At 37.8% G+C, this 57671-nt stretch carries 56 protein-coding genes and 4 pseudogenes (2 of these 60 only partly in view); 15 read left to right on the forward strand and 45 right to left on the reverse strand.

Annotation, left to right across the window (positions count from 1 at the left end; genetic code table 11):
* From CVS97_RS02335 to CVS97_RS02350, 4 genes and pseudogenes are all read left to right on the forward strand, one after another.
* A protein-coding gene (locus CVS97_RS02335; protein WP_107784946.1) for a peptidoglycan DD-metalloendopeptidase family protein crosses the window boundary here: on the forward strand, positions 1-515 show its 3' end. The gene continues 655 nt to the left of window position 1, outside the view; 515 of the gene's 1170 nt are visible here — the last part of the coding sequence; the start codon falls outside the window, past its left edge; the stop codon is at positions 513-515.
* Between the two features lie 9 nt (positions 516-524).
* Positions 525-1892: a magnesium transporter gene (gene mgtE, locus CVS97_RS02340; protein ID WP_021090506.1), complete on the forward strand. Its 1368-nt coding sequence runs from the start codon at positions 525-527 to the stop codon at positions 1890-1892.
* Positions 1877-2461, forward strand: coding sequence for an NUDIX domain-containing protein (locus CVS97_RS02345; RefSeq protein ID WP_107784947.1), 585 nt, complete (start codon positions 1877-1879; stop codon positions 2459-2461). The genes mgtE and CVS97_RS02345 overlap by 16 nt, the downstream gene beginning before the upstream one ends.
* Before the next feature lie 178 nt (positions 2462-2639).
* Positions 2640-4745: pseudogene (locus tag CVS97_RS02350) on the forward strand (RNA degradosome polyphosphate kinase); the annotation flags it as partial.
* Between the two features lie 145 nt (positions 4746-4890).
* Here the strand turns inward: CVS97_RS02350 and CVS97_RS02355 are convergent.
* The 11 genes from CVS97_RS02355 to CVS97_RS02405 all read right to left on the reverse strand — a co-directional run bounded on the left by CVS97_RS02355 (position 4891) and on the right by CVS97_RS02405 (position 14323).
* The gene (locus tag CVS97_RS02355) at positions 4891-6699 is read right to left on the reverse strand and encodes a menaquinone biosynthesis decarboxylase (RefSeq protein WP_107784949.1); all 1809 of its coding nucleotides are present in this window, start codon (positions 6697-6699) and stop codon (positions 4891-4893) included.
* A 332-nt stretch (positions 6700-7031) separates the two neighbouring features.
* Entirely contained in the window at positions 7032-7397 is a 366-nt protein-coding gene (locus CVS97_RS02360; protein ID WP_107784950.1) for an Imm10 family immunity protein, read from the reverse strand.
* A 3-nt stretch (positions 7398-7400) separates the two neighbouring features.
* Complete coding sequence (gene hemC, locus CVS97_RS02365) at positions 7401-8330, reverse strand: hydroxymethylbilane synthase (protein ID WP_107784951.1); 930 nt, start codon at positions 8328-8330, stop codon at positions 7401-7403.
* A gap of 8 nt (positions 8331-8338) precedes the next feature.
* Positions 8339-8770, reverse strand: a complete 432-nt coding sequence (locus CVS97_RS02370) for an FxsA family protein (RefSeq protein WP_107784952.1) — start codon at positions 8768-8770, stop codon at positions 8339-8341.
* Positions 8767-10467: a proline--tRNA ligase gene (locus CVS97_RS02375; protein WP_107784953.1), complete on the reverse strand. Its 1701-nt coding sequence runs from the start codon at positions 10465-10467 to the stop codon at positions 8767-8769. The genes CVS97_RS02370 and CVS97_RS02375 overlap by 4 nt, the downstream gene beginning before the upstream one ends.
* Entirely contained in the window at positions 10457-11740 is a 1284-nt protein-coding gene (gene hemA / locus CVS97_RS02380) for a glutamyl-tRNA reductase (protein WP_107770468.1), read from the reverse strand. The genes CVS97_RS02375 and hemA overlap by 11 nt, the downstream gene beginning before the upstream one ends.
* Entirely contained in the window at positions 11740-12633 is an 894-nt protein-coding gene (locus CVS97_RS02385; protein WP_107784954.1) for a polyprenyl synthetase family protein, read from the reverse strand. Before CVS97_RS02385 ends, hemA begins: the two co-directional genes overlap by 1 nt.
* 10 nt (positions 12634-12643) lie before the next feature.
* Entirely contained in the window at positions 12644-13075 is a 432-nt protein-coding gene (locus CVS97_RS02390; RefSeq protein ID WP_107784955.1) for a hypothetical protein, read from the reverse strand.
* Positions 13068-13322 (reverse strand): DUF2018 family protein, encoded by a 255-nt coding sequence (locus CVS97_RS02395; RefSeq protein WP_087578691.1) that lies wholly within the window; start codon positions 13320-13322, stop codon positions 13068-13070. The genes CVS97_RS02390 and CVS97_RS02395 overlap by 8 nt, the downstream gene beginning before the upstream one ends.
* A gap of 48 nt (positions 13323-13370) precedes the next feature.
* Entirely contained in the window at positions 13371-13994 is a 624-nt protein-coding gene (locus CVS97_RS02400) for an HAD family hydrolase (RefSeq protein ID WP_087579958.1), read from the reverse strand.
* On the reverse strand, positions 13991-14323 hold the full coding sequence (locus tag CVS97_RS02405; RefSeq protein ID WP_002940272.1) for a hypothetical protein: 333 nt from the start codon (positions 14321-14323) through the stop codon (positions 13991-13993). Before CVS97_RS02405 ends, CVS97_RS02400 begins: the two co-directional genes overlap by 4 nt.
* 106 nt (positions 14324-14429) lie before the next feature.
* Here CVS97_RS02405 and CVS97_RS02410 point away from each other — a divergent pair, with 106 nt between their 5' ends.
* The gene (locus CVS97_RS02410; RefSeq protein ID WP_107784956.1) at positions 14430-15701 is read left to right on the forward strand and encodes an O-acetylhomoserine aminocarboxypropyltransferase/cysteine synthase family protein; all 1272 of its coding nucleotides are present in this window, start codon (positions 14430-14432) and stop codon (positions 15699-15701) included.
* A 38-nt stretch (positions 15702-15739) separates the two neighbouring features.
* Here the strand turns inward: CVS97_RS02410 and CVS97_RS02415 are convergent, their stop codons facing one another.
* The 6 genes and pseudogenes from CVS97_RS02415 to CVS97_RS02440 all read right to left on the reverse strand — a co-directional run bounded on the left by CVS97_RS02415 (position 15740) and on the right by CVS97_RS02440 (position 21776).
* Positions 15740-15919 carry a transformation system protein gene (locus CVS97_RS02415; RefSeq protein WP_107784957.1) on the reverse strand — a complete coding sequence of 60 codons (180 nt, stop codon included), beginning with the start codon at positions 15917-15919 and terminating at the stop codon, positions 15740-15742.
* Positions 15920-16422: 503 nt separating this feature from the next.
* Positions 16423-17867: pseudogene (locus CVS97_RS02420) on the reverse strand (potassium/proton antiporter).
* A 20-nt stretch (positions 17868-17887) separates the two neighbouring features.
* On the reverse strand, positions 17888-18325 hold the full coding sequence (locus tag CVS97_RS02425; protein WP_021090991.1) for a hypothetical protein: 438 nt from the start codon (positions 18323-18325) through the stop codon (positions 17888-17890).
* Between the two features lie 31 nt (positions 18326-18356).
* Positions 18357-19598 (reverse strand): ArsS family sensor histidine kinase, encoded by a 1242-nt coding sequence (locus CVS97_RS02430; protein ID WP_107784958.1) that lies wholly within the window; start codon positions 19596-19598, stop codon positions 18357-18359.
* Positions 19598-20275 carry a response regulator transcription factor gene (locus CVS97_RS02435; protein WP_087578684.1) on the reverse strand — a complete coding sequence of 226 codons (678 nt, stop codon included), beginning with the start codon at positions 20273-20275 and terminating at the stop codon, positions 19598-19600. The genes CVS97_RS02430 and CVS97_RS02435 overlap by 1 nt, the downstream gene beginning before the upstream one ends.
* A gap of 97 nt (positions 20276-20372) precedes the next feature.
* Positions 20373-21776 carry a Do family serine endopeptidase gene (locus CVS97_RS02440; RefSeq protein WP_085657485.1) on the reverse strand — a complete coding sequence of 468 codons (1404 nt, stop codon included), beginning with the start codon at positions 21774-21776 and terminating at the stop codon, positions 20373-20375.
* 155 nt (positions 21777-21931) lie between these two features.
* On the opposite strand from CVS97_RS02440, the gene CVS97_RS02445 reads away from it, so the two are divergent.
* From CVS97_RS02445 to CVS97_RS02455, 3 genes are read left to right on the forward strand one after another with little or no spacing between them, the layout of a single operon-like run.
* Entirely contained in the window at positions 21932-22828 is an 897-nt protein-coding gene (locus CVS97_RS02445) for a DnaJ family protein (protein WP_054196486.1), read from the forward strand.
* Positions 22829-22831: 3 nt separating this feature from the next.
* Positions 22832-23206: a heat shock protein transcriptional repressor HspR gene (locus CVS97_RS02450; protein ID WP_072594938.1), complete on the forward strand. Its 375-nt coding sequence runs from the start codon at positions 22832-22834 to the stop codon at positions 23204-23206.
* Positions 23207-23209: 3 nt separating this feature from the next.
* Positions 23210-24835, forward strand: a complete 1626-nt coding sequence (locus CVS97_RS02455) for a cation:proton antiporter (protein WP_103582662.1) — start codon at positions 23210-23212, stop codon at positions 24833-24835.
* Positions 24836-24937: 102 nt separating this feature from the next.
* Here CVS97_RS02455 and CVS97_RS02460 read toward each other — a convergent pair whose 3' ends face one another.
* The 3 genes and pseudogenes from CVS97_RS02460 to secA form a co-directional block, all read right to left on the reverse strand.
* Positions 24938-26137, reverse strand: coding sequence for an ABC transporter permease (locus tag CVS97_RS02460; RefSeq protein ID WP_107784959.1), 1200 nt, complete (start codon positions 26135-26137; stop codon positions 24938-24940).
* Between the two features lie 52 nt (positions 26138-26189).
* Positions 26190-26291: pseudogene (locus tag CVS97_RS09605) on the reverse strand (SEC-C metal-binding domain-containing protein); the annotation flags it as partial.
* Positions 26292-26399: 108 nt separating this feature from the next.
* A pseudogene (secA, locus tag CVS97_RS02465) lies at positions 26400-28796 on the reverse strand (preprotein translocase subunit SecA); the annotation flags it as partial.
* A 97-nt stretch (positions 28797-28893) separates the two neighbouring features.
* Between secA and lolA the strand changes: the two are divergent.
* Complete coding sequence (lolA, locus tag CVS97_RS02470) at positions 28894-29406, forward strand: LolA-like outer membrane lipoprotein chaperone (RefSeq protein ID WP_103560261.1); 513 nt, start codon at positions 28894-28896, stop codon at positions 29404-29406.
* 26 nt (positions 29407-29432) lie between these two features.
* On the opposite strand, the gene CVS97_RS02475 is transcribed toward lolA, so the two are convergent.
* The 6 genes from CVS97_RS02475 to CVS97_RS02500 all read right to left on the reverse strand — a co-directional run bounded on the left by CVS97_RS02475 (position 29433) and on the right by CVS97_RS02500 (position 34840).
* Complete coding sequence (locus tag CVS97_RS02475; protein ID WP_103619083.1) at positions 29433-29972, reverse strand: hypothetical protein; 540 nt, start codon at positions 29970-29972, stop codon at positions 29433-29435.
* A complete protein-coding gene (locus CVS97_RS02480) occupies positions 29969-31288 on the reverse strand; it encodes an ATP-dependent DNA helicase (RefSeq protein WP_107784961.1) in 1320 nt (439 codons plus the stop codon). The genes CVS97_RS02475 and CVS97_RS02480 overlap by 4 nt, the downstream gene beginning before the upstream one ends.
* A complete protein-coding gene (locus CVS97_RS02485) occupies positions 31289-33298 on the reverse strand; it encodes an SH3 domain-containing protein (RefSeq protein ID WP_107784962.1) in 2010 nt (669 codons plus the stop codon).
* Entirely contained in the window at positions 33295-33447 is a 153-nt protein-coding gene (locus CVS97_RS02490) for a hypothetical protein (RefSeq protein WP_234401413.1), read from the reverse strand. The genes CVS97_RS02485 and CVS97_RS02490 overlap by 4 nt, the downstream gene beginning before the upstream one ends.
* An 83-nt stretch (positions 33448-33530) precedes the next feature.
* Positions 33531-33977, reverse strand: coding sequence for a DUF523 domain-containing protein (locus tag CVS97_RS02495; RefSeq protein WP_107784963.1), 447 nt, complete (start codon positions 33975-33977; stop codon positions 33531-33533).
* Positions 33974-34840 carry a D-amino acid aminotransferase gene (locus CVS97_RS02500; RefSeq protein WP_107784964.1) on the reverse strand — a complete coding sequence of 289 codons (867 nt, stop codon included), beginning with the start codon at positions 34838-34840 and terminating at the stop codon, positions 33974-33976. Before CVS97_RS02500 ends, CVS97_RS02495 begins: the two co-directional genes overlap by 4 nt.
* A gap of 104 nt (positions 34841-34944) precedes the next feature.
* On the opposite strand from CVS97_RS02500, the gene CVS97_RS02505 reads away from it, so the two are divergent.
* On the forward strand, positions 34945-35448 hold the full coding sequence (locus tag CVS97_RS02505; RefSeq protein WP_021090515.1) for a hypothetical protein: 504 nt from the start codon (positions 34945-34947) through the stop codon (positions 35446-35448).
* A gap of 133 nt (positions 35449-35581) precedes the next feature.
* On the opposite strand, the gene CVS97_RS02510 is transcribed toward CVS97_RS02505, so the two are convergent.
* Both CVS97_RS02510 and rsmH read right to left on the reverse strand, forming a co-directional pair.
* Positions 35582-35875: a hypothetical protein gene (locus CVS97_RS02510; protein ID WP_021090986.1), complete on the reverse strand. Its 294-nt coding sequence runs from the start codon at positions 35873-35875 to the stop codon at positions 35582-35584.
* Between the two features lie 2 nt (positions 35876-35877).
* A complete protein-coding gene (gene rsmH / locus CVS97_RS02515) occupies positions 35878-36801 on the reverse strand; it encodes a 16S rRNA (cytosine(1402)-N(4))-methyltransferase RsmH (protein ID WP_107784965.1) in 924 nt (307 codons plus the stop codon).
* A gap of 127 nt (positions 36802-36928) precedes the next feature.
* Between rsmH and CVS97_RS02520 the strand changes: the two genes are divergently transcribed.
* The 4 genes from CVS97_RS02520 (at position 36929) to ftsZ (ending at position 41700) form a co-directional block, all read left to right on the forward strand.
* Positions 36929-37516 (forward strand): class II aldolase and adducin N-terminal domain-containing protein, encoded by a 588-nt coding sequence (locus CVS97_RS02520; RefSeq protein ID WP_021090776.1) that lies wholly within the window; start codon positions 36929-36931, stop codon positions 37514-37516.
* Positions 37517-37654: 138 nt separating this feature from the next.
* Complete coding sequence (locus tag CVS97_RS02525) at positions 37655-39112, forward strand: peptidylprolyl isomerase (protein WP_107784966.1); 1458 nt, start codon at positions 37655-37657, stop codon at positions 39110-39112.
* A 6-nt stretch (positions 39113-39118) separates the two neighbouring features.
* Positions 39119-40546 (forward strand): cell division protein FtsA, encoded by a 1428-nt coding sequence (ftsA, locus tag CVS97_RS02530; protein ID WP_103593172.1) that lies wholly within the window; start codon positions 39119-39121, stop codon positions 40544-40546.
* Between the two features lie 14 nt (positions 40547-40560).
* Positions 40561-41700, forward strand: a complete 1140-nt coding sequence (ftsZ, locus tag CVS97_RS02535) for a cell division protein FtsZ (RefSeq protein ID WP_084041479.1) — start codon at positions 40561-40563, stop codon at positions 41698-41700.
* Positions 41701-41789: 89 nt separating this feature from the next.
* On the opposite strand, the gene CVS97_RS02540 is transcribed toward ftsZ, so the two are convergent.
* From CVS97_RS02540 to rpmH, 17 genes are all read right to left on the reverse strand, one after another.
* On the reverse strand, positions 41790-42083 hold the full coding sequence (locus CVS97_RS02540; protein WP_021091019.1) for a metal-sulfur cluster assembly factor: 294 nt from the start codon (positions 42081-42083) through the stop codon (positions 41790-41792).
* 3 nt (positions 42084-42086) lie between these two features.
* A complete protein-coding gene (locus CVS97_RS02545) occupies positions 42087-43277 on the reverse strand; it encodes a peptidase M50 (RefSeq protein WP_107784967.1) in 1191 nt (396 codons plus the stop codon).
* A 1-nt stretch (position 43278) separates the two neighbouring features.
* A complete protein-coding gene (locus tag CVS97_RS02550; protein ID WP_107784968.1) occupies positions 43279-43617 on the reverse strand; it encodes a hypothetical protein in 339 nt (112 codons plus the stop codon).
* Positions 43618-43690: 73 nt separating this feature from the next.
* A complete protein-coding gene (gene msrB / locus CVS97_RS02555; protein ID WP_103579685.1) occupies positions 43691-44731 on the reverse strand; it encodes a peptide-methionine (R)-S-oxide reductase MsrB in 1041 nt (346 codons plus the stop codon).
* Positions 44732-44811: 80 nt separating this feature from the next.
* Positions 44812-46344, reverse strand: coding sequence for a bifunctional phosphoribosylaminoimidazolecarboxamide formyltransferase/IMP cyclohydrolase (purH, locus tag CVS97_RS02560; protein ID WP_107784969.1), 1533 nt, complete (start codon positions 46342-46344; stop codon positions 44812-44814).
* A gap of 20 nt (positions 46345-46364) precedes the next feature.
* Positions 46365-46937, reverse strand: coding sequence for a hypothetical protein (locus CVS97_RS02565; RefSeq protein WP_107784970.1), 573 nt, complete (start codon positions 46935-46937; stop codon positions 46365-46367).
* A complete protein-coding gene (locus CVS97_RS02570) occupies positions 46938-47672 on the reverse strand; it encodes a TerB family tellurite resistance protein (RefSeq protein WP_107784971.1) in 735 nt (244 codons plus the stop codon).
* A gap of 1 nt (position 47673) precedes the next feature.
* On the reverse strand, positions 47674-48735 hold the full coding sequence (locus tag CVS97_RS02575; protein ID WP_107784972.1) for an SDH family Clp fold serine proteinase: 1062 nt from the start codon (positions 48733-48735) through the stop codon (positions 47674-47676).
* A gap of 3 nt (positions 48736-48738) precedes the next feature.
* Positions 48739-50928, reverse strand: coding sequence for a phosphoribosylformylglycinamidine synthase subunit PurL (purL, locus tag CVS97_RS02580; protein ID WP_107784973.1), 2190 nt, complete (start codon positions 50926-50928; stop codon positions 48739-48741).
* Between the two features lie 343 nt (positions 50929-51271).
* Entirely contained in the window at positions 51272-52009 is a 738-nt protein-coding gene (locus CVS97_RS02585; RefSeq protein ID WP_107784974.1) for a hypothetical protein, read from the reverse strand.
* Positions 52010-52041: 32 nt separating this feature from the next.
* Positions 52042-52776, reverse strand: coding sequence for a hypothetical protein (locus CVS97_RS02590; protein WP_107784975.1), 735 nt, complete (start codon positions 52774-52776; stop codon positions 52042-52044).
* Between the two features lie 26 nt (positions 52777-52802).
* Positions 52803-54128, reverse strand: a complete 1326-nt coding sequence (gene mnmE / locus CVS97_RS02595) for a tRNA uridine-5-carboxymethylaminomethyl(34) synthesis GTPase MnmE (RefSeq protein ID WP_107784976.1) — start codon at positions 54126-54128, stop codon at positions 52803-52805.
* Positions 54125-55180: a Jag N-terminal domain-containing protein gene (locus CVS97_RS02600; RefSeq protein ID WP_107784977.1), complete on the reverse strand. Its 1056-nt coding sequence runs from the start codon at positions 55178-55180 to the stop codon at positions 54125-54127. Before CVS97_RS02600 ends, mnmE begins: the two co-directional genes overlap by 4 nt.
* A complete protein-coding gene (gene yidC, locus CVS97_RS02605; protein ID WP_107784978.1) occupies positions 55180-56733 on the reverse strand; it encodes a membrane protein insertase YidC in 1554 nt (517 codons plus the stop codon). The genes CVS97_RS02600 and yidC overlap by 1 nt, the downstream gene beginning before the upstream one ends.
* Before the next feature lies 1 nt (position 56734).
* Complete coding sequence (gene yidD, locus CVS97_RS02610; protein ID WP_107784979.1) at positions 56735-57076, reverse strand: membrane protein insertion efficiency factor YidD; 342 nt, start codon at positions 57074-57076, stop codon at positions 56735-56737.
* Positions 57073-57408 carry a ribonuclease P protein component gene (gene rnpA / locus CVS97_RS02615; protein ID WP_080658720.1) on the reverse strand — a complete coding sequence of 112 codons (336 nt, stop codon included), beginning with the start codon at positions 57406-57408 and terminating at the stop codon, positions 57073-57075. Before rnpA ends, yidD begins: the two co-directional genes overlap by 4 nt.
* Positions 57396-57530, reverse strand: a complete 135-nt coding sequence (rpmH, locus tag CVS97_RS02620) for a 50S ribosomal protein L34 (RefSeq protein ID WP_002940373.1) — start codon at positions 57528-57530, stop codon at positions 57396-57398. Before rpmH ends, rnpA begins: the two co-directional genes overlap by 13 nt.
* A gap of 122 nt (positions 57531-57652) precedes the next feature.
* On the opposite strand from rpmH, the gene CVS97_RS02625 reads away from it, so the two are divergent.
* Positions 57653-57671: the 5' portion of a uracil-DNA glycosylase gene (locus tag CVS97_RS02625; RefSeq protein WP_072594908.1), read on the forward strand. It continues 635 nt past the right edge of the window; the window shows 19 of its 654 coding nt (coding positions 1-19); it begins with the start codon at positions 57653-57655; the stop codon falls past the right edge of the window.

Consider the following 57671-nt stretch of genomic DNA (forward strand, 5'->3'; position numbering starts at 1 on the left):
CAAACGCTAGAATCACATCGGCTTTTACTCTAAAAAGATGGCACCCTATTTTACAAAGATATAGAGCACACCTTGGCGTTGACTACGGTGCTCCAAAAGGCACACCAATCAAAGCTGCAGGTGATGGCACGGTTAAATTTGTCGGACAAAAAAGCGGATATGGCAGAACCGTCATCATCTCTCACGCTGGTGGCTATGAGACACTTTATGCTCACTTAAATGGCTTTGCTAAAGGCATAAAAGGCGGACTAAAAGTTAAGCAAGGTACGCTCATAGCCTACGTTGGTACAAGCGGTATGAGCACAGGACCACATCTACATTTTGGTCTTTATAGGGACAATAAGCCTATCAATCCAGAAAGTGCAATAAAGGTCGTTAGAAGCCTAGAAGACAAGAAAGAATCAGCTAAATTTAAAGCAGTTGTTAGCAAAAATGACGAGCTAATAAAAAATGCTTTAAGCAACGAAAAAGAGTATCATAAAGTGGAATTTTTCCCTAATGTAATAGAATTTTAAAGGTAAAACTTGAGCCAAGAACTAGAAGAAGCAAAAGAGCTGATAGATCAGCATTTAGATGAAAATTTAGAAGACAATGAACTCTCGCCTTACGAGCTAGCCCAGCACCTAAAAACACTTAAAAAGCACGACGAAGAGCTTTTTGCTCACTATCTTGAGAAGCTAGATCCTGAAATTTTAGGCGATGTCGCTATCGAACTACCTGATCACATGCTAAAAGATGTGATCGAACAGCTTCCAGCTGAAAAGATCGTAGAAGCACTTGAAGAGCTAGAGAGTGATGATGCGACTGATTTGCTTCAATACATCGAGGATATCGATGAGGATAAAGCTAGAGAGCTTTTTAATGAGCTTGATAGAGAAAACCAAAATGAAATTTTAAGGCTTAGAAGCTACGAAGAAGATAGAGCTGGTGCGCACATGCAAACAGAGCTTTTTTCGGCTCATCTTGAAGAAAAGCTTGGCAATGCAGTAGCAAGGCTTAGACGAGAAAAGCAAGAAGGCAAGCTAGAAAATATCTCACAGCTTTTTATCATTGATAAGAACGGCGTTTTACAATACGCTATCCCACTTGAAGATCTTATACTTTTTGATTTTACAAAGACGCTAAAGCAAAATATCGAGTCAGCACAGATCGATCACTACAAGCCACACGTTGCAAATGATATGGACCTTATGCAAAATGTCGCTGATATGTTTCAAGAGTACGATCTAAACGTTATTGCAGTTACTAGTAGTACTGGGATTTTACTTGGTCGTATCACATCTGATGACATCCACGACTACATTCAAGAGAGTGCAACTGAGCAAATTTATAACCTAGCCGGCGTTGATGACGAGTCAGAAGAGGATGATACGCTATTTAAAGCGGGTCGTGGTCGTGCGGTTTGGCTTGGTGTAAATTTACTAACAGCTCTTTTTAGCTCGTCTATAATCGGACTTTTTGACGAGACAATCGCAGCCTACGTCGCTCTTGCTGTTTTAATGCCAATAGTTGCGTCAATGGGTGGGAATACCGGCACACAAGCACTTGCTGTTACGGTTCGCCGTCTAGCACTTGGCGAGATAGAGTTTAAAGATGCCAAAAATGTTCTAAAACGTGAGGTTAGTATTTCACTCATAAATGGACTAATCTTTGGTGTGGTAATGGGCATAATCGCCTCTGTTTGGTTTGACAAAGGTATGCTTGGCGTTGTTATCGGGCTTAGCATGGTCACAAATTTATTCTTTGCTGGCTTTTTTGGCACGATCATACCTTTGACGCTAAGGCGCTTTAACATAGATCCTGCAGTCGGTTCAGCCGTCATTCTTACTACTTTTACTGATGCGATAGGATTTTTTAGCTTTTTAGGACTTGCAAAATGGATACTACTATAACTAATTTAGAAATTCTGCCTCTTGGTGAATCAAAATACCTAAAGCCATTTAAGATGAAATTTATGCAAAATGGCGTCCAAAGAGATTGGGACTGCGTAAAAGTGATGAATAGCGTTAGTATTTTTTTATATCACGAGCAAAAAGATGCCTTTTTGTTTGTAAAGCAGTTTCGCCCGGCTGTTTGGTACTCGCAAGAGAAAGAAGGCATCAAAACAAATGAGCAAGGCTTTACTTACGAGCTTTGCGCAGGGCTTATGGATAAAGGACTAAGCGAAGAGCAAACAGCCAGAGAAGAGGCGATCGAAGAAGTGGGCTATGAGCTAAAAGATATAGAGCGTATCACGATGACATACGGTGCTTTTGGCTTTGGAGGTAACATGCAAACTATGTTTTACGCAAAGATTGATGAGAGTATGAAGGTAAATTCTGGCGGTGGCGTCGATGGCGAAGATATCGAGCTTGTTTTCATAAAGCGAGAAGATATGATGAAATTTGCCTTTGACGAGAGCAAAGTCAAGGGCTTTGGGCTCATATTTGCTTATTTGTGGTGGGAGAAATTTAAAAGCTAAAACGATATCTTTTTAATAAGCGCAAAAACAACGACTGCCACTAAAAAGATACCAACTAATATCACATAATCAGACATAACAAGCCTTTAAATTTAAATTTTGGCTTATTGTAACCAAAAATTTAAATAAAGTAAGAACTTTATAACCGCACATATCATAAAATAACTCAAAAACGCACAAGGAGAAGATGATGAGCGAAAATGAAACTCTTTTTATAAACCGAGAATTAAGCTGGCTACGCTTTAATTCAAGGGTGCTCACTCAGTGTGAAAAGGAAATTCCTTTACTTGAAAAGCTAAAATTTATAGCTATTTATATGACAAATCTAGACGAGTTTTATATGATCAGAGTCGCTGGCTTAAAGCAGCTTTTCGCAGCTGGAGCTACTACAAGCAGTGGCGATGGCATGAGCCCACTTGAACAGCTAAGAGAGATTAGAAAATATCTACAAAATGAGCAAAATTTAGTAGAAGATCACTATAAAAAAACAGTAAATGCTCTTAGCAAGGAGGGGCTTTTTATAAAAAGTTATGACGAGCTTGATGATAGCTTGAAGCAAAAGTGCGACGAATACTTTTTCTCAAATATCTTGCCAGTCATCGTTCCTATCGCTGTCGATGCGACTCATCCATTTCCGCACCTAAACAACCTTAGCTTCTCTCTTGCAGTTAAGCTTGCTGATATCGAGCATCCAGAAATTTTAAAATACGGCATGATAAGAATTTCAAGAGTCTTACCACGTTTTACACAGCCAAGTAGCAATGTTTTTGTGCCGATTGAAACGATCGTACATCGCCACGCAGAAGAAATTTTCCCAGGATATAAGCTACTTAGCTCGGCTGCTTTTAGAGTGACAAGAAACGCTGATATCGTCATCGAAGAAGAAGAAGCGGATGATTTTATGATGATACTTGAGCAAGGGCTAAAGCTTCGCAGAAAAGGAGCTTTTGTTCGTATGCAAATCGATAAAAACGTAGACGCTGATATCTTGGACTTTTTAAATTTTCATATGAAAATTTTTCATAAAGATGTCTATTTTTCAAGCATTCCGCTCACTCTTAGCTCGCTTTGGGAGATAGCTGGAAGTAAAAATTTTACCCACCTAGCAAATGCACCTTATGTTCCAAAAACGCTACCACCATTTGGCAATGGTATATCTGTATTTGACGCCATAGATAAAGAAGATGTACTCTTAGTGCATCCATTTGAGAGCTTTGATCCAGTTGTAAGCTTTATAAAAGAAGCCAGCAAAGATCCAAAAGTTATATCCATTAGAATGACACTTTATAGAGTCGATAAAAGTTCACCAATAATTCAAAGTCTAATAGACGCCGCAAGTGATGGCAAGCAAGTAACTGTGATGGTTGAGCTAAAAGCTAGGTTTGATGAGGAAAATAACCTACACTGGGCAAAGGCGCTTGAAGACGCTGGAGCGCACGTGATATACGGCATCACAGGCTTTAAGGTGCATGCAAAAGTTAGCCAGGTCATCCGCCAAATCGGCGATAAGCTTAAATTTTATATGCACTTTGGCACAGGTAACTACAACGGCAGTTCGGCTAAAATTTACACCGACGTGAGCCTATTTACGAGCAAAGAAGAATTTAGCCAGGATACGACCTCGTTTTTTCACATCCTCTCAGGATATAATAAAAATCGCCGTCTAAACGCTCTTAGCATGTCGCCTTTTCAGATAAAAGAGCGTATCATCGAAAAGATAAGAGTAGAAGCTAGCAAAGGCAGCGAGGGTAGGATCATCGCCAAAATGAACGCACTAATCGATGAAGATGTGATAAATGAGCTTAGCCGCGCATCAAACGCAGGTGTAAAGATCGATCTTATAGTTCGTGGTGTGTGCGGACTAAGACCTGGCATAAAAGGCAAAAGCGAAAACATCAAAGTTCGCTCGATCATTGGCAAATACTTAGAGCACGCTAGAATTTTATATTTTAAACATGCTCAGCCAAAAATTTATATCTCAAGTGCTGACTGGATGCCAAGAAATCTAGAGCGTCGCTTGGAGCTTATGACGCCTATTTTTGAGCCAAGACTTCAAGAGAGGTTGCTTGAAATTTTAGAGCTTCAGCTAAGCGATAACGATCTAGCATTTGAGCTACAAAATAGCGGTGAATACGTAAAAGTAGCAAGAAGCGAAAACGAAAAAGTAATATCTTGCCACGAAGTTTTGGAAAATTATATATCTAAAATTTATAAATCTGTAAAAAAAGATACAGATAAAGCAAAAGCCGATATGCTCGCAAGTAAGCTCTTAAAAGAGAGCTAAAAATAAATTAAGCTTTTAGACCTAGTCTAAAAGCTATTTTTAAATTAGCAAACAAACACTAGCGTTTGATTAAGCAAGTCTTATTAAAAATTTCAAATCCGCAGCAAAAAAGCAAAATTTATAAATTTACTTGAGTACCTCAAAGCTAGCCAAATATTTCAAATTTTTTAAATAGCTCTGGCTCATCTTTTACGATACCGCGCTTAATTAGATCAGCAACTACTTCGCGGTCACAATCCGTTTGTAACGGCCAGCCTCTAGTATATCCCTCACGCTCATCTTTACTAGTGGCATCTATGCAGAAATTTTCACCATCTATGAAAATATCACGCAACGCATCGATATTGTTTGTCACACGCCAAAGTAGCATATATGGGTTTTCAAGGTAATTTTGCATATCTACAACGATAAGGAGCTTGAAAAAATCTCTAAATATCAAAAGCTTGTCAAAAAGCTCTTTTACCACACAATCTTTTTCAAATTTCACCATACAAATAGGCGTTTTGGTATCCGTTTTAAACTGCTTAAGCTCTTTTACATTTGGCGTAACGCTTTGAAATTTAGCCAAAAGCTCGCTGTCGCTTAAAACCACAGGGCTAAATTTACAAAAGTCTTGCGTCGCATCTACGCCGAGTTTGCCACCAAAACACGAATTTGGACTAGCATGATCAAGCTGATCGCACACGCCTTGGCTTATTAGCACACTCTGGCTACCAAAACGATTTAGAACAAAGCTAGTAAATTCATCATAATCTTTAAGTTCAGGCGCATCGGCTCCAACAAAAATGGCATGTTTTACAAAGCTCATCTGCCCAACGCCCCAAAATGCGTGCATAGCCTGCTTTGCATGAGCTGGATAGAGCGTATTTATCTTGGCTAAGATTAGGTTGTGAAAAACGCCATTTTCAGGCATATTGTAGTCCAGTAGTTCAGGCACGGTCGTTCGCAAAAGCGGTAAAAAAACTCGCTCAGTCGCCCAGCCCATATATTTATCCTCAAGTGGCGGCTTTCCAACCACAGTCGCGTGAAATACCGGTTCACGCTTGCTAGTTATCGCCGTTACATCCATCACTGGAAAAGGCTCGATAGGCGTATAAAAGCCAGTATGATCGCCAAATGGTCCCTCAAGCTCACTCTTAGTCGTATCCACAAAGCCCTCTATCACGTAGTCTGCATCGTGCGGGACGTAAATTTCATTTGTTAAAGATTTTACAAGTTTGGCCGGCTCTTTGCGGATGAAGCCATAAAGCAAAAGTTCAAAAACTCCCTTTGGAAGCGGTGCTTGCCCACACCAAATATAAAGCGGATCACCGCCAATAGCTACTGAAACCGGCATCTTTTTGCCTGCACGCTTGTACTCGTGAAAGAAATTTGCACCGTCTTTGTGGATCTGCCAGTGCATGCCAAGGCGGTTTTTGTCATAAATTTGCAGTCTATACATACCTAAATTTTGCAAATTTCCATCCAAGCTTTGCGTATAAACCTGTCCCATTGTAATAAAAGCGCCACCATCATGTGGCCATGTTTTTAGTGCTGGAAGTGATAGCAAATCAGCATCTTCACCTATAAATTTTACCTGCTGGCACTCGCCCTCGCCTTTTAATCTCTTAGTGAAAATTTTTCTCATATTAAAAAGATAGTTTAAAAAATCAAGCTTTTCTTTGAGATTACGAGGTTTTCTGGGCTTTAAAAGCTTTTCTATCTCTTCTGCTATCTCATCAGGCTTTAGCCCAAAGATAAGCTCAAGTGCGTGTTTTGAGCCATAGATATTTGTAAGCACTGGGGCAAATTTACGCCCAGTTTTTTTGCATACTGGGTTTTTAAAAAGTAGCGCTTGCGAGTTTTCGCGCTTGACCTCGATGTAGCTAGCGTGCGCGATCTCAAGATCAATATCTGTTGGCTCGTCGATAACACGAAGTAGATTATTTTCTTTTAAAAGCTTGATGTAGTCCATATTTCGCCTTTTTGATTTTTGGGCGATTTTAGCCAAAAATAGCTGAAAAAGGCGAAGCAAAGCGGATGGCTATTATTTACCGCACACACAGATAATTATCAGAGTATTCAATCGTTATCTCGGAGCCACCTTTGCGATATTTCCTCACCATTTAAATAGACGCAAGTACTAAATTTATACTCCATTGTCGAATGTGCGCAAACTAGCGCTCAACGCACAGCCACACATGGCCGGCATACTTATGTCTTTTCAAGGTAATTCATTGCAAATTTTTTATTAGGTTAAACACTAGATGGCATCGCAGTTTTAAAAACGGCAGTAAATTTTATTAATTACTTCGATATGCTACATTTTAGCAGTTTGCCAAATATCTCTTTGCTATATTTCATAAAGCGCTCATTAAGCTTTACATCCTCGGTATCTACGCAAATGAGGCTATCTTGCACCTCAAAAATGATAGTTTTATCAGTGACCTTCACTTGTTTGCAAGCGTTGTAGCAAACATCGCCGTTGCACTCTGCGTATATGCCGTTTATATCGGCGTTTTCGTCGTCATCACTTTTTAGTTTGATCGGTCTTTGAAAGATTATGTAGTTTTTGTAGTCGTATTTGTCGTCTGCAAGACCGATCATATAGTAGTTGTCTTTGCTATTTTTAGTAGCGGTTAGGGCTTTTGCTTTAAATTTTAGCTCAAACACACTCTAAGCCATCTCTTCAGCGCGTTTTAAAAGCTCTTTTGCCCCTTTTTCTATAAATTTATGAGCTAGCTCCTTGCCAACGCTTTGAAATTTGTCTTTGCTGACCTTTAAGCTATCTTTTATAAACTCGCTTCCATCAGGCAGACCAACGATCGCATCGATAGAAATTTCATCACCTTTTAGCCTTGCACTTATGCCTATTGGCACTTGGCAGCCACCCTCTAAAACGCTTACAAAGTCACGCTCTATGGTCGTTTCTATGACTGCATTTTCGTCGTTTAAAAAAGAGATCTCATCTAAAATTTTCTTCTCATCTCTAGCCTCTACCCCAAGAGCACCCTGCCCCATTGCAGGTATCATCTCGTCAAAACCAAATGTGTAGATGTGCGCCACTTCAGCCTTGATATTTAAGCGATTTATGCCAGCCATCGCCAAAATGATCGCGTCAAATTCGCCCTCTTTTAGCTTTCTAAGTCTAGTTTGCACATTACCTCGAAGCGAGATGATCTCAAGATCAGGCCTCATGATAAGTAGCTGCATCTTGCGGCGTAGGCTAGTTGTACCAACCCTTGCACCGTGCGGTAGGTCGCTAAATTTAGCAAATTTCTCACTTATCATCGCATCTCTAGTATCCTCGCGTGAGCAAATGGCTGCAAGTTTAAGCCCTTCTGGAAATACGACAGGCACGTCTTTTAGACTATGTACTGCGATGTCAGTCTCGCCTTTTAGCATGCTATCTTCAAGCTCTTTTGTAAAAAGCCCCTTACCTCCGATCTTCGCAAGCGGAGTGTCAAGGATTACATCACCCTTTGTCTTCATGCCCTCAAGCACGACCTTCATGCCCTTGTGCTGCGCCTCGATCCTAGCCTTGATATGCTCACTTTGCCAAAGCGCTAAGATACTCTTTCTAGTTGCTATTTTTATCTCTTTCATCATCACTCCTAATTTACTCTTTTTGGCTCTTCTATGACCTCAACATCGATGATCTCGCCCTCATTTTCTCTTGGGGCGTGCTGGCTAAAATTTTGAAATTTAAACTCCTGATAGCTCTCATTTTTCGCCACATTTTTCTTAAATATCAAAGAAAAAACGACTACGGCTATACCAAAAATATCTGTTAAAATTCCTGGCAGACACAAAAGCATTCCGCCAAAGCTAAGTCCTAACTGGCTAAATAAATTTCCGCCAAGAAAGCTTTTAAGCGCCACTTGAGGCGAATTTAAACTAGAAAATCCACTATTTAAAAGAAGTGCGATACCTACAAATCCAGAAACAAGTACCTCAAGAAAATAGTTCAAAAAACCAAATTTATCCACAAAAACGTATATAAGCACCGCTTCTATGATAAAAAATAAAAATGCGAAAAATCTCATAAACTTTCTTTTATTTTTCTAAAGGCGTCATCTATGCCGATCGTCTCTTTGCTTAGCCCATCTCTTGTGATAAACTCGACCTTGCCATTTGCAAATTCTTTACCCACAAGCAACGCATAAGGAAAGCCGATAAGCTCAAAATCATTCATCTTAACGCCAAATCTCTCGTTTCTATCATCGATGATGACGCTAACGCCAGCTTTTTTAAGGCTCTCATAAAGCTCAAATGCAAATTTCACGCCCTCTTCATCTTTTAAATTTGAGATGATGATCTCGACGTCAAACGGCGCACACTCTTTTTTCCAGATGCAGCCCTTTTCGTCGTGGCTAGCCTCTATCATCACAGCGATCAGCCTGCTTATGCCGATGCCGTAGCAGCCCATCAAAAATGGCTTTGCCTTGCCATTTTCATCAAGATATGTCGCATTCATCGCAGCTGAATATTTATCGCCTAGCTGAAAGATATGACCAACTTCTATGCCCTTGCTAAGTTTTAAATTTCCGCCACACTCTGGGCATTTATCACCCTCTTTTACCTTTACAAGGTCTTTAAATCTCTCTTCGTTAAACCCGCTAACACTAACTCCAACAAAGTGGTAATCCTTTTCGTTGGCACCACATATCATATTATTTGCGCCTTTTAGCTCGTTGTCTATGTAAAATTTTACATCCTTTAGCCCAACTGGTCCGCAAAATCCAGCCACAAGCCCATCTTTTATAATCTCTTCTTCGCTAGCATCGACAAGTTCGAGCGCCTTGCAAGCATTTTGCGCCTTTGTCTCTTGAAGCTCGTCATCGCCCCTTACAAAAAAGACCACAACTTCTTCTTTGTCTTCATAAATAGCTTTTTTAATAACAGCTTTTATGCAGTAAAACTCGCTAACTTTAAAAAACTCAGCCACACCTTTTATAGTCTTTGTATCTGGCGTTTTAAATTTAGCCGCGTCAGCCTCTGGTGCCTCAGCATCGGTTGTTCTAGCTTTTCTCCTAGCAGCCTCTATATTTGCAGCGTATTTGCAAGCCTCACAGCAAAGGATGTCATCTTCGCCATTACTTGCAAGCACCATAAATTCTTTACTGCCGCTACCGCCGATAGCTCCACTATCAGCCTCAACGGCTCTAAAATTTAGCCCCAAACGAGTGAAAATTTTACTATAAGTTGCCTCCATAAGGTCAAACTCACGCTTTAGATCCTCTTTGCTTGAGTGAAAGCTATAAGCATCTTTCATCGTAAATTCTCGTCCTCTTAGCAAGCCAAAGCGTGGCCTTGCTTCGTCACGAAATTTAGTATTTATCTGGTATAAATTTAGTGGTAGCTGCTTGTAGCTAGTCACCTTGCCACGTACCAAAGCAACGGCTGCCTCTTCGTTTGTAGGGCTTATAACAAAGTCATTTTCTTTTCTATCTTTAAAGCGTAAAAGCTCCTTGCCAAAGACATTGTAACGTCCACTTTGCTTCCAAAGTTCGCCTGAAGTAACCACACTAAAGCTCACCTCTAGCGCACCAGCCTCATCCATCTCCTCTCGTGCGATACGAGAAATTTTCTCATGCATGATCTTTCCAAGCGGTAGATAGTTATAAAGACCAGAGCCTATCTGCTCGACAAATCCACCTCTTATTAAAAATTTATGACTTGGCAAAGAGGCGTCTTTTGGCGCTTCTTTGGTCGTTGGTGCATAAAATTTACTAAATCTCATCTATATCTCCCACTTGAAAATTTTGCTCTTCTTTTATATCAAATAAAAATCTAACTCCATTTGAAAGCTCACTAGATCTCTCCTCATCCGCAAGACTTTTTAGCTTCATCGTTGGCTGATGTAAGAAGGCTTTAAAAACTTGATGAATGAGCTTTTGTGCCTCCTCATAGTCACTATGCTTTAAATATCCTTTTTTTATCGCTTTTTCTAGCTCATTTTTAGCGCAAATTTCAGCCTGTTTGCGGATCGATTTTATAAGTGGCACACTCATATCTTCTTTTAAAATTTTTAAAAATTCGCTTGTGCCTTGGCCTACGATCGAATAAGCCTTTTGTGCTTGCTCCTCTCTTAGGGCTAAATTTTTCCTTACTATCTCCTCTAAACTATCAACCGTATAGACGCTAATAAATTCTGTATTTATAAGGTCAATATCCCTTGGCACGGCAATATCAAAAAAGTATCTGTGAAATTCTCTTGGTTCGATTATGGCGTTCGTGATGATAGCGTGCGGGGCCGCGGTGCTTGAAAATATCAGATCATAATTATTTACATACTCTTTTAATTTCAAAATGCTATCCCAGCTAGCGTTATCACCCAGGCTATCAACTAGCTGCTCAACACGATCCGAGCTTCTGTTTATGATGATGACTTCTGCACCACTTGAGATTAGGTGTTTTGCTGCTAGCTCGCCCATTTCGCCAGCGCCTACGACGATAGCAGTTTTTCCTTCAAGCGTGCCAAAAATTTCTTTTGCTTTTGCCACAGCAACGCTTGAAACGGAGATCGGGTTTTTAGAAATTTGAGTTTCATTTCTAACTTTAGCAGCACATTTACATGCATAGTGGATGATTTTACTGATTTGTTCGCCGCAAGCTGAGCTATCGTAAGCAAATTTAAAAGCATTTTTTAGCTGGCCAACGATCTGCGTTTCGCCGACGACTAGGCTATCAAGCGAGCTTGCCACAGCAAAGAGGTGGTGCACGGCTCCGCTATCTTCATAAATATCAGCCCTTTCATAAAGCTCATCTTCAAAAACACCTGAAAATACAGACATGCACCTAAATGCATGCGTCGTTGCACTTTCTAGATCACTAACGCTTGCAATTATCTCAACGCGGTTGCATGTATTTAAAACCATACATTCGTTTATACTTTTGTTTGATCTTAGTAGTTTTAAAATTTGCTCTTTTTTCTCATCGCTATCAAATGCAAGCTTTTCTCTAACTGAAATATCAGTATTTTTATATGTAAAACTTATATCTAAATAGTGCATTAAAATTCCCTATCTATCATGCTTTTTATGATCCCTTCAAGCTCGGCGTTTTTATACTCTCTTATCGCTTCTATCGCTTCAGTCCCAAGCCTTTTTGCTTCATTAACCGCTTTTTGAAGCGAATTTGTCTTAATAAATTCCTCTTTTAGCCATGAAATTTCACTCGCATTTAACTTCTTTGACCAAAGCGATCTAAGCTTTGCTTTGCCAGCTTCGTCTAAGCTCTTATAAAGATAAATGTAAGGAAGTGTAGTTTTTCCTTCGACAAAGTCATTGAGTGCTGGCTTGCCAAGCGTTTTCTCATCTTGAGTTATGTCTAAGATATCATCAACGATCTGAAATGCAAGGCCTAAATTTTTGCCGTAAATTCCAAATTTCTCACTATCTTTGCCAGCTAGCTTCGCCCCACAAATAGCCGTGGCTTCTATCAAAACAGCTGTTTTATAATAGATCATTTTTAAATATTCTTGCTCGTTTTCATTAAAATTTTCAGCCATTTTTACATCCATCATCTCGCCGATACTTAGCTTGCTGACTGCGTCTGAGATGATAGCCGCGATGCTTGGATCAAATTTTGTAAGCTCAAAATAAGCCTTTGAGTAGAGGATGTCGCCCAACATAACCGAGTTTTTACTACCAAAAAGTGCGTTTATACTTGGCTTGCCACGCCTTATATTTGCCTCGTCTATGACGTCGTCGTGAAGCAAACTTGCAAGGTGGATGAGCTCGATGATAGCGCAAAGTTTAAGTGAAATTTCGCTCTCACCCGCGATCTTTAAAAGAAGTTTTGAGCGTAGCTTCTTGCCTGAGCTTATCTTTAAAAACATCTCAAACGCCTCTTTGTAGCCAAGCTCGCTTATAAATTTACCTATTATTTCATCGATTTTATCCATTTTTATCCTTCTATTTAGCCTCATCTGGATCTCTAAAACCCACATCCACACGCTTGCTCTCATCTAGCAGAGCCGCCCTAAAATGCGCCTTTTTATCCTTAAAATCAATAAATGATATATAAAGGCTTACACTCTCATTTGGCGGCATCGTAAAATCAGGCAAAACTCGCTGCATATAGGTGTTTTGTCCTTGTCTTAGCGAAAAGACCATCTGCCTTGGATAGCGCCTAAAAAAGCTTTGCACAGTGATATTTGTACTATCAAATAGCGTCCAACGAAAGTCAAACGTTTCAACCCTTTGGGTTCGCTTTTCAGTTATAAATACCCTAGCCCACTCATCTTTTTTAAGCTCAAATGTATGCACCGAACTTGGGTCAAAATTTGGCTCTTTTGCAAAAGCAATGGAGGCAAGCAAAGCAATGAGCGCGAAAATCTTACTCATTTTGGCTTAAAATTTCTCCGCTAAGCTCGATATATAGGTCATTTACTCCGTTATAAATTTTATCTTGCTCTGAGACTATAAAATTTCTGATCTCGCCCTCGCTAATGCCATGCTTTTCGCAAAGCTCGCTCATAGCCACAAATTTCTCAAAAATTTTATCTATCTCGTTTTTAACCAAAACGGCATTTGCGTTAAACAAAATGTCATAAAATTTATCTCTCGCACTGCCCTCAAATATATCTATCATCGTTGTTTCTTTGAAAATTTCTTAAGATTATAGCCAATTAAAACTAAGTTAAAAATTTAATATTATCTCCCAAGCTTCGCTAACATTTTTAGCGTTATATGTGGCAGTTTTGCTCTCCTCGCCAAATCCCCAGCTAACTTGCAAGAAAGGCATATTTGCATTTTTGGCTGCTAGCTCGTCTTTTAGGCTATCTCCAACAAAGATCGCCTTACTAGCTTTAGTTTTACTAACAGCTAGGTGAAGCATCGCAGGATCAGGCTTTTGTGGTATCTCCTTGCTAGCGCCTATGACCTCGTCAAATAGCTCGTAAATTTCATTTTTCTTTAAAATTTTCTCTAGCGTATCGTGTGGTGCGTTGCTTGCCAAAACGACTTTGTAATGAGCCTCTTTGCACTTTTGCAAAAGCTCTTTTACACCCTCATATATAGTCGCGCACTCATCGTAAAATTTCTTAAATTTCTCTTCAAAGCCCTCTTTTAAGCTCCTACTTGGCGTGTCGATGCCGTAAAACTCAAGGGGTAAATTTCTACCTGGCTCGTTGATCGCTTTTATGATAAATTCTTTTTCAAGTGGCGATAAATTTAGCTCATTTCTTACTTCATTTACCGTTTTATATATCGCCTCGCCACTATCGATTACAGTGCCATCCATATCGAAAATAACTACTTTCAATCCTCATCCTTAAATTTATTTTTATGTTTCTCTTTTTTATATGTCTTTTGATTTTTTAGCTTATCAAGCAGGTTTGCCGCCTTCAAAAGCTCCTCTTTTGGGGCGTTTTTGATAAGCAAATTTATAAAATTTTCTAGTGCCTTTGAGTATGGCTGATCAAGATAGACAGCTTCGACTTTTTCGATGACTTTCGCGTTTTTCTCCACTCTTTGGCGAAATTCAGTCTCATCAAAGTCATCTCTTTTTAGCCCATTTATCGCTGATTTTGCAAATTTTTCTAGCGCACGAAGATATTTTACACGTTTAAATTTGTCCGTAACTTGGTTCAAATTTTTCCTTTTTTTTGGCAAATTATATCAAAATTTGATTTTATCCCCTAAATTTTGGCTTTGCTAATGTATAATTTACGCCAAAATTACCTTAAAAGGAGCAAAAATGAGGCAAGAAACCGCTGCGATCCACGTAGGCTACGACACACATGAGGGCTTTGGCACGATGGCTGTGCCTATTTTTCAAAGCACGGCTTACGACTTTGGAAGTGCCGAGACAGCCGCAGCTAGGTTCGATCTAAAGGATGGCGGCCACATCTACACAAGACTTGGCAATCCAACGACAGATATCTTTGAAAAAAGGGTTGCCGCACTTGAAGGCGGAGCCGCTGCGATAGCGACTGCAAGCGGTCAGTCAGCTTTGTTTTACAGCATAATAAATTTAGCCCAAGCAGGTGACAACATTATCATTGCCAAAAAAATTTATGGCGGCACGACAGTACTTTTTACGCACACACTAAAAAGATTTGGCATAGAGGCCAGAGTCTTTGACAGCGACACGGCTGATGATCTGGAGAGTTTGATAGATGATAAAACAAGGGCTATATTTTTTGAAACACTTTCAAATCCGCAAATTTCTATCCCAAATATCGAGAAAATCGTAGAAATTTCAAACAAATATGGCATCATCAGCATCACTGATAACACCGTGCCAACGCCTATCATCTTTCAGCCACTTCGCCACGGCGTCGATGTTTGCGTGCATAGCGCTAGCAAATATATGAGCGGTCAGGGTCTTAGTCTAGCGGGTGTCGTTGTAAGTGCAAACCACCTAAACGAGAAGCTAAAAGGCAACAAGAGATATGAGCACTTTAACGTGCCAGACGCAAGCTATCACGACATCGTATATGCTGATATGACGGATCGTTTTGACATCTACACGCTAAGAATGAGGCTTGCCATCGTGCGCGACATCGGCGCTGTGATCTCTCCGTTTAACTCTTGGCAGCTCATACAAGGGCTTGAAACGCTTGCTGTTAGAGTTGAGAGACACTCGCAAAACGCGCTAAAAGTGGCTAAATTTCTAAACTCTCACAAACATATAAAAAGCGTGGCTTATCCTGGGCTTGCCGACAACATAGATCACGCAAAGGCGCAAAAATACTTTAAAGACGGCATGGCAAATGGACTATTTTGCTTTGAGACTGATAGCTTTGAGCGCGCGAAAAAGATGCTAGAGCGCGTAAAACTCTTTAAGATCGTGGTAAATATCGGCGATACAAAATCACTCATAACACACCCAGCCTCGACAACTCACCAGCAGCTAAGCAGTGAAGAGCTCATCAAAGCCGGAATCACAAAAGAACTAATAAGAGTTAGCATAGGTCTTGAAAACGCCGAAGATCTAATCGCTGATCTAGCTCAAGCTTTAGAATAAAGAAATTTCTAGCTCATTTTGGGCTAGAAATTTAAAATTTACTCAAGCTTGCCATGTATCCTCTCGCACTCTTTTGCTTGCCTTATAAATTTTATAACGATGTAGATGACAAATAGCGGCACGCTTATATACCAAAAGGCAAAAAAGGCGAGCAGAAAAAATATAAATAAGAATGTTGCAAAATATACCAGGACTGCAAGGATGATACTATCAAGCATTTTGCCTCCCATTTTGCTAGTGTTTTAGTGATTTTATAAAAAGCAAAATAAAATGAGACTGAACGGATTTGTTTTGGCCTTAAAATTTAAGCTAAGCTGCAAGCGAAGCCAAATTTTTAGTAGGTAACTCTTGCGAGTAAATAGAATTTCAAAAATTTGTAAAAATATAAAATCCCATTTGTGATACTTCTATTCAAAAGGGAGACAAGGGGACTCAAGTTATGGTCTGCTTGCAGTTGCGAGCTTGCGAAGCAAAGCCGTCCCCTTATCCCCCTTTAATCCCTCAATCACCTCGCACATCAGAGGTAGCACACAAAGGTACTAACGCGCCGCATGCTATTAAAAACTCTGGCAAATTTTAAAAATTTACGAGCTAGCATATCACGACTCTAAATTTAGTGGAAAAGCTTGCGAGAGTTAAATTTAGTAGTCTGCTAAGGCGAGTGAGTAAAGTTTTAAAATTTACAAAAAGAAATAAAATGTGGCAATTTTTATCAAAAATTTTAATAAGTCAAATACTTAATCGTATCTTGATAAAGCACTTGATTTTCGCATTGTATCAGTAGCAAGTCATTTTCTTCAAAGATTGTTGAGCCAGTTGGCTTTTGATACTCATTTTTACGCTTTATTAGGATTATTAAAAACTCAGTTGGAAGCTCAAGCTGAGCCAAATCTTTACCAATTAGTTTTGAGCCATAGTGGATGGTATGCTGGCGAAGTGTGTAGCTTAAGATCGGAGAGTTTTCTACCGGCTTAACATCCTCTTGCTCACTCTCTTTGACCTTAAATTTATCAGCTGCAAAGCCAAGTGACATACCCTGTATCAAAATAGAAATCAAAACCATAAAAAATATAATGTTAAAAATCATATCCGCATCACGTACGCCATCGACGTAAACATAGGTAGCTAGCACAACTGGCACGACGCCTCTTAGCCCAACCCAGGAGATAAAAATTTGCTCATTTATCTTAAATTTTGAAAATGCAAGCGATGCAAAAACACCAAGTGGTCTTGCAAAAAACATAAGCCATAATGCCAAAACAAGCGCCATTAGCGCCGTTGCTGGAAGCTCGGAGGGATTTACCAAAAGACCAAGTGTCAAAAAGACAACTATTTGCATCGTCCAAGCGATACCATCGTGAAAACCGACTAAATTTTTCTTATGAGAAAACTCTTTTTTGTTTATAAAAATTCCAGCTATATAGACAGCCAAGTAGCCATTGCCACCGATTTTAAAGCAAAGTGTGTATAAAAGCAATATCCAAGCGATAGAAAAAACTGGATAAAGACCCCAGCTTTTTAGGCGAAGTCTATTAAAAATAGCCGGCAAAGCAACGCCAAATAAATAGCCCATAGCGATACCTATGCCAAACTGCTTAACCAGTGTAATCGCCCACTCTGACGCACTTGGAGTGCTATTTAGTGAGATCATTTGAATGATCGTCATAGTTAAAAATATCGCCATTGGATCGTTTGAGCCAGATTCAAGTTCAAGCAATGGTGCAATGCTATTTTTAAGTGAAATTTTCTTAGCTCTTAGTATGGCAAATACCGCTGCTGCATCTGTTGAAGAGATGATGGAGCCTAGCAAAAAGGCCTCTGCCCAAGTAAAATCAAGCAGATATTTTGCTACTGGAGCGCGATGGCTAGCGCGGTTAAGAAAACACCAAGTGTAGCAAGCGCTAAACCTCTACCAAAAATAGGCTTAATCGCTGCAAAATCAGTATCTAGCCCACCAGCATAAAGTATAAAAATAAGTGCTAACATGCCGACATTTTGAGCAATCATTTGATCATCAAAATTTACACCAAGCAACCCATCTGAGCCAGCTAGCATACCAACGCCTAAAAATATTATTAAAGATGGAATTCCAAATTTATCAGAGATCTTACTTAAAAGAATACTAGTTATAAGCAAAACTGCAAAAAATAGTAGTAAATTCTCCAAATAAACTCCACAAAATTATATTAAATCATGCTTTCAAAAGCTTCAAATTTTTCTTGATTTGAAAGCATTTCAAGCAATACACCATAATTGTCTTTTATCTCATCTTGAAGCTTAGTAGTAAGCTCTTTAGCGTTTCTTCCGTCTTTTGGATAGCTCACTATTAAATCAATTGGCTCAGCGTTTAAAAACTCTTGAATACCTGATAATAGTTCGCTAGCTCCTCTTTCATTTGTTCCATGAAGCACGACCACATAATGCTCGTTCTCTCTTACAACAACATCGGTTTGTCTTAAAAATTTTTCAAAGAGTTCACTATACTCTTTGGTGCTTGGCAAAGAAAAATATATCAAAGATAAATTTTTTGCATAATCTTTTACATTTTTATAACGATTTATAAAAGCTATTTCAAGATCTATTATTGATAAGATATCAACTGGTGAGAAAATTTTTGCTGCCATTTTTAGCCCTTTTTTGTTTATTATGTTTTATTTAAGTCACTATTATATCTTGTAAATTTTCAAAAACAAAGACATTCATTCCGTTTTTATATTCGTATCTAAATTTGAGTCCATGAGCATCAAGTATATTGCTAACTATATATAAACCTAGGCCAAAACTCTTTTGAGTATCCTCTCCTTTGATAAATGGCTGGACATAAAAGTCAAGATCATTTTTTAGCTTCTCGCCTTGAGTTATAAATTTCATATGATCCTTGCTAACAACGATATTTACGTGCTTATCAGTTGAGTATTTTATGCCATTATCTATCATATTTTTTATGGCGACTGAAAATAGCTTGAAATCAACAAGCACCCTAACCTCATCAAGCTCACTGACACCAACACACTCTTTTTCTACCATGGCTATATCTATGGCCTCATCGATGAGATCCCTCATAAAACATGGTGTTTTATTGCTAAGCCCTATTTTTGATGTTATCTGCTCGATCGCCGCAAGTTCGTTTATCAAATTTTCAAGCTTGTGAAAGACAGAGATTAGCCTCTCTTGATTTTTACTTTTTTCTATCATTTGAGCGGCTATCAGGCCTTTTGTGATAGGAGTTTTTAGCTCGTGCATTATATTTCTTAAAAAAAGATGCCTCGAGTCATTAAGTGCCTTGATCTGACAAACCGCCTCATAAAATGCCTCTGAAACTTCAGAAATTTCATCCTTGCCGTTGCCAACATTTTGTACGCCATCAAGCTCACCATTTGCAAATTTTACGATCTGACGCTTTAGCTTTCTAAGTGGTTTTATCTTATATATGACAAAAATGTAAGCACCTAGCAAAATGACCGCAACCACCAGAAAAACAGCCTTTATCACCTCGTATCTGTAAGGCTGAAATTCTTTATCCATTAAAAGCTTTAGCTCGTCTAAATGCTCAATCCTTAAGTAGTGATGCTTATCATAAAGCAAGATCGCACTTGAACCTAGATCGCTTGAAATTTCTTCTAAAACGGTTGCTTGCTTTAAAATTTCATCTTTTCTCTTCTCGTCTTTGATCTCTGGCATATCGATATTTGAAAGCTGGCGGTCGTACTGAGTTTTATTTATGATGCCACCCATATAAAATAAATTTGTCCTAGCAACGTTTGAGTATTTGTTGTTTAGCTCTCTTGTATAGTTTTGCTTATCAAAGCCCATGAGCCATAAAAAAGCTAGAAATATCGAAACGAGCGCAAGAGCAAAGATAAAAGTTATGGTTATAAAAATAGACGATCTTGGCATCAAAGAACCAATTTATAGCCGATACCACGGATAGCGTGGATATACTTTGGCTCTTTTGGATTTTCATTTAGTTTTTGGCGAATCCTGCCGATGATGACGTCAATACTTTTATTTGAGCTATCTTCGTTTATGCTCTCACAGTTATAGATAAGCTCCTCTCTAGTAACCGCTCCGCCCTCTTTTAAAAGTAGATATTTTAAGATGTCATATTCTGCGGCAGTTAAATTTAAGACGCTGCCTTTAAATAAAATTTCATGTTCAAATTCTTTTAAAACCAGGTCCTTATTTAAATTTCTCGCCTCACTTGCTGGGGTGATACTCTGCCTTCTTAGATGACTTTTGATACGAGCCAAAAGCTCTTGTGGGTCATATGGCTTTGGCAAATAATCATCTGCTCCGTTATCAAGAGCATTTACCTTATCCGTTATATCATGCCTTGCACTTGATATGATAATAGGAATATTGTGATTTTTCCTGATCTCTTTACAAACTTCTAATCCATCCATACCAGGCAATGTAAGATCTAGTATAACTAGGTCAAATTTACTTGTATTTAGCGTAGATAGTCCGATATATGGCTCTTCAGCAGTTACTACTTCAATATCGTAGTTTTCTAGATATTCAGTTAAAATTTCAGCAAGCTCCATATCATCTTCTATCATTAAAATTCTAGTCATGATCTTTCCTGTTGTAAATTTATTTTTAAGGATTATAGCAGATTAAGATTTTAAAAATTTAAAAGGGTTAAGAGCTGAAATTTCAGCTCTTAGATGATTATTTTATAACAAGACCTTGTATGATACCACCGCGATTTATCCACACTAGCGTCTTTTTACCTTTTGTATTTTTGATAGTATTTGCAAATGTTTGAAGATCTTTTATACTCTCTTCACCAACTTGCACGATCACATCGCCTCTTTCAAAGCCAAAGTCTTCAGCTTTTGAGCCAGATTTTACATCAGTTACTAGCACGCCTTGAGTATCTGGGCTGATTTTGTATTTATATCTTATCTCATCGCTTAGATTGCTAACGCTAAGTCCTTCGATGATAATGCTTTTTGCTATGTCTTTTGAATTGTGATCAGCGTTTGCAAGCTTGATTTTTGCATTCATTATTTTATTTGATCGCTCGTAAGTTATATCAACGCTGCTATTTGGAGTTAGTGAGCCAATGAAATTTTTAAGATCATTTGCGTTTTTGATAGCTTTATCATTAGCTGATATAACCAAATCGCCTCTTTTTAGCCCAGCCTCATCTGCTGGCATGCCTTGCTCTACGCCACTTATTAAAGCACCTTCTTTATTTGTGTAAAGCTCTTTTTGCTCATCAGTTAAATTTGCAATAGTAACGCCGATAAAGCCACGTTCGATCTTGCCATCAGTTATCAGCTTTTTAGCGATATCTTTTACCATATTTGATGGGATCGCAAAGCCAATGCCGTTATTGCCACCACTTTTTGAAAGTATGGCTGAGTTTATTCCAACCAAATAGCCCCTGCTATCAACCAAAGCGCCGCCTGAATTTCCTGGGTTTATAGAGGCGTCTGTTTGGATAAAATTTTCATATTGATTAAGTCCGATATTATCTTTATTTAGGCCTGAAATGATACCTTGAGTGATACTTTCACCAACGCCAAATGGATTACCTATTGCAAATACGACGTCTGCATCAAGCAGCTTTGATGAGTCCGCAAAAGTGATCGCATTTAGTCCGTTTGCTTCTATCTTTACGACGGCTAGATCGGTTTTTGGATCACTTCCTATTAGCTTTGCTTTATACTCTTTGCCGCCATTTGCAAGAGTTACAACTATTTGATCACTATCTTCTATAACGTGGTTATTTGTAACGATATATCCATCATTTGAGATGATAACGCCAGAACCAAGTGAAGTAGTTTTTTCTTTTTCTTTTGGTTTTGCAAAGTTAAATCCAAAAAATTCATTGAAGAAAGGGTCGTTAAACATCTGCTCAATGCCAGCGTTATTTACCGTTTTTGTAGTTGAGATATTTACAACTGAAAGCTTTGCCTGAGCGATCGAGTCATAATAAGAAAGTACGCTATTTTTATCGCTAAGTGGCGATACTCTCGTGATATTAGAGTTAGCTTCATTAAATTTAATATCAGCCCCCACTAAAAAAGAAGCTGCTACTAATGAAATTAGCACAATCTTTTTCATTTTTTTCCTTTAAACTAAAAATTTTTGTAAATTATAAATATAGTGAAAAAATAAAATCTTAACACTTTTTCTTGTTATTAAACAAAAATAAACTTGACTTGCATAGACTAAAGCTTTGTGATATAATCTGTATCAAAAAAATATAAGGAGAATATATGAGTGAAAGCTTATATGAGACTTTAGGGGTTTCAAAGGGTGCCTCAAGCGACGAGATAAAAAAAGCTTATAGAAAACTTGCCAGAAAATATCACCCAGACATCAATAAAGACCCTGGAGCAGAAGATAAATTTAAAGAAATAAATGCTGCTTATGAAATTTTAAGCGACGATAAAAAACGAGCTCAATACGACCAGTACGGTGACACTATGTTTGGCGGTCAAAATTTCCACGACTTTGCTAGTAGCTCAGCCGATATGGGCGATCTAAATGAAATTTTAAAGAATATCTTCTCAGGTGGCTTTGGCGGCGGTGGAGCTAAATTTAGCAGCGGATTTGGTAGTAATTTTGGAGGCTTTGACGGATTTAGTAGTGGTGGATTTGGCTTTGGCGGAGCTGATTTAGACGTAAATGCAAAAATTTCTATACCATTTGACGTGGCTGTAACTGGTGGCGAACATAAGATAAATTTTAATGGCGAAAGCATTAAGATAAAAATTCCAAGTGGCATAGAAGGCGGCGAGAAGCTTCGTGTAAAAGGCAAAGGCAAGAGCGCTGGTGGTCAAAAAGGCGATCTTATACTTGCTATTAGCGTTGAGCCAAGCGACGAGTATGAAAGAGTCGGAGACGATCTTTATAAAGATATAGAAATTCCACTAAAAACTATGCTTTTTGGCGGAAAAGTCGATGTGCATACTTACAAAAAAGATGTCACGATTAAGATCGCTGAGAACTCAAAAACAGGTACAAAGATCCGCCTAAAAGGATATGGTGTGCAAAATAGAAAGAGCGGAATTTATGGCGATCTTTACTTAAAAGCCAGGGTAAAACTTCCAAATATCAGTGAGCTTGATGAAGGCTTAGTAAAAGAGTTAAAAGAAAAATTACCGGAGTAAAAAATGCAAAATTATGAAGAACCACTTTTTTTAATAAGCGTTGTTGCAAAGGTTTTAAGCATACATCCACAAACTTTAAGACAGTATGAAAGAGAGGGACTTATCGAGCCATCAAGAACAGATGGCAAGATGAGGCTCTACTCACAAAAAGACGTTGATCGCGTAAAAACTATACTAAATTTAACACGCGAACTAGGTGTAAATTTAGCCGGCGTTGATGTGATACTTCAGTTGAAAGAAAAAATTGACGATTTAGAATCAACTATTGATGAGCTAAATAAAAAATTGCACGAAGCTACCAGTCAAACTAGCACAAAAAGATCGCTCGTAAAAAGAAAAAATAGCTTTGATCTAGTCTTTTATGAAGGTAAAAAATAATTTATGGAACAAATTTTAGAAGGTTTCTTGCTTGTTGCAGCGATCTCAGTCGCATTAAACGTCATTTTTAAGAAATTTCAGATACCAACCATCATCGGCTACATCGTAACTGGTACGCTTATATCAGAATTTTTCAACCTAAAAAGCAATGATGAAATTTCTCATATCGCGGAATTTGGTATCGCATTTTTGATGTTTACCATTGGGCTTGAGTTTAGTTTTAAACACTTAATGGGCATGAAAAAAGAGGTCTTTTTAAATGGCGGCTTACAGGTTTGTTTAAGTGGCTTTATAATGGGCGTTATGCTTTATTATACCCTTCACTTAAAAGACGAAACAGCACTTATTGCAGGCCTTGCACTTGCACTCTCATCAACTGCGATCGTGCTAAAGACGCTAAATGATAGTGGCGATGTGAGTAAAATTTACGGTAGAAAAGCACTTGGAATTTTACTATTTCAAGATATTGCCGTCATTCCTATTTTACTTATGATTGATATGTTTAGCTCACAAGATGCCTCGATAAATGAGCTTTTACTAAAGACATTTACAAGTGCGATTATTCTTATTGTTGTGCTATTTTTACTTGGTAAATATGTCATCAACTGGATATTTTATAAAGTTATTCAAACAAATTCGCAAGAGGTTTTTATAGCTACGATTTTGTTTATGGTCGTTGGCTCTAGCACTTTAGCTCACTTCTTTGGCTTCTCATACTCTTTGGGTGCATTTTTGGCCGGTATGATGATGGCTGAGACGCAATATAAACACCAAATCGAAGTTGATCTTATTCCTTTTAGAGATTTGCTCTTAGGGCTATTTTTTATAACCGTTGGTATGCAGATAAATTTTGCTGTCGTCATCTCAAACATCTGGCTTGTTCTTGGCCTAGTATTTAGTGTCATGGTGATAAAAGCAGTTGTTGTTTTTGCTATCTTAAACATCTACTTAAAGCGAAGAGTTGCTGCAAAAACCGCGCTTAGTGTTTGTCAAATAGGCGAATTTGCACTAGCTGTTTTTGGACTAATGACTACTAGAAATTTACTTGATATACAAACTGCTCAAATTTTTATCGCAGCCTCAGTTGTGTCGATGTTTGCTACACCTTTTATACTTAAAAAACTAGACGCGATAGCAGACCTCATAGAACGTGAGATCGTTGTTGAACCGAATGAAACTCTAAAGCCGCAAAAAATAAAAAATCACATCGTAGTCTTTGGCTATGAGAGACTTGGACAAGAGGTCGTTTTGAGACTAAAAGAGACAAAGCTTTTATATCTTGTGCTTGATAATGATATTAGTCTAGTTGAGCTTGGTAGGAGCCGCGGAGAAAATGTATTTTTAGGTAACGTTCTTCAAAGCCACACACTTGAAAATGCCTGCTTAAGCGATGCAGCTGCTGTTATTATAACTGTTAACAATGAGCAAAGAGTGGAGCTCATCGCGCAAAAGATAAAAGACTACGGCGTAAATACCCAAACTATAATAAAAATAAATGGTGAGGGCAATAAAGATATTTTTGGTGAGCTAGGTAAAAATTTTCACCTAATAAACGAAGAGCGTGTCATGGCAAAAACACTCGTACACGAGGCTCTTCAATGCAAAATCGATCATGATATAAGAGCGTAAAAGTATAAATTTATCCTAGAATTTTACGAGTTTATGCTAATTTTAAAATAATCTTTTAAAAATAACTTTTACAAGCAATGAGCAGGCCTAAGTCTCTAGGCTCTACTCATTTCTTAAAGTTTGAAGCACATTTACTTCCGTGGATTTTTTAGCTGGGTAATAAGACGATATAGCCACGATAAATACAGCTCCAACTATAATAAGCACAAGATCGATGGTTGAAAGCTCGAGTGGTAGTTTGCTTGAGCCATAAACGTCAGCTGGCAGGTCTATGATATTAAAATTTCCAAGTAAAAATAGTCCTAAAAAGCCAAGCGCTAAGCCAAATATAATGCCACCGCCCCCGATTACTAGCCCTTGATAGAAAAAGCTTCTTTTTATCTCACTTTTACTAGCTCCAAGTGCAAGAAGCAAGGCGATCTCTTGCCTGCGGTTCATCACTGTCATTAGCAGCGAGCTTATGATATTTAGCGACGCCACAAGGATAATAAGCATCAAAACGATAAAAAGTGCTCGTTTTTCAAGTGCAAGCGCTGAAAAAAAGTTGCCATTTTGCTCCCACCAGCCAATGGCAACCGTGCCAGCTGGAAGTCCCTCACGCACTCTTTTTATATCATCAAATGGCTTACTTGAAAAGATATGAATTCCATCATAAACGCCTTTTGGATAGTCTAAAATTTTCCTCAAAGCATCAACTGAAGTATATGAAAACGCCTTATCGTAGGCGATTAGCCCAGATGTAAATGAGCCACCGATATCAAAGCGCTTCATCTTTGGCGTTAGAGAAAAGCCAGCAGGATCAGCCTTTGTAAAGATAAGCGTTAGTTTTTCATCGTTTCTTAGTCTAAACTCACTCGTTATGCCACTTCCCACAAGTATCTCAAAACCATCTAGCTCTTTATCTTTTAAAGCTTCATTTACGACTGAGTTTATCTGTTTTTCATCTTTAAAATTTACGCCATAAACCAGTCCGCCCTCAAGCGCATTTGCCGAGCGATAAATGACCTGTGTGCTTATAAATGGACTAAATTTAAGATCACTAAATCTAGCCTTTAGCTCATCAACAAAGTCATCATCAATAGAGCCTTTAAAAGCACTTTGAACGGTTATAGGATAGTTCATCGTAAAAAGTTTGCGTTCAAATTCTTTGTCAAATCCATTCATAATCGCCATTGCAACGATCAAAACCATAAGTCCTATGCTAACACCAAGAAAGGCAAGCAAGGCACTTAGAGTGATAAATGGCTGAGTTTTATCAAATCTTAAATATTTAAAAAGTAGGTACTTTGGTAAGCTTGTCATCAAATAGCCTTTAAAAGATTAAGGCGCTTTTGGCGCCTTAAAAGTAGAAATTTTAAGCAAATATGCCTTTTTTAGGGCCACTTTTTCCATGGCAATCTTTATATTTTTTACCGCTTCCACAAGGGCATGGAGCGTTTCTTGGTATCTTTTTTTCAGGCGTAAATTTATCATCCTCGCCTTGATTGTTATAGCTCAAATGCTCATTTTCAGCATTTTGACTAGCTTCAAGCATCATTTTAGCTTGCTCCTCTTGCTCCTCACGGCTCTTAAATCTTACAACCTGAAGCGTCTTAACGCTCTCACTTTTTAGCCTGCTAACTAGCTCCATAAAGAGGTTATAGCTCTCTTTTTTGTACTCTACAAGCGGATCTTTTTGATTATATCCTCTAAGGCCGATACCAGTTTTTAGGATATCCATTTGATAGAGATGCTCTCTCCACGCATTATCAAGCACTTGAAGGTATAAAATTTTCTCTATCTCTTTTCTTTGATCTTCATTTAGCACGCTCATTTTTTCGTTATATCTTGCTTCAAAAATTTGCGCAAGCTTTTCTATTAGCTCATCATACTCTAGGCCTTTTAACTCGCTCTCGTCTATCTCTTCGCCACAATCTGCAAGAATGATAGAGCATAAATTTTTAATATCAAAGTCATCTTTCAAGCCGCCATGGAAAATTTCAGCCGTATCAAGTAAATTTGCAGCGTACTCTTTTCTATTTTGAGCTATCTTTTCGCTCATGTCATAGTTTTTATCAAGTAGCTCGTCGCGGTATTTATAGATAGTTTTTCTTTGCTCGTTTGCCACATCGTCATACTCAAGTAAGTGCTTTCTAGCCTCAAAGTGCAAGCTCTCAACTTTCTTTTGAGCGTTTTCAACAGCTCTTGTTACCATGCGACTCTCGATACTCTCGCCCTCGTCGATACCGAGCCTATCCATGATCGCTTTTATGCGGTCACTACCAAAAATTCTTAAAAGATTATCCTCTAAACTTAGATAAAATCTACTCATACCAGGATCGCCCTGACGTCCAGCACGGCCACGGAGCTGATTGTCTATCCTTCTACTCTCGTGCCTTTCAGTACCTATGATATAAAGTCCGCCTAAATTTCTAACCTCATCATCGATCCTGATATCAACACCGCGTCCTGCCATATTTGTAGCGATAGTCACAGCGCCTTTTACACCAGCTTGCGCGATGATCTCAGCCTCTTTTTCATGATTTTTAGCATTTAGCACAGAGTGTGGGATACCAACTTTTTTAAGCATCTCATGAAGTACCTCACTGCGCTCAATACTTGCAGTTCCCACAAGCACTGGCTGACCTTTTTCATGAGCTTTTTTAACTTCGTCGATAACTGCTTTAAATTTCTCATTTTGAGTTTTATAGATAAGATCGTTTTGATCGATCCTCTTAACTGGCAGGTTTGTAGGGATCGAGATAACTTCAAGGTTATAAATTTGGGAAAACTCAGTAGCCTCAGTCTGAGCCGTACCAGTCATACCTGCAAGCTTTTTATACATCCTAAAGTAGTTTTGGTAGGTTGTATCGGCTAGCGTTTGGCTCTCTTCTTGGATTTTTACGCCCTCTTTTGCTTCAAGCGCTTGGTGAAGCCCCTCACTAAAGCGTCTACCTTCACTTAAGCGTCCAGTAAATTCATCAACAATGACTACCTCGCCATCTTTTACGACATAATGAACGTCTTTTTCAAAAAGATTGTGAGCTTTTAGAGCTTGATCTAGGTGGTGGCTTAATATGGCATTTTCAAGGTTATATAAATTTTCAACACCAAATAATTTTTCAGCCTTGCTTATACCAGCTTCTGTGATCATTATCGTTCTATTTTTTTCATCAACTATAAAGTCACCTGTTGGCTTTGAGCCTGGCACGTTTGGATCGGCTGGAGTGCCTCTAGTAAGCTGTTTTGCGACCTGGTCAGCTCTTATATAGCCATCAAGCGTGCGGTTTGTTGGACCTGAGATTATAAGCGGTGTTCTAGCCTCATCTATCAAGATACTATCGACCTCGTCCACGATAACGAAGTTATGGCCTCTTTGCACCTTCTGGCCAGCTTCAAATTTCATATTGTCACGTAAATAATCAAAGCCAAATTCTGAGTTTGTGCCGTATGTTATGTCTGCGTTATACGCAGCTTGTCTTACGTTATCATCGTATCCGCCACTTAGTATCACATCAACGCTTAAGCCTAAAAAGTTATAAAGCTCGCCCATTTGCGTAGCGTCACGCTTTGCAAGGTAGTCGTTTACTGTTACTACATGCACGCCTTTGCCACTCATCGCGTTTAATATAACTGGTAAAGTCGCCACCAAGGTCTTACCCTCGCCAGTTTTCATCTCAGCGATCCTACCCTCGTTTAGCACCATACCGCCGATTAACTGTACGTCAAAATGGCGCATCTTAAGCACCCTTTTGCTAGCCTCTCTAACGATCGCAAAAACATCATTTAAAATTTCATCTAAAGTGACTTTTTCTTCGACGACTTGGGATTTAAGCTCGTTAAATTTTATCTTAAGCTCATCGTCGCTCATCTTCTCATAAGTTGGTTCTAGCGCATTTATCTGCGCCACACGTTTTATGTATTTTTTGACTTCTCTATCGTTTTTGGTGCCAAAAATCTTTCTAAATACCGATGAAATCATTATTTTACCTTCCTAAATTTTTAAACTTTGGATCTTAGCATAGTTTAACTATTTATTTAATTAAACTGGGCTAGAATACGCCAAAAAAGGATAAAAAATGAGAAAATTTCTAGTTGCATCTCTCATCGCAGTTTGCTCATTTGGTGCTGGCTTAAATTTCAAAAGCCTGCAAAGTGACTTTACGCAAACTGTTTTTAGCGAAGGCAAAAGCATAAATTACAAGGGTAGATTTTACGCAAAAAATGACAATACTGCACTTTGGATATATGAAAGTCCAACACCAAAGAGAATTTATTTTAACAAAGAGCGTGTGATCGTGATTGAAGACGAGCTTGAGCAAGCCATCATTTCAAAGCTTGATGATACGCCAAATTTGACGCAAATTTTAGCTCATGCGGAGCAAATTCAGCCGACACTTTATAAGGCGATATATGACGGAGTTGAGTACTTTATAACCATTAAAAACACTCTTCCAACGACGATTGACTATAAAGATAAACTTTCAAATAAAATAAAAATAACCTTAAGCAACCCAGTAAAAGACGCGCTCATACCACAAGAGACGCTAACCCCTGTCATTCCTCAGGGTTACGACATTGTAAATCAATAAATTTGGCTAGCTTTAGCCAAATTTACTCACTTCTCTCCAAAATCTTTTCCAAATTCCTGCACGTTATTTAGATCAATAGGCTTTTGAACTACATCATTTGGATCTGGCGAGATGATGATCTCATTGCCCTTTTTCTTCTTTTCTGGTTTTGTTACAATCTCTTCATTAACGCTTGGATCGGAGCATAAATTTTGGCTTTTTATTGCTTTTATGATCTCGCTTAGCTCAAGATTATTTATCACTTTTATATTTAAGATAAGCACATCATCGATATCAAGAGAGTGCTTTTTGGCTGCGTATTTTATGAAAAGCTCTTTAAATTTCTCTTTTCCCATTGAGGTTAAAATATCTTCCACGTAAAAGCTACCAACTATTATGTTTAAAGCATCAAGCACGTACGCTTCATTTTCTTCAACATCACGTCCGACAACTTCAAGGTTCATATTTATCTTTTTTGTTAAATTTTGTCCAGCTTTTGAATAAATATCTGTTTGAAAATCTCTTACTTTTAGCACGTCTGCAAATGCAAAAACACAAAAAGTAAGGCTTAAAAATAGCTTTTTCATAAATTCTCCTTAATATGCAAAAATACGTTTTCTTGGTAAAATTTCTTAACTTCGTCGTCAATTTTAACCACTTTTCTTAAATGCTGCCTAAAATCACTTTTTTTATCATAAAAAAGTTTTAAATTTTTAGGACTTACTGCACGAGAAAGTGCGACGTAGAGTTGTCCTTTGGCAAAAATATGGTTGATATTGCAAATGAGCGAGTTTATGCTCATTCCTTGGGACTTGTGGATAGTTAGAGCGTAAGCGAGCTTAAATGGAAACTGATAGAGTGACGCCTGTACATTTTCTTCGATCTCATCTTCATTTAAATTTAACGAACTAAATATATAAGCGGCTTTTTCTATCTCGCAAATTTCGCCGCTATCCTTTTTCACGATCACACTTGAAATGGCGCCATTTTCTTTTAAAATTTGCATGATCTTGCCTTGCTCACCGTTATAGTACTCGCCCCATTTATTTGACGTAAAGATAATCTTAGCGCCTATCTTCATCTCCAAATCCCTTGAGATATTTAGTGTATTTGCCCATTTTTCAAATTCTTTTTTATCTAAATTTTCATCCAAAATGTTCACATATGAGTTTGAAATTTCAAGTGGCGCGCCAAGCTCTGAAAGCCTCTTTTGATTTAGCATTTCAGCCTCGGCATTTCTGCCAAAAAGCACGCTCGTATCATCATCTGGCTCTATCTTGGTCACTCTTAAACTCTCTATATAGCTCATTATTTCATCATCTAGCTCGCCAACTCTAAGACGAGAGAGAATCTCATAAAATTTAAGATCGTTTGTACGTTTTGAGACTAGTAGCTCAACATTTGTAAATTTCATCTCCTCCCACGCACTGGAGTTAAAGGCGTATAAGAAGTTAAAAAGTTTGCTCTCATTTTGCTCTTTTTGCACGGGTGGGAGCTGATAAAAGTCGCCCACTATAAGCACCCTGCCCTTAAATTTAGATGTAAGCAAGCGGTATCTTATCATCTCCATTAAATCTGAGCTCACCATTGAAATTTCATCAATTACAAGCAGATCGCAGGCATCTAGCATATTTCGTAGCTTGCTTAGCTTATCTTTTTGGCGGTAGTCAAGCCGTCTTAGCTCCTCGTAGTCCTTGCAGTAGCCAAATTTAAAAAAGCTATGCAAGCTAACTCCCCCAAGGCTAACAGCACTTATGCCAGTTGAGCCAAGGATGACGACATTTTTAAAATTTTCTTTGTAGTATCTGATGATGGAGGCGGTTAGATAGCTCTTGCCAACACCGCCGCCGCCTGTTAAAAAGACGTTTGAGCGAGATAAAATTTCTAAAATTTGCTCTTTCATCTACTCAAACATCTCTGGGCGATACTCGAAGTGCATCGTATCAAAGTGCTTCCAGCGTCCACCCCAGATAAATTTATGTTTTTCAAAAACACGCACTATCTTTTCAGGGATGAGGTTTTGGTAGCCCTTGCTCCACTGCCAGTAGTGGCTCTTTTTTACATTTATATCAATCGCGATACCGTAGCTGTGCGCACTTAAGCGATTTGTATCAGCGATGATGCGCCACTTAAATGTCCCACCTGGATCTTTTAAATACTCGAGCAAACTCATATCATGTTTTACCATCTCATTTAGCTCGTTGCTAACCTCTTGCAAGGCAGCTGCAGCTCCATTTTTAGAGTTAAATTTTAAAGGTAAATTTAAAAAATCTTTTAGCCAAACGACATCTACTAAATTTGCTTTTGCCTCGCTCTCGCTTGAGCCATAAATTTTGCCTAAAAATTCATAATTTCTACATCTGCCAGCATCGCTTAGTGCGGTGCTAAGCGGCGAAAATGCAGCGTAATCAAGTGCATTCATATCCTCTATATCGGCCCCAGTGCTACACTCATCATCTTTTTGTTTAAAGTCATCATAGACAAATATTGTTCCATCACCGAATTTGACCAAATTATCCTCAACCTTAACATCATAAGCCCTTTGTAAAGCTGAAATTTTTCTAGCTTTATCGCTTATTACATTTTCGGGCTTTATCACATTTATAGAATCAACCTTTGAAATGAGCAAATTTGAGTTTTGTATATCGCTTCTGTTTTGTCCGATATTTAGCGTAGTTACTGCCGTAGCACCGATTAATGCCCTGCCGTTATTTTCGGTTTTTAGTCCCCAAGCATCATGCACCACATATATATCATCGCCCTTGTATCCAGCATAAAGCATGATATGTCCTGGCAGATGCACAAGCGTAAGATATGGCACGCCCTTTTCTTTTATCTCTTTTGTCTTAGCGGCGTTACTAAGTCCTTTTAGATCAAATTTTTGTCCCATATTTGCTTGAGCTCTTGAGTTTCTAGGCAACCACACGCCAAAACTTGCTAGTAAATCTTTGGTAAAAAGCGAGCAATCCCTTAGCTTATCGACCCCGCCCCAACCATAAGGCTGAGTAAGAAGAGAGCTAATAAGTGTTTTTAGATTTGAGTCATTAAATTTAAGAGGAAAAAGAGCGCCAACAGGCTTTGGCAACACAAATTCTCTCAAGAGATTTCTTACATAAATTTTTCCGTAGTAGTTTTTACTATCCTGAGCCAAAACAGGCAGTATCGCTCCGACTCTTGAATAAAATAAAAAATTTCCGGCCTTGTCATAAACTGGCATCTTGTCCGTTTTTATAGTCACAAAACTTGACTTTTGATAGGCATTTGCCTCATCATCGCTTATAAATTTTATATCCTCGACTTTTACCCAGCCCCAAACCGCATCATCGCTAACAAACGCCCATGCCCTGTCTTTAGAAAGATGTGAGACAAAAAGTGGATGAGCAATGCTTAGGGTTGATTCTTGCAGATAATCAAACGGATAGCCTTCTCCTGGAGTTTGCGGATTTAAAAATATCGGCTCATCGGTTGGAAAATTTCTTAAAGCTGTGTTTGCCGAAGTTAGGGCATAAGCAGAGATGCTTGAAAGAGCTGAAAAATTTGCATTATCCTTTTGTGCGTCAAACCAGCTTTGTGGGATCTCTCTAAAATTTGAGCCAAAATACTTTCTCTTTTCACTTGGTTTATATATATTAAATGCCCAAAAGACATCGTTTGGATTAAATTTTACGCCCCTTAATGTAAAAACCTTAAACCTTCTTTTTAAAATTTCTTCTTGGTCAAAACTTGCACTTTGTATATTTTGCGGTAGCGACGAGGCATCTTGCTTCATTTCAAAATCAAGCAAACTAATGCGTTCATTTGGCCTATATACATTTTCATCCGGTAAAGAATTTTGCACACTTGGCTTTGGCTGGGTCTGCGAACATCCCAAAAACAAAGCAACACTAAACGCTAAAAATATACCTTTTTTCAACTTTTTTCCTTATCCTTAAAAATAGCTTCGACGATCAAAACAAAAATGTAAAACATCTTTTCATCGTTATTTTTGCAAATTTGCTTCATAGTCTCATTCTCGCTTTTTACTTTTATATCGTTTGAGTTTTTCTTTGAAACCTCACCCACTTTTACATCATTGAGAGCATTTACAAAACCTTACCACGACGCACTTAAAGATTACCTCAAGCATAATGTTGTCTTTTAGTTTATCAGACATCAAGCCCTGCTATCTCATCTTCGCCGTAAACTAAAATTTCATTTTCTTTTAGCAGTTTTGCTGTGATGCCATCGCCTAAAATAAGCCTCTTACTAAAACTCCCGTCATAAATTTGCCCACTTCCACAACTTGGACTTTTTGATTTTAAAATAGCCTTTTTGCAGCCATTTAGCTTGGCTATTCTTAGACAAATTTCTGCTCCACTTTTAAAATTTTCGCTCACATCTTTACCTGAAAATTTACAAATAACTGCGCCATTTTTCATCTCAGCTGGCTCTCTTGGCGTGCTAAGCCCACCATAAACCTCTGGACAAACAAAAAGCAGATGATATCTCTTTGAAATTTCATCTAAAACATCTTTATTTAAGAGATTATTTTCGCCGTTAAATTTACAATTTATGCCGACTAGGCAAGCACTTATTAAGATTTTTTCTCTCAAAGTCCAGCTTCTTTTAAAAGTTCACCAGCATAAATTTCTCGGAGTTTGCTTGAAATTTCTCCCACTTTTGCGCCATTTATCGCCTTGCCATCAGCATAAACGACTGGCAAGAGTATGAGCGTCGCAGCCGAGATAAAGACTTCATCAGCGCCATAAACTTCATCCATGCTAAATTTTCGCTCCTCTATCTTAAGGCCAATATCTTTAGCAATCCTTAAAAGTCTCATACGGCGAATTCCTGGCAAAATTTCATTTGAAAGTGGCTTAGTAATGAGGGTTTTGCCCTTGATGATAAAAGCACTTGAGCTACAGCCCTCTGTGACAAAGCCATTTTCCACCATAAAGCCCTCGTCTGCGCCTTTTTTGTGAGCTTCATTTTTAGCATAGCACTGAGCTAGAAGCGAGATAGACTTGATGTCACGCCTTTTCCACCTGATATCCTCGACACTTACGACTTTTATACCAGTTTTTGCAGCAGGATTGTTTAAAATTTCACTCTCGTAGCAAAAGATAAAGACGCTTGGTGTTAAATTTTCTATGAAATAGAAATTTCTAAATGCCACGCCTCTTGTTACTTGCATGTAAATTCCGCCTTCTTTTAAGGCATTTTTGGAGATTATCTCGTTTAAGATCGCTTCAAATTTTTCCTTTTCGTAGGGCAAGCTTATATCTATCTCATTTAAGCTTCTTTCAAATCTTGCCCAAAATCCATCTTTATCAACCATTTTTGAATTTATCACAGGCACAACCTCATAAATTCCATCGCCAAATATAAATCCTCTATCAAAAGCACTAACTTTTGCCTCGTCTTTTTGCAAAAATTCTCCATTTAAAAAGACGGTTTGTAAAGCTTGATCTGCCATTTTTAGCTCCTTAAATTTTGGGCAAATTGTATCTAATTTTGTTTGAATTTATAGATTCTTAGATATAATGAGCCAAAATTTCAAAGGTAAAAAGTCTATAAAAAATGCAAGAAACTTTAAAAGATAGAATCATAAAAAACGTTTTTTTTGTTTCAAAACAGCCAGTTTTATTTAGGGATCTACTTGAAGCAAATGCCCTTTTTAACGAAGGTATGCTAATAGATGGAGCAAAGCTAAATTTTAGATTTAATCACATCAAGCTCTATCAGATTTATGCACTTATCTGTTTTGTCATTTTATTTCCATTGTTAATCATCACGCATCATTTTTTAGCAAAAACTGACGCACACATATCTATAATAGCGACTGCTGTCGTCACTTCGGCCGTTTTCATTGGCTTTGATATGTTTAAAGTTTGGGCAAGAAGAGAGATAAGCCACGATCTTATCAAAAAAGCCTGGAGTGTGCATTTTCCTTATTTTAGCTATGAAAAATACTCAAGCAAGGTCGAAGAAATTTATAATACTGCTATAAAAAACGACATATCAAAAAAAGATTTAGAACAATATATATATGAAAAGCTAATCTCTCAAAAAGAAAGTAATTAGCAAGTTAAAATATGCTTTGTTTATTGAGCTAATTTTATTTTTGTGCAGTTATATACAAAATGGCTATATTATTTGCCAATATAATTGAATCGCAAAAATTTAGATGAGAATAAATAAAGCTTTAAATGTTTCGTTATTTCCATTGGCGCTCTTGCATATTGTTTAAAATTTGATTTTTATAACGTAAATTTTCAAGCTTTATATTAAGAGCTCTATTTTCCTCTAAAAGCATATCTCGTTTACCGCTTATGTCAGCTATATCTCTACTTATATAATAAATTTGATTTGCTATGTAAATTTTTGGCAAAAATATAGCTAGAGCTATAAAAACAGCTAAATAGACCATCACTAATGTCTTAAAGCTTAAATTTACCTCACGTTTTTGCTCCTCGTCGTGAAGTGTTAGCAGCTCTTCTTTTTCTTGCATTTTTATCCCTTTATCTTAAAAACCCGCAGTTTTGCGCTCTTGCTTCGTGAGTTTATCTTTAGCTCATTTTGGCTTGCTGTTAGTGGCTTTTTGGTTAAAATTTCTCCTAGTTCGTGATTGTTTCCGCATTCACATCTATAGACGCCAGGTAGGCAGATACAGCTATTTGCCCATTTTTTAAAGCGTTCTTTTACGATCCTATCTTCAAGCGAGTGAAACGTAATAATTGCCACAAGACAATCTTTAAACCCACATTTTTCTATACTATCAAGCAAATTTATTAGCTCATCTAGCTCACCATTTACCTCTATCCTGATCGCTTGAAAGGCAAGTATTGCAGGGCTAACTCCGCGCCCTTTTATCTGGGCTGTACCTATTAAATTTGCAAGCTCTTTTGCACTCGTTATCTTGCCTAAATTTCTAGCATTTATAATTTTATTTGCAATCCCAACAGCATTTTTTAGCTCGCCATAATCTCTAAAAATTCTAACCAACTCATCAAAAGAGTATCCATTTACAACGTCATATGCGCTAAAATTTCGCTCTTTGTCCATTCTCATATCAAGAGTACTTGAGCCAAGACCAAAGCCCCTATCGTCTTTATCTATCTGAAGTGAGCTAACACCGATGTCGGCCAAAATTCCTCTAACATTTAAAATTTCTTCTTGACTTAGCTTGCTAGTCAATTCAGAGAAGTTACTTTTATAAATTTTAACCCTATTGCCAAATGGCTCAAGTTTTTTTAGTGAAAAATTTATAGCTTCGTTATCTCTATCACAGGCAATTAAATTTAAATTTTTATTTTGAGACAAAATGGCGCTAGAATGTCCGGCATACCCAAGCGTGCAATCTATAAAGTTTCCATTCAGATTTTTAAAAAAGGATAGAACTTCATCAAGTAAAACACTGATATGTGGACTTTGCAACACTGCCTCTTTATAGTAAATAGTGTGGAAAATTTATCGAAATTTTACTTAAAAAGCTATCATTACACAAAATTTTACATAAATTTTAAGATAGCTTAAATATAATCGCTTAAATGTAGGAGAAAAAATGGAGCTAGAACACTCAATAAATGAGATAAAAACAATATCACTTTCTATGTTTAGAAAGAATTTTTTTGGCGTCTTTCACGGCTCAATTTCAGCAAGAGTCGAAAAAAATCAATTTATAATCAATAAACAAAATGCCATTTTTGATAATTTAAAGGATGATGACTTGACACTTCTTTCATCAAAAAAAGACTATCGTTGGAATGAAGCTAGTCTTGATGCTGATATACACTTAAATATTTATAAAAATATAAATGAGGCGAGATTTGTTTGCTACGCGATGCCACCATACGCAACTGCCTACGCAATGAAACATGAAAAAATTGTACCGAAAGATTATTTTGGGTATATGAGATTTGATAAAATTTCTGTTTATGATCCAAAACAATATGATGACTGGTATGAACGTGCAGAAACTGAAATTTATAGATATATGCTAGAAAAAAACACAAACATTATTATCATTAAAGGATATGGCATTTATGCCTACAGTAGAAGCCCTCAGCTTCTTGCAAAAGAGATAGCTTTACTAGAAAATAGCTGCAAATTGCTTCATTTAACTAGTGGTTATAGCGATTATAGTATTTAAAATTTTGCTAACAATACTAAAAAATTGTTAGCAAAATCCTCCACAAAGATATTTTTAAAGCCCCTATTTTAAGCTTATTTAAGGCAATTTTATATAATATATCATACAAATTTCGTTAGTCTTTTAAAGGAAAATTTAATGTTGTCTTGGATGCAAAAACATAAAAAATACCTAGTTGTTACCATTTGGGTAAGTACAATAGCCTTTGTTGGAGCAGGCTTTGTAGGCTGGGGAGCATATGATTTAAATAGCAATCGAGCCACTTCAGTTGCAAAAGTAGGACACAGAAATATAAGCATTCAAGAACTGCAACAAAAATACGATAGTTTGTATCAATACTACAATAATCTTTTTGATGGTAAATTAACGCAAGAAAAGGCTAATGAGTTAGGATTACAAAATGCTGCACTTCAGGCTACAATTCAAGAGAATTTACTGTTAAACTTTGCAGACGATATAGGTCTTAGTGTTAGCAAAGATGATATTTTAAAATATATAATCGTTGATCCAACATTTCAAAAAGATGGTGCTTTTGATAAAAATTTATACTACGATATTTTAAGAAGGGCCAGAATAAATCCAACCGATTTTGAAGAAAATTTAAAACTAACAATACTGCTTGATAAGCTTAGAACTATTTTAAATTTACCAGCAAATAAAGAAGACATTGCAATGATGGAAGCAAGCTTTTTTATGCAAGATAAATTAGCAATACAGATAATAAATGCTAATCAAAGTGATATAAAAATAGATGAAAAAGAGCTAAAGGATCTTTGGGAAACAAATAAAAACAACTATATGACAAAGACTATATACGGTCTAGAAACATACTTTATAGAGTCAAATAAAAATGATGTAAATCAAACTACTTTGAGTGACTACTACAACGAAAATAAGGAGAGATATAAAGGCTCTGATGATAAGATCAAATCATTTGACGAAGTAAAGACTGAAGTTGTCAAAGACTACAATATCGAAAAAAGTAAGACTGATGCTTTAAAAAAATATACCTCTATCAAAAAAGCTGAGCTTGCAACAAATGGATTTGTTAGTATAAATGAAGATAATGCAACATTCTCACTTGATGAAATAAAAGGGGCAAAAGTTGGTGAGGTTATAAAACCATTTACATATAAAGATGGATATTTAATAGTTAGGGTAAAAAGTATAACTCCTCCACAGCCTATGAGTTTTGAACAAGCAAGAGCAATGGTACTTGAAATTTACAAAGATAAAAAGAAAAAAGAAAACTTAACAACTATGGCAAAAGAGTCTTTACAAAATTTCAAAGGAACTGATATAGACTTTATCAGTAGAGATATAAATAGCTCTATCTCAGGACTAAATGAAAGTGAAACTAGAGCTTTTGTTTCTCAACTTTTTGAAACTAACAATAAAAAAGATTATGTTATATTAGAAGATAAGGCCGTTATATACGATATTTTGGAACAAAGGTTGCTTGTAGATAATATAGACAATAACTATAAGCAAATAACACGGCAAAACGTTACAATGCTTAAAAATAATGAGCTAATAAAAGATTTAACAAACAAACTAAAAAAATACTATGAAATTAAAGAATATATCAAAAGGTAATTTATCTTGAGTACAAAAATTTTAGGTATAGATATCGGCTCTTTCCAGATTTGTGCAGTAATAGCACAACATGACGAAAATGGTATTAAGATAATTGGAATTGGAACTGAAAAAACACAAGGAATAAGAAAAGGCGTTATAACCAATATTGAGCAAGCTGCAAAGTCTATAAAAAATGCATTAATAGAAGCACAAAGAGTTGCTGGAACACGCTATGAAAAAGTCATAGTTTCTATTTCTGGTGCGTATACAAAAAGCGTTGACAGTAGTGGTGTAGTAAATATACCAAATCATGAAATAGGCATAAAAGAGATCGAGCGTGCTATGCAAATGGCCGATCATACAGCTGATATACCTCATGAATATGAAAAATTACATGTTCTTCCTTATAATTTTAAAGTAGATGGGCAAGAACATATTGAAGATCCAATAGGCATGAATGGTAGTAGGCTAGAAGTACAAACACATATTGTTACAGTACAAAAATCATCTATTAGCAACCTAAGAAAAGCCGTAAATTTAGCAGGCGTTCAACTAGATAACATAGTTCTTTCAGGATATGCTTCTGCAATAGCAACATTAACAAAAGATGAGAAAGAACTTGGTGCCGCACTTGTTGATATGGGTGGTGCTACTTGTAATCTTGTAGTACATTCTGGAAATTCTATAAGATACAATGAATTTTTACCTGTTGGCTCAGCAAACATTACAAATGATCTTTCTATGGCTCTACATACACCTCTTCCAAAGGCAGAAGAGATAAAATTAGGTTATGGCGCTTTAATAAATAAGTCAGTTGATTTAATAGAGCTCCCGATCCTTGGAGATGAAACAAAAAGCCACGAAGTTTCACTAGACATAATATCAAATGTTATATATGCCAGAGCAGAAGAAACCCTTATGGTACTTGCTAAGATGCTAGAAGATAGCGGCTATAAAGATAGCATTGGTGCTGGAATAATACTTACTGGCGGTATGACTAAGCTAGAAGGTATTAGGGATCTTGCATCTGCGATATTTGATAAAATGCCAGTTCGTATAGCAAAACCAAAAGAAATGGATGGATTATTTGAAATTTTAAGAGACCCAGCAAATTCTTGTGCTATAGGGCTTTGTTTGTATGGTGCTGGTAATTTTAGTCCATACGAGATTGATTCTGAGAAAAAAATGAGATACCAAGGGGAAATAGCCTCAAAACCAAAAGCAAATTTTAGAAATGTTTTTGTAGAAGAAGAAAACATACAAAATTTTGGACAAGAGGTGCAGGATCCAAATGAAAAAGAGGATAGTTTTTCTGATAAAGATTTTGAATTAGAAATAGCAAATAAATCAAAAAATAAAGAAGAGCTTGCCAATATTGCAGATATTAGCAAACAAGAAAAAAAGCCAAATGCTTTTGCAAAATTTTGGTATAGTATTACACAATTATTTTAAGGAGAATTTCAAAAATGAGTAGCTTCACAGTAGAAGAAAATAAAAGCATCTATGGTGCAAAGATAAAGGTCGTAGGTGTAGGTGGAGGTGGTGGCAATATGGTCAACCACATAATAAGAGTTAATCCAAATTTAAATATAGATCTTATTGTTGCTAATACAGATGCTAAGGCTCTTGAAAATTCTCTTGCACATACAAAAATACAGCTTGGAGAAAAGACAACAAAAGGTCTAGGTGCAGGCATGAGACCTGAAATAGGAAAAGCCGCTGCTGAAGAGAGCTATGATGAAGTAAAAAGTGCACTTGAGACATCAGATATAGTTTTCATTGGTACAGGACTTGGTGGTGGAACTGGTACAGGTGCAGCTCCAGTAGTTGCTCAAGCTGCAAAAGATATTGGTGCACTAACAGTTGCGGTTGTTACTATGCCTTTTATGTTTGAAGGAAAAAAACGTAGAAAATTGGCTGATTGTGGCCTTGAAGAACTTAGAAAAGAAAGCGATTCTATTGTAGTCATTCCAAACGATAAACTCTTAACACTAATTGATAAAAATGCTGGTATAAAAGAAAGCTTTGAAATGGTCGATGAAGTGCTTGCAAGAGCCGTTAATGGTATGAGTACAATCGTGCTTGATTCAGGAAAAAGCGACATAAACCTAGACTTTGCAGATGTTAGAACGATTATGAGCCATAGAGGACTAGCTTTAATGGGTGTTGGCGAAGCAAGTGGAGAAGATGCAGCACAAGAAGCTATAAAAAATGCAATACAATCGCCGCTTCTTGATAACATGACAATAAATGGTGCATTTGGTATTTTAGTTCATTTTAGAATAAGCCCTAGTTGCCCACTAGCTGATATCAATAATGCAATGAGTATTATTCATGAGGCAGCAGATGAAGATGCTGAAATTATATTTGGTACAACAACTGATGACAAAATAGAAGATAATAAGGTTGAAGTTACAATAATAGCAACAGGTTTTCAAAGCTCACAAAAAGAAACTGAAAAAAAAGATGAAGTACAAACTTCTACTACAAGCGATATCATAAAAAAAGAGCGTATATTAAGACTTAAAAAAGTTAGTGGTGGATATGACGAAGACTATATGTCACAACTTGATGTGCCATCATTTATGCGCCATCAAATGGACTAATAAAAAACAAACTCCTTAAAATTTCTAGAGAGCTTTTGCTCTCTAGCTTATTAAAAATTTACAAACTTTCAAATCTAAAAGCTTAAAATTTAAACTCCAAGTTGTGCTTTTACAAAATCGCTTGCCATTTGTATATTCCACTCAGGCTCCCAAACAAGGTCTATCTCACACTCTTTGACGCCTTCTATATCAAGCACGGCTGTTTCTACCCAGCCAAGTATCATTTCGTGTAGCGGGCAAGATTTGGTTGAAAGCGTCATAGTAACTTTTGCTTTGCCATTTTCATCGCAGCTCGCATCATATATAAGTCCGAGCGAAACGATATCAAAGCCAACTTCTGGATCAACGATATTTGACAGTGCGTTATAAATTTTTTCTTTCATTTTTTATCCTTTAAAACCAGTAAATCTAAAAATATTTATTATATTTATCGATAGTAAAACTATACTAAGAGCTATAAACATCATACCAGCTTGCACTAAAATTTCTAGTTCAAAGCAAGTTGAGAGAAGATAGCAAAGAAGCGAGATAGCATTAAAAGCTATACCAAAATAGGCTATCTTTTTTAGTATCATGGCATCAAGAAGTGGCACTTTTACCTTTCCGACAAAAGGTGCTACGTAGTGATACCATATTAGAAATGGTGCGATCTTGTAAAGATGAGCTACGATAAAAGCAAACAAAAAGCCATATATTAAAAAATATGCAGCTAAATTTAATTTGCCTAAAGCTATAAAAACAGCAGCACCAAGCAAAGCAACCAACGAAAGCATGATATTTACATTCCAGTAATCATACGCCTTTCTAACGCGTTTTTTTAAAATATAAAGCGCTTGAGCTATAAAAAGTAAAGCTGCCACACATATTAACAAAATAGATAAATTTTCATTAAAAGCTAGTAAGATGCCACCCACAATATAGCATGCTAGTGAGGCCTTGCTAAGTGTAAATTTTAGATCGTGAGCCAATGCAAACATAGGTAAGAGTACGCTAGCAGCTCCAAGTATCACAAGAAATACAAAACCTAGCACAAAATAGACGTGAAATTTTAGTGTCATCTCAAAATCAAGCATCAGCGTGCCACTAAGTATCATAAGCAAGCAAAAACCAAGCGTTATTCCAATTACCAAAAAGATAGCTGAAACAAAAAGCGCAAAGGCCGCAAAGCTCTTTTTTTCATTATCCATAAAGCTTAGTGCATAAGTCGTAGCAAAAAAGGCAAGTGAGCAAAAAAGAAAAACTCCACTAATTTGTAAAATTTTAGCCTCAGAAAATAACATCCCGTAGCACATGCCCAGCAATGATAGACAAAAAATAGCCAAATTTAAAATAGCACCTTTTGCTGTAAAAAATGGCTTTTCTAAGATGACTGAAGTTAGCTGATAAAGTGCTCCGATGATAATACTCATAACAAAACCAACAAAAAATATATGCAAAAAACCAGCTGTATTTAGTGAGCTGATAGCATCAAAATCTGCATAAAAGAATGCCGGCACACTTAATGCTAAAAAGAAAATTCCAGCAATAAAATATCCACCGACTAACTTAAATGGTGGTGCGTAAGTATTTAAAAGCATCTTAGTGGCAAAGACTCGTATCTACGTCTTCTATGTTTGCACCGTCTTTTAGGCTAAAAATCATCTTTACAGCCCCACCATCTATATCTTCACGCTCTATGTCAAAGCTCTTATCTATCTTTGGTATAAGACCGGCTGGAAATTTATGATTTAGCATCATAATTTTTGTGTTTTTATCAGCAAATTTAATAGCGATTAATGCATTGACCATTGGCTCTGGCGGTACGCAAGGACGTGAATCAAAGCCAACAAAATTTACACCATTTTCACTAAATTTATAAAATGGCACGGTTGCACCATCGACATTAAACTGCTCTGCGTTTTTGAAAAAATCGCTCATTTTTTCTCCTTTTAATTTTGGAGAATTATACTCTGATTAAACTTTTCAAACTATTGATTTGCTTCAACAAAAGCTATTTTACGTAAGGTATAAATTCCTCGTATCCAAGCCTAGCCATATCTTCAAGCGGTATAAATTTAAGGCTAGCACCATTTATGCAATATCTTAGCCCACCCTTATCGCTTGGGCCATCGTCAAAGACATGCCCGAGGTGCGCGTCACTATTTTGAGACTTAACTTCGACCCTTTTCATCATAAACGAGTTGTCCTCCTTATATGAAAGAGCTGTTGTCGTGATAGGCTTTGTAAAGCTTGGCCAGCCACATCCTGCATCAAATTTATCTGCACTTGAGAAAAGTGGCTTTCCGCTCGTTATATCTACATAAATGCCTTTTTGATCAAATTTATCATACTCACTGCTAAATGGCCTCTCAGTCGCTGCTTCTTGCGTCACGGCATACTGCTCGCTACTTAAATTTTTCTTTAGCTCATCTTTACTAAGCGGCTTAAATTTCGCTTCATCGTAAAGCGGTTTATCAGCTAAACCTAGATCGATATGACAATATCCAAAAGGATTTTTATCAAGATAATCTTGATGATACTCCTCACCTAAGACGAAATTTTTAAGTGGCGCTACCTCAACCACGATCTTATCTTTAAATTTCTTTTGCTCTATTTTCATAAAGCTCTCTATCGTTGGCAGATCACTTTCGCTCACATAGTAAATTCCGCTTCTATACTGCCTACCGACGTCATTGCCTTGTTTATTTAGCGATGTCGGGTCGATTACTCTAAAAAAATGAGCCAAAATTTCAGCCAAAGCGACTCTATTTTCGTCGTATTTTACATAAAGTGCCTCAGCATGATCGCTCTCATGAAGCTCGCGGTAGCTAGTATTTTCGCTCTTGCCATTTGCATAGCCTACCTTTGTATCCACTACGCCAAATATCTTTTTAAAATATCCCTGCATACCCCAAAAGCAACCACCTGCTAGATAAATTTCTTTTAAATTTTGTCCTGCCATCGTCTGCTCCTTTATAAGCTCATCCTTTGCCATCAAATTTAGACCAAAAAACACTGCCGCCATTAAGATAAATTTTAAGATCTTTTTCATTCTATCTCCTTTCATTTTTGAAAGATTATACGAAAATTAAAGTTATAAAGTGTGAAGAAAGGGGCAAGCGCCCCTAAATTTTAGTGTAAGAAGTGTCTAACGCCAGTGAAATATAGCGACATGCCATGCTCATCGGCAGCCTCTATCACCTCATCATCTCTGATACTACCGCCTGGCTCGATGACGCATTTTACGCCCACTTTGCTAGCGATGTCGATGCTATCTCTAAATGGGAAGAACGCCTCACTAGCAAGCACGCAGCCACTTAGATCGATCTTTAGCTCTTTTGCCTTTGCCACGGCCGCACGTGCAGCATCCACACGGCTTGTCATACCCATGCCAATAGCTACCATAGCGCCATCTTTTACATAAACTACACAGTTGCTCTTCGTTAGCGCAGCCACTTTCCACGCAATCTGAGCGTCCTTTAGCTCGCTACCAGTTGCAAATTTCTTACTCATTTGCTTCATATTTTCAAGCTCTTCGTCTTTTACATAGTCTCTTTCTTGAAATACAAATCCACCATCAACGTGCTTAAAGTCAAATTTATCATTTGAGCGAACTAAAAATTTATTGTCTTGAGTGAAAATTTTGATGCGTTTTTTACTCTCAAATACTTTAAGCGCAGCATCATCAACATTTGCAGCGATTATTACCTCAACATAAATTTCATTTATCTTTTTAGCTAGCTTTTCATCAAGTGTACCATTTATAGCGACTACACCGCCGTAAGCTGAGATCGGATCGCATTTAAGCGCAGCCTCGTAGCTCTCAAGCAATGTATCTTTTACCGCAAAGCCGCAAGGATTAGCGTGCTTGATGATAGCCACTGCTGGCGCGTCATCAAAGCTAGTTGCAAGCATTAATGCGCCATTTATATCGGTCATGTTATTGAAACTTGCCTCGCCTTTTAGGGCTCTAAAGTTGTTTGTGAAGAAATAATCAAACTCATAAAGTGCGCCTTTTTGGTGTGGATTTTCTCCGTATCTTGTGTCAAAAACCTTGCTTCCCACGATAAATCTAGCATCGCCAAAACCGCCATTAAATCTATCATTCATATAGTTTGCGATCATACTATCATAAGCTGCTGTGTGCTCGAATGCCTTTATCATCAGCGATCTTCTAAACTCAAAATCATCGCTTTTCTCTTTTAGGCGCTTTAAAATTTCGTCATAATCAAGCACGCTTGTAACGATAAGCACGTCTTTAAAATTTTTAGCTGCACTTCTTACCATAGCTGGGCCGCCGATGTCGATATTTTCGATGATCTCAGCAAAGTCATCAGTCCTAATTGTAGTCTCTTTAAATGGATATAAATTTACACAAACTAGATCAATTCCTTCTATGCCATGCTCTTTTGCCTGAGCCACGTGCGTAGCGTCTTCACGTTTATGCAAAATGCCACCATGTATCTTTGGATGAAGCGTCTTTACCCTGCCCTCAAACATCTCAGGCGACGCCGTAAATTCGCTAACCTCAGTGGCTTTGACGCCCTCAGCCTTTAAAAGTTTATAGGTGCCACCAGTTGAAAGTATCTGCCAGCCAAGTTCTTCTAGCCCCTTTGCAAACTCTACAATGCCCTCTTTATCGCTAACGCTAAGCAATGCTCTCATTTTTTCTCCTTTATGAATTTTTATCTTTTTGTTAAACACATACCTTTTACAAGCAGAAGCTGCCCCATTTTTATATCCTTTGCGATATTCTTTATCGATAAGGCTTCTAGTGTAACCATAACATTTGCAGCTGCATCTATATAATAGTCTTTTCTCTCTACAAAGTTTTCACGCTTTTGACCAACAATATCAACGCTAAAGGCATAGCTTGAAATTTGATTGCCATCAAAATATCTCGCATCTAATACGCTTAAATTTACAGGTTCCTCTTTCTCAATCGCCTCGCATATCGGCTTTTTCGAGCTAAATTTCATTACCTTTATGCCGCGATCATACGAAAAGATATACTCACTAATTTCATTTAATTTTTTTGCTTGAACTGACATAATGTCGCTCTTATTGCCATCTTTATCGACAAATATTATGCTCACATTGCTATCTTTAACATCATAGTTGTTGATGACCAACCTTTGATCTTGATAAAGCTCGCTTTGCGTAAGCTTAAATTTTATCTCTTTTCCATCGACATTTACCACTTTAAAATCATTACAAAAGCCAGCCACCGCTAGCAGCAAAATAGCAATTTTCTTCATCTAAGCTCCAAATTTCTCTTTTAATCGCCCATAAGCCTCGTTTATCTCCTGAAGCTTCTTAGTTGAGCGCTCTATAACCTCTTTACTCTCTCCCCTACCCATCAAAATATCGGGATGATACTGTCTAACAAGCTCTTTATAACGAAGCTTTACCTCATCAAAATTTGCACTCTTACTAAGTCCTAAAACCTCAAATGGATCGTTTTTTTCTATACCGGTATTAGAATTTGTTTTAAATCTTGAACTATAAAAATTATCAAATTTTAAGATAATCTCATCAAGCGTATCTTTGTCAATGCCAAATCCATAAGCGATATTTCTAATGACAGCTTGCTCGCTTGCATTAAACTCACCATCAATATAAGCTAAATTTAGAAAAAATGTGAGTCTGGCGACACAAATATCGTAGTTTAGATTAAACGCACGCTTATAGTTTCTGGCGGTTTCGTAGGCGTTATCTACATTTTCTTTTTGACTATTATAGACCTCTTTTAGATACTCACGCACACCGCTAACGCCACTAACTTTCTGGCTTAGATCATCTAGCACTTGAGTGATCAGCCTAGCCTCTAGCTCGCTAACTCTGCCGTCACTTTTAGCTACTTTTGCAAGCAGTGAGACTAGAAATTTAGCCTCATCTACATCTGCTTGTTTCTTGCGGTTACTACCTATTTGGACATTCATAAAGAGAAATATCGCACCGCCTAATATCAGTAAAAACAGGACTCCAGACATATTACCACAAGTGATAGATGGTGTTTTTTATTTTGCCATTTACTAGCTCGTTTTTACGCCAAGAGCTCTCGTCATTCATCACATTCCAGCGACGCTCTTCAGGGCGGTAAAACCAGTCTTTGTCTATCTGATAATAAATTTGCTTGCCATTTGTTTCAATGATGTTTGCGATATTGTTATCGTGATAGCTATTTTCGTCATAGTCAGTAAAAGCTCGCTGACCCATCTCAGAGTAAAGTAGCGTTAACTCTTGAAGCATTTCATTTAGATCATCATCCATCTTTTTTACATGAAGGCCGATCTCGTGCGCCTCTCTAAAGAGGATCGGATATTCATGAGCTGGATAGTCGCCATTTAGCCTTTCAGAAATTTCTACGATCTTTTTATCATCATCGATGTGATACCTAAGAAGCTCGGTGCAAATCTTAAGCGATAGCGAGCTAGCACGGTCAACCGCACCAAAGACTAGCGGATGAATATACTCATAAAGCGAATTATAAGGGTTTGTGTCGTTTGGCCTATCTTTGTCTTGCTCTTTCCAAAGCTTGACCACACGACTAAGTTCGTCCATCGAAACGCTCACAAGCTCATTGCCTTTGTTTGTCGGACTAAGCTCGTGTTTGAGTGATGTATCAACAGGCGTTAGATAGGCAAGTGGGCCCATGACGATCTCATTTGCGCCAAGTGCCATCATAGTAGCAGCTGAAGCGCAGTTTGCAGGTATTAGAGCTATTAAATTTTTGCAGTAATTTCTAAGTGTGGTGATGATCCTAAGAGCGGCGATACCACTTCCGCCGTCACTTTTTATAAAAAGATAAGCAGTATCTATCTTTTTACCCTTTAAAATTTCATACATAGCACTTGCATCGTTGCCGCAAACACTACCAGCATTTGAATTATAGTAAGTTATCAAGGTAGCGTTTAGTCTTTTTTCGATTGATTTTATTAAATTTTGCGTCTTACTAAAAAGTACTGGCGGCTTTGCTACGCCTCGCTTTTCAACTTGTTCTGTTTCCTTTTGCTCATTTTCAGCCTCAGCGACCTTGCTCTTTTTTAAAGCCATTTCTTAATCCTCTTTTCTAACGATTTTTGCAAACTCATTTAGATAAATTTCTCTTATCTCATCCATGCTCTCATCAATGTCGTTTAGCTTAAATCTTCTGCCACCACTAACGCCGATCTTTTCAAATTTTACACCAAATTTAGCAGCAAGCGCTTCAAATTTAGCCTCGTCTTTCACTCCTACGACTGCTCTTGAAAAGCTTTCATCAAAGATGAAATTTGGCTCTTTAAATTTCACTTCGCAATTTACGCCGATGTTTGAGATGCTAGCCATTTTTGCTAGCGTAATAGCAAGACCGCCCACACCTACGCTATTTGCAAACTCTAAAATTTGTTCTTTATTTGCTTCAATCACTAGGTCCCAAAGGGCTCGCTCAGCTTTATAATCAACCTCTTTTAGCTTTCCACCAACCACGTTAAATAGCGCCTTTGCGTAAAGTGAAGCAGCAAATTCACCACTTGTCTCGCCAAGCAAGTAAATCGCCCTGCCCTCGCTTAAAAATGTGCTTTTTAGGTTTAAATTTGCATCTTCATTTACGCCAACTGTGACGATAGCTGGTGTTGGATAGACGCTAACGCCGTCAGTGTCGTTATAAAGGCTCACGTTGCCGCTAACGACTGGCGTATTTAGCTCACGGCAAGCCTCTTTTATGCCTTCACATCCCTCTTTAAACTGCCACATAACCTCTGGATTTTGCGGGTTGCCGTAGTTTAGGCAGTCGGTGATCGCAAGTGGCACAGCGCCACTCATCGCTACCTTTCTGCCAGCTGCAGCAACTGCTCTTGCAGCGCCAATTTTTGGATCAACAAAATTTGCTCTAGGATCGCACTGCGCAGCCATAGAGACGGCCTTTTTAGTGCCTTTTACCCTAATACTTGCGGCGCCTAAGTGACCAGGCTGTTTTATAGTATTTGTCTGAATATTTGCGTCGTATTGATCGTAGATAAAGCTTTTATTTAGTACCTCTGGCTCTTTTAAAAGCTTGAAAAATGCAGTTTTATTATCAACATTATTTGGAATTTTTAAATTTGCAATCTCATCAAGGTATTTTGGACGTGCAACTGGGCGATCAAGCACCGGAGCTGCCTCGCTAAGTGGGCCGATAGGAATTTCACCTGCTAGCTCACCATGCCAGTAAAGCTGCATCACACCGCTACTTGTGACCTCGCCGATGATCTCAGCATCAAGGTCCCACTTTCTAAAAATTTCAAGCACCTTTTGCTCGTAGCCCTTTTTGGCACATATTAGCATACGCTCTTGAGACTCACTTAGCATTAGCTCATAAGGCGTCATACCAACTTCACGCATCGGCACGCGATCTAGATACATCTTCATACCACTACCGCTTCTGCCAGCCATCTCAAAGCTAGAGCTTGTAAGCCCTGCCGCACCCATATCTTGGATGCCGATGATGTAGTCTTTTTTAAAGAGCTCTAAGCAAGCTTCCATGAGTAGCTTTTCGGCAAATGGGTCACCCACTTGCACCGTTGGGCGAAGTGATTTGTTCTCGTCGTTAAAGCTATCGCTTGCCATAACAGCGCCACCAAGTCCGTCTCTGCCGGTCTTTGAGCCCACGTAAATGACTGGGTTACCAACACCTTCAGCCTTGCCGTAGAAAATTTCATCACTTTTGCAAAGCCCAAGCGCAAAGGCGTTGATTAGGATATTGCCATTAAAGCTAGGATCAAACGTAGTTTCGCCGCCGATAGTTGGAATACCCATGCAGTTACCATAGTGTCCGATACCTGCGACACTTCCTTTTAACAAATATCTATGCTTTTTTGCTAGCTCGCTATCGCCTCTTATCTCGCCAAAGCGAAGCGAGTTCATGTTCGCAACAACTCTTGCGCCCATCGTAAAAACATCTCTTAAAATTCCACCAACGCCAGTGGCAGCACCTTGAAACGGCTCGATAAAGCTTGGATGGTTGTGACTTTCCATCTTAAAAACAGCCGCAACCCCGTCACCAACGTCGATGACGCCGGCATTTTCACCAGGTCCTTGGATGACCCAAGGAGCTTTTGTCGGAAAGCCGTTTAGGTATTTTTTACTTGATTTATAGCTGCAGTGTTCACTCCACATCGCTGAAAATATGCCAAGCTCTAGTAAATTTGGCTCGCGTCCTAAAATTTTTAAGATCTCTTCATACTCTTCGTCGCTGATTTTATGTGCTTGTATGGTAGCTTTATCCATTTTTGGCCTTTAAAAAATTTTGGTTGATTTTACTTAAATTTGCATAAAAAGATGATAAACCAAAGGAGCGAAAACAGAACAAATTTGACGAATAAAATAAGAGTCTAAACTTCATATAGCAAGCTAAAATGTTATATTTGTAGTTATTGATTCGGCTATAAATTCAACCGAAAAATTAGCATTTTTGCGGTACGGGTCTTGGTGAACGGCTCAAATTTTAGACAAATGCCAAATTTGAACTAGCTGTGGAAAATAAAAATTTAAGCATACTAGAACCCTAAATTTGACGCAAGAAAGTCCGATACTCCGTCAAATTCAGCAGGCGATTACCCGCCGCAAATGCCTACTTGCTCGGCATACTATAGTAGCAAAGTATGTTTAGCAGGATACGCCCTTGCTTTTTGAGGTCTTGATCGATGACGTCTTGTCTAAATTTCGCAGAAGTCGCCTGCTCTTTAACCTCGGCTAGCTTGCTGCTAGGCAGGTTAAATTTAAAGTCTAAATTTTTTATCTCAAAGCCTTTGTTTCCGACTATCTTCGCGTCGATCACGGTAGCGAAAAACTCGTCAGACGCGCCCACGTAGTAGTTCGTCACGCTTCTAGCGCTTATAGGTTCGCCGCCAAAAAACGCCTTGCAAACAGGAGATTTTTGCGCGCTATAAACCACGCTCTCAAGGATCCCGCCGCCAAATTCGTAAAACTTAAATTTCTTTGAGTTTTGTAGCTTTTTTATCTCGTCTTTATCGCTCAAATCTACATTTCTACCGCTATCCAGATCAATCACTATCAGAGTTTTTACGCCGTCGCCGCTTGCATAAACCCAGCCTAGATTTTGGCTCGCCGAGTCGCTCTCGCCAGGCGATTTCACCTCGGCCCTACCCATGTAGTCGCCGAATTTTTCCTCTTTTTTGCCGCCGCTCATCTCATAGACCGTAGTCTCGGTTATAAACCCGATCTGCTGTATGCTAGCGTCGTTTTCCATATATGTACGCCACGCTCTCTCGCCGCCCATCTCGCCTGTAATGGCCGCGCAACCGCTAAATACCAAGGCTGCGACAGCCGCTAGAAATAATTTTTTCATCTCGCGCTCGCGTTTAAATTTGATAAAAGCGATCAGTTTTTAGGCGCGGCGCACACGATGTTTGATAGGATTTGCTCCTGTTTTTTAGCGTCGGCGTCTATGACTTTGCTTCTAAAATCCGCCGAGCGAGCCCGCGTTTGTGTACTAGCAAGCTTGCCGTCGCTAACGAAAAATTTAAAGTCTAGATTTTTGATCTCGGCGCTTTTGCCTTTTTTCACTCCGATATCCATCAGGGTCGCGAAAAATTCGTTATTGTCGACGCTTTCTTTATCGTAATAATTAGTCACCGCATGAGCTTTTACCGTCTTGTCCTCCGCAAAACTCTCACACACGGCGCCCGAGTCCGCGCTAAAAACTACGCTCTCTAATATGCCGCCGCCAAACTGATAAAATTTGACCGTTTTTGCCTTTTTTAGGGCTTCATGCTCGGCTTTATCGCGCATATTTACGTAGCGATAGCCGAATTTTTCCTTGTCATCAAGCTCAAGTACCGTAAACGAAAGCCCGTTTAGCGCATACATATCGCCCAGTTTCAGCGCCATATCGGCCCTTTTTACGATCGCCATACCGATGACGTCGCCGTCTTTTAGCGCGTAAGTTTTGCTTAAATTTTCCGAGTAAAACGCGATATTGCCGAGGTTGCCGTCGTTTTCAAAATACTTACTCCACTTTGGTTCGGATGAGTCCGTACCCGTTAGATTATCTTGCAAAGGCGCACAACCGCTAAATAACGCCGCCAAAGCGACGACTGATAGAATTTTTTTCATTGTTTTCTCCTTTAAGATAAATTCGCTCACTTACCCAGGCAAAAGCTGCTAAACATTTCGTCTAAAATTTCGCTTCTTTCAAACGGCTTCGTGATTGACGAGATTTGCTCTATCGCCGCATTTAGCTCATAAGCAAAAAGCTCGAGCTCAGACTCGGCAAGCAAATTTAACGCTCTTTTTAAAGCCTCGCTCGCCTCTTTGCAGCTTAAAATTTGGCGGTTTGAGCTTAGCATGATCTCGTCGGTGTCTTGCGTCTTGAGATATTCCTCGAGCTTTTTTAAAACTACACTCGTATCGGTTTTTGCTGAAATTTTGATAGCACCGTCCAAATTTATGTCAAATTTAAATGCCAGATCGCTTTTGTTTAGGATAAAAAAGGCTTTTTTGTTTGAGTTAGAAACGAGCTTGATTATCTCTTTGTCTTGCTCATCGCTTGGATTTGAGCCGTCAAAGACAGCCAGGATAATGTCAGCCTCGTTTATAGCCGAGATTGAGTAGTTTATGCCGATTTGCTCGATCCTTCCAGCATCTTTTCTAATGCCAGCGGTATCTATTATGCGAACCAGATGTGAGCCGATCTTGAAATTTTCTTCTATCCTATCTCTGGTCGTGCCCGCCTCGTCGCTAACGATCGCCCTCTCGTATGCCAAAAATGAGTTTAAAATGGAGCTTTTGCCAACATTTGGCTTACCAACGATGGCGATCTTAAAGCCATCTATTAGCCCTCTTCTTTGCTCACTAAGTGCGGCTATGCGCTCTAGCTTCTCACTATTTTTTAAAAGCATCTGCTTGGTCTGCTCTAGTAAATTTGCAGGCAGATCATCATCAGCATAATCAATCATCGTCTCAACAAAGGCAAGAGTTTTGACCACTTCGCCCCTGATCTCGCCTACAAATTTACTAAGATCGCCTTGCATCTGGCGGGTCAAAATTTTAGCAGCGTTCTCGCTTTTTGAAGTGATGAGCCCTTGCATAGCCTCAGCCTTAGCTAGATCCATCTTGCCATTTAAAAATGCTCGCTTGCTAAACTCGCCTGGCATAGCAAGCCTTGCGCCAGCCTTTATTAGCTCATTTAAAATTCTCTCACTCACCATCACGCCACCATGAGTTTGAAATTCGACGATATCCTCGCCTGTAAAGCTTGCTGGGGCTTTAAAATATATAACGATGCCCTCGTCTAAAATTTCATCATCAAGGGAGTAGATTTTGGCTAGTTTTGCGTATCTTGGCTCTAAATTTGAAAGTTTAAGAAGTTTTAAAGAGATGGCTAAGGCGTCCTTGCCGCTAAGCCTTACGATAGAAACTGAGCCGATGCCATAAGCTGTGGCAAGGGCTGCGATAGTTTCACTCATTTTTTGAAAAAGTCATTTACGACGACAAATTTGCCGTCATTGCCACTTTTTATGCCGACATATTTATCTGGGAATTTATCGCGAAGTTTCTCAAGTGCGATCTTGACCAAAACCCCATCAAGTGGCTTTGTTTGAGCTCTACCACTATTTTGCACACGCTCGATCACGCCATTTAGATATTGATCCATCATCGCTTCTTGATTTTGCAAAAATTGCGCGATTTCAAGGCGGATAGCAAGGTTGTATTTTGAGTTTAGCCAGTTATAAAGCATGTAAGATATCGCTTTATACCTATAACCTTCTTTGCCTATAAGTAGAGCCGCATCAGCTCCATCAAGCTCTATAAGCACCGTTTCATCGTCAAATTTGCTAACTTCAATTTTACTAATATCAAAACAACTTGCCTTAAAAAGACGGTTCATGCCCTCTTTGATCTCAGGTAAAATTTTATCAAAGTCGATTGTTGCTTTTTCTTTTTTTTCTTTTTGTAAAGCTTGAGCCGCACTATCTTCATCGGTTTGATTAAAATTTTCAATAATAGAATTATCTAAAATATTTTTAGGAACATTTTTACTAGCTTGTGACTCCTTTATTTCTTTTGGCTCATCAAGTCTCTTTATCACATATCCCGTTTCAACTTCTTCACTCTTTTGAGCAAATGCATCTTTAGCTAGAGCTTCATTTTTTTCACTTAAATTTGACTTTTCATTTTTATGCTCTTTTTGCTCAAATTTAGTTTCGCTTTTTTCATCTCTATGTTTTTTAGAGCCTCGCTTTTTATCACTATGATCGTGTTTTTTGCCTTGTTTTTTCTCTTCTTTTATAGATTCGTTTTCATCACTTTTTTTAGCAAAATTTCTATCATTTTTTGGCCTGTTCGGCTTTGGCTGATTTTCTAAATTTGCTTCGATAATCGCTGTCTTTTTAAAAAATCCCAAAAAGCCACTTCTTGGATGTTGCAAGACTTTGATATCAAGCTGAGTTACTGAGCAGTTAAGCTGCTCAGCTGCTTTTTGAAATGCCTCTTGAAGGGTATTTGCTTCTATTTTCATTAAGCCTTTACCTCCGCAGCTTTTTTATGTTTTTCAAAAAGTTTATTTACAAATACTTGCTGAACAACCGAGCAAACGTTATTTACAAACCAGTAAAGTGTAAGACCAGCTGGGAATGTCACGAAGAAAAATGTAAATATAAGAGGTAAAAATTTCATCACCTTTTCTTGCATAGGATCAGTAAATGTCGTTGGTGTAAGCTTCTGCTGTAAAAACATCGTTAGACCCATCAAAATAGGTAATACAAAATATGGATCCATTACTGAAAGATCGTGTATCCAAAGTACCCAAGGAGCACCTTTTAGCTCGATCGCATTTAGTAAAACGCGGTAGATCGCAAAAAATACTGGAATTTGAAGCAAGATTGGTAAGCAGCCACCCATCGGATTTGCACCATGCTTTTTATAAAGCTCCATCATATGAACTTGCATTTTTTGCTTATCATCTTTATATTTTGTCTGAAGCTCTTTTACCTTTGGAGCAAGCTCTTTAAGCTTATTCATAGATAGCATACCCTTGTATGTAAGTGGGAATAAAACTATCCTTATAACAAGTGTTAGCACAACTATCGCCCAACCCCAGTTGCCAATGTAGTTATGTAAGAAATTCAAAAATGCAAACATCGGTTTTGCTATAAATGTAAACCAACCATACTCAATAACGTCGTTTAGTCTCTCGTCCATTGAGCTTAAAATTTTATGCTCTTTTGGTCCGATATATGCGCCTAATTTTAAATTACCATTTGCCTTTACAAAAAGAATAGGATTGTTGTTAGAATCTTTGTCTACGGCTACTTCAAATGGCTTTTCAAATGAGTAAAATAGCGTCGTATAGTATCTATCAGATGCGGCCGCTATTGTGGTATTTACATAGTTTTTAACCTCTTTGGCGTCACCATCTTCTATAATATTTAGGCTATCATCCGTGTTTCTAAGCATCACGCCGTGAACTGTGTAGCTATCTATCGCGATATTTGGTCTAAAGCCAGGAGTGATGAAATAATCAACACTTTTACTTAAATTTACTTCAACTTCATATCTGCCATTTGGGTAAAATTTGATATTTTTTGTGACTGTAACTCCATCTAAATTTTGAGTAAGTTTTATCGTTTTAGGCTCGCTGCTAGCATCTATCTCGCTAGCGTCACTACTATATGCAACCTTAAAGGCATCAGTGTTTAAAGTACTATCGTTAAATCTAAGCTCAAGTGGCAATGGATTTTGCGAAACAAGCTCGATTTTGTTGCCATCTTCTGTTTTATACTTATCTTCAGTTAGATAGAATTTTGAAATTCTTCCTAGCTTATCTATTTTTGCTTCGTAGCTTTGACCTTTGATAGTAGCTATTATCTCGTTTGAAGCTAAATTTTCATTTGATTTTGGTGTATTTTGATTTGTATTTGGAGCTTTATTTTGATCTATTGCTTGAGAGATTGTAGTTTGGTTTTGCTCAGGCACCACTCTTTTTGGCATAAAAAAATCATACACTATAAAAAAAACAATAGATAAAAGCGCTGCAAGAAGCAACCTTTTTTGCATAGACATGTGTTCCATTTTATTTTTTTTCCTTTAATTTATCTAATACTTTTACGACATAAAATTTACTATTCTGACAAGGGACAAACCAAAAATTTACATTTCTGGTATCACTTTTTTGAGATATAAAACATAAGTTAAATTTTTTGTAGATGATTGGGTAGTTGATACCGCCTTTAAAAAGCTGATTACATTTTAAAATTCGCATGAAGGTTGCAAAAAAAGCAGAAAAAAAACTATTTGTTTGAAATTCCCAAATCGCGTATTGTGAGCAAGTCGGATAATAACGACAGCTTTTTGGTAGAAGTATGGAAATATATTTTTGATAAAAAGCGATAGCTTTAATCGCAATTTTTTTCATTTTAAACATCCCATTTTTTTTGTAGACCAACTTAAATTTTTACAAATTTTTTCAAATGAAATTTCTGTAATTCCATTTTTTGCGATCATAATATATGTGCCATCTTTTAATTCACTAGAAATGTTAAAAAAAGCGGCTCTCAAAAGTCTTTTAGCTCTATTTCTAACTACCGCTTTTCCTACTTTTTTACTAGCAACTACTGCTATTTTTTTTTCATTTGTTGGTTTATAAAAAATAATGCAAGCATCACAATGCCACTTGCTAGCCTCTTTATAAACTTGAGAGAATTCTTTTGAGCCGCTTAACGACTCAAAACCAGCTAAGCAGCCAATCTTTTTCTACCTTTGGCACGTCTAGCGTTTATTACCTTTCGTCCATTTTTAGTTTTCATTCTTAAGCGAAAGCCGTGAGTACGTTTTTTAGGGGTTTTATGAGGTTGATAAGTCCTTTTCATTTCTATCCTTAAAGTTAATATAAAAAGTGAGATTTTATCAAAGCAATACTTAAATTCCTTTGAATAACTTAGCTTAAAAAGCCATAACTCAAACTTTAAGCAAATCAAGTTATAATCCAAAAATGAATTTTAATAAAGACA

It is taken from the genome of Campylobacter concisus, assembly GCF_003049735.1.
GTDB lineage: Bacteria > Campylobacterota > Campylobacteria > Campylobacterales > Campylobacteraceae > Campylobacter_A > Campylobacter_A concisus_AN.

Coding starts and splice junctions, on each gene's coding strand:
- CVS97_RS02345 (WP_107784947.1), top strand. CDS start 1,877: ATGGATACTACTATAACTAATTTAGAAATTCTGCCTCTTGGTGAATCA.
- CVS97_RS02355 (WP_107784949.1), bottom strand. CDS start 6,699: ATGGACTACATCAAGCTTTTAAAAGAAAATAATCTACTTCGTGTTATC.
- hemC (WP_107784951.1), bottom strand. CDS start 8,330: ATGAAAGAGATAAAAATAGCAACTAGAAAGAGTATCTTAGCGCTTTGG.
- CVS97_RS02370 (WP_107784952.1), bottom strand. CDS start 8,770: ATGAGATTTTTCGCATTTTTATTTTTTATCATAGAAGCGGTGCTTATA.
- CVS97_RS02375 (WP_107784953.1), bottom strand. CDS start 10,467: ATGAGATTTAGTAAATTTTATGCACCAACGACCAAAGAAGCGCCAAAA.
- hemA (WP_107770468.1), bottom strand. CDS start 11,740: ATGCACTATTTAGATATAAGTTTTACATATAAAAATACTGATATTTCA.
- CVS97_RS02385 (WP_107784954.1), bottom strand. CDS start 12,633: ATGGATAAAATCGATGAAATAATAGGTAAATTTATAAGCGAGCTTGGC.
- CVS97_RS02390 (WP_107784955.1), bottom strand. CDS start 13,075: ATGAGTAAGATTTTCGCGCTCATTGCTTTGCTTGCCTCCATTGCTTTT.
- CVS97_RS02395 (WP_087578691.1), bottom strand. CDS start 13,322: ATGATAGATATATTTGAGGGCAGTGCGAGAGATAAATTTTATGACATT.
- CVS97_RS02410 (WP_107784956.1), top strand. CDS start 14,430: ATGAGGCAAGAAACCGCTGCGATCCACGTAGGCTACGACACACATGAG.
- CVS97_RS02415 (WP_107784957.1), bottom strand. CDS start 15,919: ATGCTTGATAGTATCATCCTTGCAGTCCTGGTATATTTTGCAACATTC.
- CVS97_RS02425 (WP_021090991.1), bottom strand. CDS start 18,325: ATGGCAGCAAAAATTTTCTCACCAGTTGATATCTTATCAATAATAGAT.
- CVS97_RS02430 (WP_107784958.1), bottom strand. CDS start 19,598: ATGCCAAGATCGTCTATTTTTATAACCATAACTTTTATCTTTGCTCTT.
- CVS97_RS02435 (WP_087578684.1), bottom strand. CDS start 20,275: ATGACTAGAATTTTAATGATAGAAGATGATATGGAGCTTGCTGAAATT.
- CVS97_RS02440 (WP_085657485.1), bottom strand. CDS start 21,776: ATGAAAAAGATTGTGCTAATTTCATTAGTAGCAGCTTCTTTTTTAGTG.
- CVS97_RS02445 (WP_054196486.1), top strand. CDS start 21,932: ATGAGTGAAAGCTTATATGAGACTTTAGGGGTTTCAAAGGGTGCCTCA.
- CVS97_RS02450 (WP_072594938.1), top strand. CDS start 22,832: ATGCAAAATTATGAAGAACCACTTTTTTTAATAAGCGTTGTTGCAAAG.
- CVS97_RS02455 (WP_103582662.1), top strand. CDS start 23,210: ATGGAACAAATTTTAGAAGGTTTCTTGCTTGTTGCAGCGATCTCAGTC.
- CVS97_RS02460 (WP_107784959.1), bottom strand. CDS start 26,137: ATGACAAGCTTACCAAAGTACCTACTTTTTAAATATTTAAGATTTGAT.
- lolA (WP_103560261.1), top strand. CDS start 28,894: ATGAGAAAATTTCTAGTTGCATCTCTCATCGCAGTTTGCTCATTTGGT.
- CVS97_RS02475 (WP_103619083.1), bottom strand. CDS start 29,972: ATGAAAAAGCTATTTTTAAGCCTTACTTTTTGTGTTTTTGCATTTGCA.
- CVS97_RS02480 (WP_107784961.1), bottom strand. CDS start 31,288: ATGAAAGAGCAAATTTTAGAAATTTTATCTCGCTCAAACGTCTTTTTA.
- CVS97_RS02500 (WP_107784964.1), bottom strand. CDS start 34,840: ATGGCAGATCAAGCTTTACAAACCGTCTTTTTAAATGGAGAATTTTTG.
- CVS97_RS02505 (WP_021090515.1), top strand. CDS start 34,945: ATGCAAGAAACTTTAAAAGATAGAATCATAAAAAACGTTTTTTTTGTT.
- CVS97_RS02510 (WP_021090986.1), bottom strand. CDS start 35,875: ATGCAAGAAAAAGAAGAGCTGCTAACACTTCACGACGAGGAGCAAAAA.
- CVS97_RS02520 (WP_021090776.1), top strand. CDS start 36,929: ATGGAGCTAGAACACTCAATAAATGAGATAAAAACAATATCACTTTCT.
- CVS97_RS02525 (WP_107784966.1), top strand. CDS start 37,655: ATGTTGTCTTGGATGCAAAAACATAAAAAATACCTAGTTGTTACCATT.
- ftsZ (WP_084041479.1), top strand. CDS start 40,561: ATGAGTAGCTTCACAGTAGAAGAAAATAAAAGCATCTATGGTGCAAAG.
- CVS97_RS02540 (WP_021091019.1), bottom strand. CDS start 42,083: ATGAAAGAAAAAATTTATAACGCACTGTCAAATATCGTTGATCCAGAA.
- CVS97_RS02545 (WP_107784967.1), bottom strand. CDS start 43,277: ATGCTTTTAAATACTTACGCACCACCATTTAAGTTAGTCGGTGGATAT.
- CVS97_RS02550 (WP_107784968.1), bottom strand. CDS start 43,617: ATGAGCGATTTTTTCAAAAACGCAGAGCAGTTTAATGTCGATGGTGCA.
- msrB (WP_103579685.1), bottom strand. CDS start 44,731: ATGAAAAAGATCTTAAAATTTATCTTAATGGCGGCAGTGTTTTTTGGT.
- purH (WP_107784969.1), bottom strand. CDS start 46,344: ATGAGAGCATTGCTTAGCGTTAGCGATAAAGAGGGCATTGTAGAGTTT.
- CVS97_RS02565 (WP_107784970.1), bottom strand. CDS start 46,937: ATGAAGAAAATTGCTATTTTGCTGCTAGCGGTGGCTGGCTTTTGTAAT.
- CVS97_RS02570 (WP_107784971.1), bottom strand. CDS start 47,672: ATGTCTGGAGTCCTGTTTTTACTGATATTAGGCGGTGCGATATTTCTC.
- CVS97_RS02575 (WP_107784972.1), bottom strand. CDS start 48,735: ATGGCTTTAAAAAAGAGCAAGGTCGCTGAGGCTGAAAATGAGCAAAAG.
- purL (WP_107784973.1), bottom strand. CDS start 50,928: ATGGATAAAGCTACCATACAAGCACATAAAATCAGCGACGAAGAGTAT.
- CVS97_RS02585 (WP_107784974.1), bottom strand. CDS start 52,009: ATGAAAAAATTATTTCTAGCGGCTGTCGCAGCCTTGGTATTTAGCGGT.
- CVS97_RS02590 (WP_107784975.1), bottom strand. CDS start 52,776: ATGAAAAAAATTCTATCAGTCGTCGCTTTGGCGGCGTTATTTAGCGGT.
- mnmE (WP_107784976.1), bottom strand. CDS start 54,128: ATGAGTGAAACTATCGCAGCCCTTGCCACAGCTTATGGCATCGGCTCA.
- CVS97_RS02600 (WP_107784977.1), bottom strand. CDS start 55,180: ATGAAAATAGAAGCAAATACCCTTCAAGAGGCATTTCAAAAAGCAGCT.
- yidC (WP_107784978.1), bottom strand. CDS start 56,733: ATGGAACACATGTCTATGCAAAAAAGGTTGCTTCTTGCAGCGCTTTTA.
- yidD (WP_107784979.1), bottom strand. CDS start 57,076: ATGAAAAAAATTGCGATTAAAGCTATCGCTTTTTATCAAAAATATATT.
- rpmH (WP_002940373.1), bottom strand. CDS start 57,530: ATGAAAAGGACTTATCAACCTCATAAAACCCCTAAAAAACGTACTCAC.